Origin of the sequence: Sporosarcina sp. NCCP-2222, from assembly GCF_023168145.1 — a bacterium.
Taxonomy (GTDB): domain Bacteria; phylum Bacillota; class Bacilli; order Bacillales_A; family Planococcaceae; genus Sporosarcina.
Genome location: NZ_BQYK01000001.1, coordinates 640028 through 697698, shown reverse-complemented (window position 1 = coordinate 697698; position 57671 = coordinate 640028). Strand labels below are relative to the sequence as shown.

At 43.9% G+C, this 57671-nt stretch carries 54 protein-coding genes, 1 pseudogene, 1 riboswitch and 2 other annotated features (1 of these 58 cut by a window edge); of the genes and pseudogenes, 43 read left to right on the top strand and 12 right to left on the bottom strand.

From position 1 onward, the window contains the following. Nucleotides 1–115 precede the first annotated feature (115 nt). The 7 genes from NCCP2222_RS03600 (at nucleotide 116) to NCCP2222_RS03570 (ending at nucleotide 9143) form a co-directional block, all read left to right on the top strand. Nucleotides 116–1804 carry a methyl-accepting chemotaxis protein gene (locus tag NCCP2222_RS03600; RefSeq protein WP_248509674.1) on the top strand — a complete coding sequence of 563 codons (1689 nt, stop codon included), beginning with the start codon at nucleotides 116–118 and terminating at the stop codon, nucleotides 1802–1804. Between the two features lie 390 nt (nucleotides 1805–2194). Beyond that, entirely contained in the window at nucleotides 2195–4438 is a 2244-nt protein-coding gene (gene helD, locus NCCP2222_RS03595; protein WP_248509669.1) for an RNA polymerase recycling motor HelD, read from the top strand. Between the two features lie 135 nt (nucleotides 4439–4573). After that, nucleotides 4574–5125 (top strand): RNA polymerase sigma factor, encoded by a 552-nt coding sequence (locus NCCP2222_RS03590; RefSeq protein WP_248509797.1) that lies wholly within the window; start codon nucleotides 4574–4576, stop codon nucleotides 5123–5125. Beyond that, nucleotides 5118–5876 (top strand): hypothetical protein, encoded by a 759-nt coding sequence (locus tag NCCP2222_RS03585; RefSeq protein WP_248509668.1) that lies wholly within the window; start codon nucleotides 5118–5120, stop codon nucleotides 5874–5876. The genes NCCP2222_RS03590 and NCCP2222_RS03585 overlap by 8 nt, the downstream gene beginning before the upstream one ends. Continuing rightward, complete coding sequence (locus NCCP2222_RS03580; protein ID WP_248509667.1) at nucleotides 5873–6748, top strand: ABC transporter ATP-binding protein; 876 nt, start codon at nucleotides 5873–5875, stop codon at nucleotides 6746–6748. The genes NCCP2222_RS03585 and NCCP2222_RS03580 overlap by 4 nt, the downstream gene beginning before the upstream one ends. Continuing rightward, entirely contained in the window at nucleotides 6748–7998 is a 1251-nt protein-coding gene (locus NCCP2222_RS03575) for an ABC transporter permease family protein (protein ID WP_248509666.1), read from the top strand. Before NCCP2222_RS03580 ends, NCCP2222_RS03575 begins: the two co-directional genes overlap by 1 nt. 11 nt (nucleotides 7999–8009) lie before the next feature. Further along, complete coding sequence (locus tag NCCP2222_RS03570) at nucleotides 8010–9143, top strand: hypothetical protein (RefSeq protein ID WP_248509665.1); 1134 nt, start codon at nucleotides 8010–8012, stop codon at nucleotides 9141–9143. A 38-nt stretch (nucleotides 9144–9181) separates the two neighbouring features. On the opposite strand, the gene NCCP2222_RS03565 is transcribed toward NCCP2222_RS03570, so the two are convergent. Further along, nucleotides 9182–10645: an alanine/glycine:cation symporter family protein gene (locus NCCP2222_RS03565; RefSeq protein ID WP_248509664.1), complete on the bottom strand. Its 1464-nt coding sequence runs from the start codon at nucleotides 10643–10645 to the stop codon at nucleotides 9182–9184. 177 nt (nucleotides 10646–10822) lie between these two features. Between NCCP2222_RS03565 and NCCP2222_RS03560 the strand changes: the two genes are divergently transcribed. From NCCP2222_RS03560 to NCCP2222_RS03550, 3 genes are all read left to right on the top strand, one after another. Continuing rightward, a complete protein-coding gene (locus tag NCCP2222_RS03560; RefSeq protein ID WP_248509663.1) occupies nucleotides 10823–12520 on the top strand; it encodes a methyl-accepting chemotaxis protein in 1698 nt (565 codons plus the stop codon). Nucleotides 12521–12691: 171 nt separating this feature from the next. Then, nucleotides 12692–13144: a GNAT family N-acetyltransferase gene (locus NCCP2222_RS03555; protein ID WP_248509661.1), complete on the top strand. Its 453-nt coding sequence runs from the start codon at nucleotides 12692–12694 to the stop codon at nucleotides 13142–13144. A 79-nt stretch (nucleotides 13145–13223) separates the two neighbouring features. Continuing rightward, complete coding sequence (locus NCCP2222_RS03550) at nucleotides 13224–13955, top strand: sulfite exporter TauE/SafE family protein (protein ID WP_248509660.1); 732 nt, start codon at nucleotides 13224–13226, stop codon at nucleotides 13953–13955. Nucleotides 13956–14191: 236 nt separating this feature from the next. Here the strand turns inward: NCCP2222_RS03550 and NCCP2222_RS03545 are convergent, their stop codons facing one another. Further along, nucleotides 14192–14371: an H-type small acid-soluble spore protein gene (locus NCCP2222_RS03545; protein WP_184207652.1), complete on the bottom strand. Its 180-nt coding sequence runs from the start codon at nucleotides 14369–14371 to the stop codon at nucleotides 14192–14194. A gap of 135 nt (nucleotides 14372–14506) precedes the next feature. On the opposite strand from NCCP2222_RS03545, the gene corA reads away from it, so the two are divergent. Beyond that, complete coding sequence (gene corA / locus NCCP2222_RS03540) at nucleotides 14507–15469, top strand: magnesium/cobalt transporter CorA (protein ID WP_248509658.1); 963 nt, start codon at nucleotides 14507–14509, stop codon at nucleotides 15467–15469. Between the two features lie 54 nt (nucleotides 15470–15523). Here corA and thpR read toward each other — a convergent pair whose 3' ends face one another. Continuing rightward, nucleotides 15524–16069, bottom strand: coding sequence for an RNA 2',3'-cyclic phosphodiesterase (thpR, locus tag NCCP2222_RS03535; protein WP_248509657.1), 546 nt, complete (start codon nucleotides 16067–16069; stop codon nucleotides 15524–15526). A gap of 118 nt (nucleotides 16070–16187) precedes the next feature. On the opposite strand from thpR, the gene NCCP2222_RS03530 reads away from it, so the two are divergent. The 3 genes from NCCP2222_RS03530 to NCCP2222_RS03520 all read left to right on the top strand — a co-directional run bounded on the left by NCCP2222_RS03530 (nucleotide 16188) and on the right by NCCP2222_RS03520 (nucleotide 19846). Beyond that, complete coding sequence (locus tag NCCP2222_RS03530) at nucleotides 16188–18236, top strand: catalase (RefSeq protein ID WP_248509647.1); 2049 nt, start codon at nucleotides 16188–16190, stop codon at nucleotides 18234–18236. A gap of 232 nt (nucleotides 18237–18468) precedes the next feature. After that, nucleotides 18469–19269 carry an HAD family hydrolase gene (locus tag NCCP2222_RS03525; RefSeq protein ID WP_248509646.1) on the top strand — a complete coding sequence of 267 codons (801 nt, stop codon included), beginning with the start codon at nucleotides 18469–18471 and terminating at the stop codon, nucleotides 19267–19269. Nucleotides 19270–19480: 211 nt separating this feature from the next. Further along, the gene (locus NCCP2222_RS03520; protein WP_248509645.1) at nucleotides 19481–19846 is read left to right on the top strand and encodes a hypothetical protein; all 366 of its coding nucleotides are present in this window, start codon (nucleotides 19481–19483) and stop codon (nucleotides 19844–19846) included. 198 nt (nucleotides 19847–20044) lie between these two features. Here the strand turns inward: NCCP2222_RS03520 and serA are convergent, their stop codons facing one another. Together serA and NCCP2222_RS03510 are read right to left on the bottom strand one after the other, a co-directional pair. Further along, the gene (serA, locus tag NCCP2222_RS03515; RefSeq protein ID WP_248509644.1) at nucleotides 20045–21631 is read right to left on the bottom strand and encodes a phosphoglycerate dehydrogenase; all 1587 of its coding nucleotides are present in this window, start codon (nucleotides 21629–21631) and stop codon (nucleotides 20045–20047) included. Further along, the gene (locus NCCP2222_RS03510; protein WP_248509639.1) at nucleotides 21631–22788 is read right to left on the bottom strand and encodes a pyridoxal-phosphate-dependent aminotransferase family protein; all 1158 of its coding nucleotides are present in this window, start codon (nucleotides 22786–22788) and stop codon (nucleotides 21631–21633) included. The genes serA and NCCP2222_RS03510 overlap by 1 nt, the downstream gene beginning before the upstream one ends. A 59-nt stretch (nucleotides 22789–22847) precedes the next feature. After that, nucleotides 22848–23067, bottom strand: a binding site (T-box leader). A 50-nt stretch (nucleotides 23068–23117) separates the two neighbouring features. Continuing rightward, nucleotides 23118–23342: a binding site (T-box leader), on the bottom strand. A 139-nt stretch (nucleotides 23343–23481) separates the two neighbouring features. Here NCCP2222_RS03510 and NCCP2222_RS03505 point away from each other — a divergent pair. Both NCCP2222_RS03505 and NCCP2222_RS03500 read left to right on the top strand, forming a co-directional pair. After that, nucleotides 23482–23988 (top strand): DUF3231 family protein, encoded by a 507-nt coding sequence (locus NCCP2222_RS03505; protein WP_248509637.1) that lies wholly within the window; start codon nucleotides 23482–23484, stop codon nucleotides 23986–23988. A gap of 99 nt (nucleotides 23989–24087) precedes the next feature. Next, on the top strand, nucleotides 24088–26127 hold the full coding sequence (locus tag NCCP2222_RS03500; protein WP_248509636.1) for a prolyl oligopeptidase family serine peptidase: 2040 nt from the start codon (nucleotides 24088–24090) through the stop codon (nucleotides 26125–26127). Between the two features lie 64 nt (nucleotides 26128–26191). On the opposite strand, the gene NCCP2222_RS03495 is transcribed toward NCCP2222_RS03500, so the two are convergent. Further along, entirely contained in the window at nucleotides 26192–27178 is a 987-nt protein-coding gene (locus NCCP2222_RS03495) for a M23 family metallopeptidase (protein WP_248509635.1), read from the bottom strand. Between the two features lie 149 nt (nucleotides 27179–27327). Between NCCP2222_RS03495 and NCCP2222_RS03490 the strand changes: the two genes are divergently transcribed. The 4 genes and pseudogenes from NCCP2222_RS03490 to NCCP2222_RS03475 form a co-directional block, all read left to right on the top strand. Beyond that, nucleotides 27328–28326 carry a dipeptidase gene (locus NCCP2222_RS03490; protein ID WP_248509634.1) on the top strand — a complete coding sequence of 333 codons (999 nt, stop codon included), beginning with the start codon at nucleotides 27328–27330 and terminating at the stop codon, nucleotides 28324–28326. 22 nt (nucleotides 28327–28348) lie between these two features. After that, nucleotides 28349–29575, top strand: coding sequence for a DUF819 family protein (locus tag NCCP2222_RS03485; RefSeq protein ID WP_248509633.1), 1227 nt, complete (start codon nucleotides 28349–28351; stop codon nucleotides 29573–29575). Nucleotides 29576–29663: 88 nt separating this feature from the next. Next, nucleotides 29664–30200: a helix-turn-helix domain-containing protein gene (locus NCCP2222_RS03480; RefSeq protein ID WP_248509632.1), complete on the top strand. Its 537-nt coding sequence runs from the start codon at nucleotides 29664–29666 to the stop codon at nucleotides 30198–30200. Nucleotides 30201–30246: 46 nt separating this feature from the next. Next, nucleotides 30247–30600 (top strand): annotated as a pseudogene (locus tag NCCP2222_RS03475) (thioredoxin family protein); the annotation flags it as partial. Nucleotides 30601–30772: 172 nt separating this feature from the next. On the opposite strand, the gene NCCP2222_RS03470 reads toward NCCP2222_RS03475, so the two are convergent. Beyond that, a complete protein-coding gene (locus NCCP2222_RS03470) occupies nucleotides 30773–31492 on the bottom strand; it encodes a glycerophosphodiester phosphodiesterase (protein ID WP_248509629.1) in 720 nt (239 codons plus the stop codon). A 203-nt stretch (nucleotides 31493–31695) separates the two neighbouring features. Beyond that, nucleotides 31696–31971 carry an AbrB/MazE/SpoVT family DNA-binding domain-containing protein gene (locus tag NCCP2222_RS03465; protein WP_248509628.1) on the bottom strand — a complete coding sequence of 92 codons (276 nt, stop codon included), beginning with the start codon at nucleotides 31969–31971 and terminating at the stop codon, nucleotides 31696–31698. A 194-nt stretch (nucleotides 31972–32165) separates the two neighbouring features. Here NCCP2222_RS03465 and NCCP2222_RS03460 point away from each other — a divergent pair, with 194 nt between their 5' ends. The 6 genes from NCCP2222_RS03460 to NCCP2222_RS03435 all read left to right on the top strand — a co-directional run bounded on the left by NCCP2222_RS03460 (nucleotide 32166) and on the right by NCCP2222_RS03435 (nucleotide 36856). After that, the gene (locus NCCP2222_RS03460) at nucleotides 32166–33023 is read left to right on the top strand and encodes a YitT family protein (protein ID WP_248509627.1); all 858 of its coding nucleotides are present in this window, start codon (nucleotides 32166–32168) and stop codon (nucleotides 33021–33023) included. A 188-nt stretch (nucleotides 33024–33211) separates the two neighbouring features. After that, nucleotides 33212–33328, top strand: a riboswitch (SAM riboswitch). A 255-nt stretch (nucleotides 33329–33583) separates the two neighbouring features. Then, a complete protein-coding gene (gene metA, locus NCCP2222_RS03455) occupies nucleotides 33584–34492 on the top strand; it encodes a homoserine O-acetyltransferase MetA (RefSeq protein WP_248509626.1) in 909 nt (302 codons plus the stop codon). Between the two features lie 136 nt (nucleotides 34493–34628). Continuing rightward, entirely contained in the window at nucleotides 34629–35327 is a 699-nt protein-coding gene (locus NCCP2222_RS03450; RefSeq protein ID WP_248509795.1) for a YetF domain-containing protein, read from the top strand. Nucleotides 35328–35548: 221 nt separating this feature from the next. Continuing rightward, nucleotides 35549–36127, top strand: coding sequence for a TetR/AcrR family transcriptional regulator (locus NCCP2222_RS03445; protein ID WP_248509621.1), 579 nt, complete (start codon nucleotides 35549–35551; stop codon nucleotides 36125–36127). A 67-nt stretch (nucleotides 36128–36194) separates the two neighbouring features. Continuing rightward, complete coding sequence (locus tag NCCP2222_RS03440; protein WP_248509620.1) at nucleotides 36195–36542, top strand: DMT family transporter; 348 nt, start codon at nucleotides 36195–36197, stop codon at nucleotides 36540–36542. Further along, nucleotides 36542–36856: a DMT family transporter gene (locus NCCP2222_RS03435; protein ID WP_248509618.1), complete on the top strand. Its 315-nt coding sequence runs from the start codon at nucleotides 36542–36544 to the stop codon at nucleotides 36854–36856. The genes NCCP2222_RS03440 and NCCP2222_RS03435 overlap by 1 nt, the downstream gene beginning before the upstream one ends. A 9-nt stretch (nucleotides 36857–36865) precedes the next feature. Here the strand turns inward: NCCP2222_RS03435 and NCCP2222_RS03430 are convergent, their stop codons facing one another. Continuing rightward, nucleotides 36866–37528: an HAD family hydrolase gene (locus NCCP2222_RS03430; RefSeq protein ID WP_248509616.1), complete on the bottom strand. Its 663-nt coding sequence runs from the start codon at nucleotides 37526–37528 to the stop codon at nucleotides 36866–36868. 108 nt (nucleotides 37529–37636) lie between these two features. Between NCCP2222_RS03430 and NCCP2222_RS03425 the strand changes: the two genes are divergently transcribed. After that, nucleotides 37637–38548 carry an RluA family pseudouridine synthase gene (locus NCCP2222_RS03425; RefSeq protein ID WP_248509614.1) on the top strand — a complete coding sequence of 304 codons (912 nt, stop codon included), beginning with the start codon at nucleotides 37637–37639 and terminating at the stop codon, nucleotides 38546–38548. A 34-nt stretch (nucleotides 38549–38582) separates the two neighbouring features. Here NCCP2222_RS03425 and NCCP2222_RS03420 read toward each other — a convergent pair whose 3' ends face one another. Then, a complete protein-coding gene (locus NCCP2222_RS03420) occupies nucleotides 38583–39224 on the bottom strand; it encodes a spore coat protein (RefSeq protein ID WP_248509612.1) in 642 nt (213 codons plus the stop codon). 167 nt (nucleotides 39225–39391) lie between these two features. On the opposite strand from NCCP2222_RS03420, the gene NCCP2222_RS03415 reads away from it, so the two are divergent. Next, nucleotides 39392–40675, top strand: a complete 1284-nt coding sequence (locus NCCP2222_RS03415; protein WP_248509792.1) for a glycoside hydrolase family 18 protein — start codon at nucleotides 39392–39394, stop codon at nucleotides 40673–40675. Nucleotides 40676–40729: 54 nt separating this feature from the next. Here the strand turns inward: NCCP2222_RS03415 and NCCP2222_RS03410 are convergent, their stop codons facing one another. Continuing rightward, nucleotides 40730–40870 carry a hypothetical protein gene (locus tag NCCP2222_RS03410; RefSeq protein WP_248509610.1) on the bottom strand — a complete coding sequence of 47 codons (141 nt, stop codon included), beginning with the start codon at nucleotides 40868–40870 and terminating at the stop codon, nucleotides 40730–40732. A gap of 299 nt (nucleotides 40871–41169) precedes the next feature. Here NCCP2222_RS03410 and gdhA point away from each other — a divergent pair, with 299 nt between their 5' ends. The 7 genes from gdhA to NCCP2222_RS03375 all read left to right on the top strand — a co-directional run bounded on the left by gdhA (nucleotide 41170) and on the right by NCCP2222_RS03375 (nucleotide 50098). Then, the gene (gene gdhA, locus NCCP2222_RS03405) at nucleotides 41170–42549 is read left to right on the top strand and encodes an NADP-specific glutamate dehydrogenase (RefSeq protein ID WP_248509608.1); all 1380 of its coding nucleotides are present in this window, start codon (nucleotides 41170–41172) and stop codon (nucleotides 42547–42549) included. A gap of 716 nt (nucleotides 42550–43265) precedes the next feature. Then, nucleotides 43266–44477, top strand: a complete 1212-nt coding sequence (locus NCCP2222_RS03400) for an argininosuccinate synthase (RefSeq protein WP_282570650.1) — start codon at nucleotides 43266–43268, stop codon at nucleotides 44475–44477. A 365-nt stretch (nucleotides 44478–44842) separates the two neighbouring features. Next, a complete protein-coding gene (locus NCCP2222_RS03395) occupies nucleotides 44843–46432 on the top strand; it encodes a flagellar basal body-associated FliL family protein (protein WP_248509605.1) in 1590 nt (529 codons plus the stop codon). A 34-nt stretch (nucleotides 46433–46466) separates the two neighbouring features. After that, complete coding sequence (locus NCCP2222_RS03390; protein ID WP_248509604.1) at nucleotides 46467–47693, top strand: ABC transporter permease; 1227 nt, start codon at nucleotides 46467–46469, stop codon at nucleotides 47691–47693. Then, nucleotides 47690–48802, top strand: coding sequence for an ABC transporter permease (locus NCCP2222_RS03385; protein ID WP_248509603.1), 1113 nt, complete (start codon nucleotides 47690–47692; stop codon nucleotides 48800–48802). Before NCCP2222_RS03390 ends, NCCP2222_RS03385 begins: the two co-directional genes overlap by 4 nt. Beyond that, on the top strand, nucleotides 48795–49469 hold the full coding sequence (locus NCCP2222_RS03380; RefSeq protein WP_248509601.1) for an ABC transporter ATP-binding protein: 675 nt from the start codon (nucleotides 48795–48797) through the stop codon (nucleotides 49467–49469). The genes NCCP2222_RS03385 and NCCP2222_RS03380 overlap by 8 nt, the downstream gene beginning before the upstream one ends. A 38-nt stretch (nucleotides 49470–49507) precedes the next feature. Then, entirely contained in the window at nucleotides 49508–50098 is a 591-nt protein-coding gene (locus tag NCCP2222_RS03375) for a YdcF family protein (protein WP_248509599.1), read from the top strand. Between the two features lie 62 nt (nucleotides 50099–50160). Here the strand turns inward: NCCP2222_RS03375 and NCCP2222_RS03370 are convergent, their stop codons facing one another. After that, nucleotides 50161–50955, bottom strand: a complete 795-nt coding sequence (locus NCCP2222_RS03370; protein ID WP_248509597.1) for a histidinol-phosphatase HisJ family protein — start codon at nucleotides 50953–50955, stop codon at nucleotides 50161–50163. A 107-nt stretch (nucleotides 50956–51062) separates the two neighbouring features. On the opposite strand from NCCP2222_RS03370, the gene NCCP2222_RS03365 reads away from it, so the two are divergent. The 8 genes in view from NCCP2222_RS03365 to hisC are tightly spaced (at most 12 nt apart) and all read left to right on the top strand, a layout consistent with a single transcriptional unit that may run on beyond the window. Further along, a complete protein-coding gene (locus tag NCCP2222_RS03365; protein ID WP_248509595.1) occupies nucleotides 51063–52265 on the top strand; it encodes an ATP phosphoribosyltransferase regulatory subunit in 1203 nt (400 codons plus the stop codon). A 5-nt stretch (nucleotides 52266–52270) separates the two neighbouring features. Next, on the top strand, nucleotides 52271–52906 hold the full coding sequence (gene hisG / locus NCCP2222_RS03360) for an ATP phosphoribosyltransferase (RefSeq protein WP_248509594.1): 636 nt from the start codon (nucleotides 52271–52273) through the stop codon (nucleotides 52904–52906). Continuing rightward, a complete protein-coding gene (hisD, locus tag NCCP2222_RS03355; RefSeq protein ID WP_248509593.1) occupies nucleotides 52903–54201 on the top strand; it encodes a histidinol dehydrogenase in 1299 nt (432 codons plus the stop codon). Before hisG ends, hisD begins: the two co-directional genes overlap by 4 nt. Next, the gene (gene hisB / locus NCCP2222_RS03350; protein WP_248509592.1) at nucleotides 54179–54763 is read left to right on the top strand and encodes an imidazoleglycerol-phosphate dehydratase HisB; all 585 of its coding nucleotides are present in this window, start codon (nucleotides 54179–54181) and stop codon (nucleotides 54761–54763) included. The genes hisD and hisB overlap by 23 nt, the downstream gene beginning before the upstream one ends. 12 nt (nucleotides 54764–54775) lie before the next feature. Continuing rightward, complete coding sequence (hisA, locus tag NCCP2222_RS03345; RefSeq protein WP_248509590.1) at nucleotides 54776–55492, top strand: 1-(5-phosphoribosyl)-5-[(5-phosphoribosylamino)methylideneamino]imidazole-4-carboxamide isomerase; 717 nt, start codon at nucleotides 54776–54778, stop codon at nucleotides 55490–55492. Next, on the top strand, nucleotides 55489–56262 hold the full coding sequence (hisF, locus tag NCCP2222_RS03340; protein ID WP_248509588.1) for an imidazole glycerol phosphate synthase subunit HisF: 774 nt from the start codon (nucleotides 55489–55491) through the stop codon (nucleotides 56260–56262). Before hisA ends, hisF begins: the two co-directional genes overlap by 4 nt. Then, nucleotides 56252–56890, top strand: coding sequence for a bifunctional phosphoribosyl-AMP cyclohydrolase/phosphoribosyl-ATP diphosphatase HisIE (gene hisIE, locus NCCP2222_RS03335; RefSeq protein ID WP_248509586.1), 639 nt, complete (start codon nucleotides 56252–56254; stop codon nucleotides 56888–56890). The genes hisF and hisIE overlap by 11 nt, the downstream gene beginning before the upstream one ends. Next, nucleotides 56883–57671, top strand: partial view of a histidinol-phosphate transaminase gene (gene hisC / locus NCCP2222_RS03330; protein WP_248509580.1) — the 5' portion only. 291 nt of this gene lie beyond the right edge of the window; only the first 789 of its 1080 coding nucleotides appear in the window; its start codon is at nucleotides 56883–56885; its stop codon lies beyond the right edge, outside the window. Before hisIE ends, hisC begins: the two co-directional genes overlap by 8 nt.

The window sequence follows — 57671 nt, the reverse complement described above, 5'->3', positions numbered from 1 at the left end:
AGCAAGTCGGTTTTTATAATCGGAAAGAAATAGGTACTATTTAACTATAATGACCTTTCTTATCTAAATAATTTAGTCTATACTATTTAGGGTTTGATAGTATAGGAGGATAATAATGAAATTTTCTGTAAGCAAAAAATTGTGGGCAGGATTCTTAGGTTTAGTGTTGTTACTCATTGTCTCTGGCGTATTGAACTATTTGACCATACCTGATATCAAAGAGCGATATACATACTTAATAGAGGATCGAATGGAAAACGTCATCACTCTTGAACAGCTGGCAACCAATCAAAATGAACTATCCAATGATCTGCGTGGGTATTTACTATATAAGCAAGTCAGTTACTTGAAAAATCGCAGAGAGTTGCTTGAGAATCTTGATGGAACGATTGAAAAGTTGTCTAATCAATTAAACGATGAATCGGCACTGGCTTTATTGGAAGAAATCAAAGTTGCATCGACAAGTTATGAAGAATTAACGAGTAAGGCAGTCAGCACTTTTAATAATGGAAACGATGTAGAAGCATTGCGATTAGCAGGCGAAGCAGAGCCGTATCAGACGCTCATTTCCAAGAAAGCGCAAGAGCTAACAAAGTTGCAGAGGGAACAAGTAGCGTCAACTCAAAAAAAGCTGGATGACCGAATGAAAGTGACAGGTCTATTCATCCTGGGAGTGATTATAGTAGCTGCTCTTCTGAGTATGGTAATTGCAACCATCATCAGCCGAAGCATTACAAGACCAGTAAAGAAAGTGACTTCGTCACTGAAACAGCTCGCTTCCGGCGACTTTTCCATGGAACCCGTGCATATAAAAAACAGGGATGAAATCGGTGAAATGGCAGATGCATTTAATGAAATGGCTTCCGATCTCCGAACCATTATCAGTTCGACCCGCCAGACGGCACATGAGCTGGCAGCACAGGCAGAGGAATTATCCGCGAGCTCTGAAGAAAGTTTGGCAGCATCAGAAATGGTCGCGGAAATTGCCGAAAAGAACTTGATATCCAGTGATACACAAACAAACCTGGTATCAGAATCAGTTTCGGCCATGGCTGAAATGGCGGACGGCATCGACCAAATTACACACCACAATGAAGCAATGCTGACTTCCACTGAACAAGTAGCTCATCTAGTGGAAGAAGGAGCATCCCTGATGAAGGATGTGTCAGGGCAAATGTCGACCATTTCCAAGTCAATTGAGGAATCTGCACATGTCATTAGCGAGCTGGCGGAGTACTCTGAAAACATCCGCCAAGTGACTCGGTTGATTACGGATATTGCCGAGCAAACGAACCTCCTGGCATTAAACGCGGCAATCGAAGCGGCTCGTGCAGGCGAACATGGAAAAGGCTTCGCCGTCGTCGCAGATGAAGTGCGGAATTTAGCCGAGCAGTCGAAACAATCTGCGACAGATATCGGACGCATGATCGAGACTATTATAAAAAATGTTGCAATGGCAGTCAGCAGTACGGAAGCAGGTACTGAAAAAGTGCAAGAAGGTTTAGGCATTACAGAGCGTACAGGACGAGTCTTTACAGACATCGAAAGCGCGGCAACTGAAGTCAAAGAGAAAGTGCAGTCGGTTTCAGCTGCAATTTTGCAAATCCAACAGATGACAGAGCGCGTGAAAGATGGGGCTTCCCAAGTACAGCATCTCGCTGTGCAAAGTGCGGCAGAAGCACAATCGACAAGTGCAGCAACAGAAGAGCAGCTCGCATCAAACGAAGAGATTTCTTCCAGCGCACAAACCCTTTCAGAAGTAGCCGAACGGCTTCAAAGCGATATGGCCCGTTTTACCATTTAACAAGCCGCGGAGCAGATCAGGCAGAGAAGACAAATCATTTTCTCTGCCTGATTTTTTTTAAATTGGCGACGGACTGATAACATTATGGAAGTGACCGAGAAACATTCAAATAGAATGATAAAAGCAAGGTTGATCGATAATACGTTGAATTTGCCCTAACTGCCAAATAGTGATTGAAAACTTCATTGATAAAACCTGTAAATGACAAAATAAATGGACCCCCGTCCTACCGGAAATCCATTTAAAAAAACATATTCATGCAAGTTTTCTGTAAAGTTGTATTGCCCAAAACATTCCAGCATGGTACAATCAAATTCTTGTTTCATTCCCCAACATCTCAATTACTACATACTGCAGGACGCAAAATATGCAAATTGGAGGATCTGTACTATGCAGAAACACCCTGATTTTGATTTTGAATTGGAGCGTCTCGACTACACGAAAAAATACATGCGAACACTATTGGAAGTGTCACAGCGTGATGTGAAATCCTCGCAGGAGCAAATCCGGCATGCTATGGCTGACTTGGATTATTTGGATTCTAGTTTAAGCTACATCAACATTTTGACCAACACCCGATTTTTTGAAATGGCCCGTTCCCAGAAGGAAGGGCTGGAAGCGATTCAGCAAAAGCCTTACTTTGCACGTATTCATTTCCAATCGGAAGGGGAAAAGGATCAGTTTTTGTATATCGGCAAGACGTCGGTTTTTCATCAGGAGACGCAAGAGCCGATCATAGTCGACTGGCGATCCCCGGTTGCGAATGTTTACTATGACGGCAGATTGGGCGATATGACGTACCATGTCCGTGACGAAGAAATTAGCGGGCATCTTTTTTCTAAACGCCAGTACAAGATCGAAGAAGGCGAACTGCTCGACATTCGAGATATCGACTTGACGACAAACGATGAGTTACTGCAAGAAGCGCTTTCCGGCAAGGCGGATGTGCGGCTTACTGAAATTGTGTCGACGATTCAAGCGGAGCAGAATGAGATCATCCGCGCCAATTTGCATCAGCCAATCATCGTGCAAGGAGCTGCGGGCAGTGGTAAAACGACGATTGCCCTTCACCGGATTTCGTATTTTCTTTATTCGATGACGGATTTTCCGGCGAATAAATTAATGATTTTGGCGCCGAGTAAATTGTTCATGGACTATATTGGAGATGTATTGCCGGAGTTAGGGGTAGGCAACATCTATCAGTCGACCTTTGACGAGTATATTCTCCAGGCAACTGGGTTGTCCTTGAAATTGAGTGACCCTAATCGAAAGCTGGAACGATTAACTGCGGCAATGTCACTGGAAGAAGAATCGTTATTTCTAACTCGGATGAAAGGCTCGCTGCAGTATCGCGAAGTGATGCAGCGCTATATCGAAAAGCTCGAACAGGACACGGCTGCTCTGTTCGAAGATGTGTACATTGATAAATACCGGATCATGAGGGCCACCCGACTCAAACGGCTCTTCCTGGAAGATTTCCGCTACATGCCGATCGAGAAACGTCTTGATCGGATTAAACTCGTCATGCAAACGGAAGTGACCCGGAAACGGAAGCAGCTTTACGCCAACTTATCCGCGAAATATGAGGAGGCCCTCGACAAGGCCCTCTATGGAATTCGGGATGACGAAAAACGGCGCGCACGGATTACTAGGGTAATGGAAGAACGCGATACGAGGTTGCCGGCAATTGAGAAGGAAGGCAAATCGAAGGTTGCTTCCTATATGAGACGATTTAAAAAGCATCATGTGAAGCGGCTGTATCGGAGTTGGCTGACCGACAAAGAATTGCAGGAAGAATTGGCTTTTGATTGGACGCCTGATGAACGCAATTTATTGCTCGATGCACACCGGAAAGAAACGTGGGAGACGGAGGATTTGGCGGCTCTCTTCTATTTGCATGTCAAAATCAAGGGGCTTTCGGATGAATGGAAAATGCGCGTCGTCTTCATTGACGAGGTGCAAGATTATAGTGAGTTCCAGCTGGCAGCGCTGCAGGAAGGTCTAGGAACGGATATGTTCACAATGGTAGGCGATCTGGCGCAAGGCATTCATAGCTACCGGGCATTGACCTCTTGGGAACCGATCCGGGACATGTTTCCCCGGGCGACTTATACGACGTTGCAAAAAAGCTACCGGACGACGATTGAAATTATGGAGCTCGCAAACGAAGTATTGAAGGATATGGAAGAGGAGCTTCCACTAGTCGAGCCAGTCGTCCGTCATGGCCGCGAGCCTGAATTTTATGAGATGGAAAAGTTAGAAACAGAGAGAATCCAGGCTATTTATGGGGAGATTCGCGAGCGCGGCCATCGATCGGTAGCATTAATATGTAAAACAAGGAAAGAAGCTCTGCATATTTTCAACCAATTGGAGAGCGCCGGCATGCTCGTTCAATTGCTGGAGGAGCAATCCGATATCGATGGAGACCGGATGCTGATTGTCCCGAGCCATTTATCAAAGGGACTTGAGTTCGATGCGGTGATTGTGGCGGCTTTCGATGAGCCATTCCGCGATCAGCCCATTGATCGCAAGCTGATTTATGTGGCGATGACCCGGCCGATGCACGAGTTGCATCTGATCACATCCGCAAGTCCGGAAATCTTGGAAAGCGCAAAAAAGACGAGTCATGTATGATAGAGGAAGAGGTCCTGCAAAGGGCCTCTTTTCTTTAATCAAAAAAAATTAAACGAAAACGAAAACTTTCTTCGGCAAGATTACGAATATAGTTACGAGGGCGGAAAGACTGAGGGAAAGCTTGTGGTGACGAACATGGATGAACAGCGATGGATTAGGCAAATTCAGAAGAAAGCAAGCGAACCTGCGGCGGATGCGCTTGTCTCCAAATACTACAAAGAGATGTATGCGTTTCACTATAAACAGACGATGAATGTGGAGTTGTCGCTCGATTTGACGCAAGAATTATTTATCGGCGCGTTGCAGGCAATCCACAATTATGACAGTTCCAAAGCATCCTTCCGTACATGGCTATATAAACTGGCTTCGAATCGGCTTGTCGATTACTATCGGTCGAAAAGCTACCGGTATGCGCAGTTATCACAGCCGCTTGGCGAATATGAAGTGGAAGATACCCACGATTTTTCAATATCGCTTGAGTATAAGGAGGACGTCGAGCAAGTGATTGGAATCGTAAACAGTTTGGATGCAAAATTGCAACAAATCATCCGTTTGAAATTATTTGGTGACTATACGCTTCCGGAAATAGCGGACATGGAATCCATTCCGTTGTCCACAGTAAAAACGCGGTACTATGCCGCCTTGAGGTTCATCCGGAAAGAAATGGAGGCAGTTCACGATGCATAAAGAAAAGTTCGAAATTCCAATGCCTGATGGTGAGACCATTCAAAAACAAGTGAAGTTAATTGTCTCGCAAGGAGTACAACCAAAAGTTTCTTTTTACTCCTTCTTGCGGGAAATGATGAGCCAAGTGGGATGGCGTCATCTTTTTTCAGACCGTCTCGAATTGGGTTTGATCTTTATTATTGCCCTTTCCATTAACAGTCTGCTCTTTCTATTGCCAGCCAATGTGGATGTTCAGGCCATCTACGGGGCGATTTTCTTAATCTCTCCACTCGTATTCCTAAGCTTGTCCATCTATGCTTTTGTGAATAAAACAGAGAATGCGACGTACGAAGTGGAGATGGCATGTAAATACAATGTGTATCAGATCGTCGCCTTCCGTATGCTCGTGTTCAGCATTATTTCGATTGTCACAAATACAATTGCAGTCAGTCTAGTTGCTATGCATTTTCCAAACGTCGAATTCCTGCGTGCTTATATGATATCGACAACGTCACTATTTTTATTTTCCGTCCTGTTCCTTTATGCCTTGATGGGGAGGCATTCGAGGAAATATGTCATTGGGATAGTTAGTCTTTGGCTCATTGCCAATCTCTCCGTCCAAGTAGTGGACGCGAATTTTTATTCCGCATTTTTGAAAAAAACGCCATTAGTCGTATATGCACTCGTCAACTTGGGCTGTCTATACGGTTTTGGCAAATCATTAAAGAAATTAGTTCATTTTAAACAAATGGAAGGAGTGTTATTTAGATGATTGTCGTGAAGGACGTCTGCAAACGATATGGGGATTTCACCGCATTGGAAGATATTAATTTGGAATTCACGAATGGCCTCTACGGTCTTCTCGCACCGAACGGAGCGGGTAAAACGACGTTGATCAAAATGCTGGCCACGTTAATCAGCCCTTCGTCAGGTGAAATTCAATATAACGGAGAGAATATAGTCTCCATGGATCAACGGTATCGAGAACTGTTAGGATTTTTGCCGCAGCAATTCGGTTTTTATAAAAATTACTCACCGGCTCAATATCTCTTCTATTTGGCAGCCTTGAAAGGGATATCGAAGCAACAAGCGCGCATTAAAATAGATGAGCTTTTGGCAAAGGTAGCCCTCTCAGATGTGAAACATAAGAAAATGAAGAAATTTTCAGGAGGCATGATTCAACGTGTCGGTATCGCACAAGCGTTATTGAACGATCCTAAAATACTTATATTAGATGAACCGACAGCCGGACTCGATCCGAAAGAGAGAGCGCGATTCCGGCATTTGCTTACCGATCTGGCACGGGAACGGCTTGTCATTATTTCGACTCATATCGTTTCAGACATTGAATCGATTGCCAATGAAATTATTATGATTAAAAATAAACGATTGTTGTATAAGGATTCCGTGGAACAGATTTGCGAAACACTCCGCGATGCTGTCTATGAGACGACAGTGGACTTCAGCCAGTTGGATGAATTCAGAAAGCGATTTGTCTTATTGTCTGAAAAGCAGGAGTACGGGAAGATGATCGTCCGTTTTATCCACAAGGGTGACAAAGAGGAGGAGTGGATACCAGTTCATCCGCAACTGGAGGATGTATTTCTGTATGAATATCAAGATGAGATGGTCGAGGGATTGTAATGCGCATTGTCTTGTTAGAGTGTAAAAAGGTTATCATGTCGCCAGTCATCATCGGTTTGTTTCTCCTTTTCACCGCGTTCAATTTGCTCGTCATCTTCAATTCATCCGACCATAGAGAAGAATTGAAGATTGTGAATGAAATCATAGATACATACGGGAGGGAGATTACGCCATCCTCCTTAGAACTGTTTAAGATAGACATTCAAAATGATCTTCTGGAACTGGAGCAGTTGTCCGGGAAGCGGTACGACAGTGTGTATGATTTTCTTGAAGGTTTGGATATGGAAGCGTATGAACGCTATTCCGAAAAAGAAAAGACATTCATTTCACAATTGCAGCTGAAGGAAATGTATGAATCAACAGCGAGTTCCATCGACGAGAATTACGCGAAAATCGACATTGAAAAATTTGGCCAGACTTCTTTGGAAATGTATCAGGTTAGCGGCCAAGCAGCCAAGACCTATCTTGCGGAAAATGAGAAATTTGCAAAGCGCTTTGAAGAAATGATTCAAAACGGCGAGCATAAGCAATGGTTTTTCGCAGGAAAGGCGTACATGATGCATACTTTCTTGTTTAAGAACATTTTCTTGCAAATGACGATTGAAATCTTGCTCCTTGTCGTTCTGTCAACTGCCTTCCTTGCCACTTATGAATTTGAACAACGGAGCCATCTTGTCACATTCTCAACGCGAAGAGGCAGGAAATTGCTGCTGGATAAGCTGGCAGCCTCTTTGGCAATGGCGGTTGCTATAGCGGCATTGGTTCTTGGCAGTACGCTCGGCGTGTTTTTCATGGTGTTTGATTACTCGCATGTGTGGGAGACGTCCATAAGCAGTGCGTTCAACTGGGAGTACAATTTCCCGAATGTTGCATGGTGGGATCTATCTGTTGGCCAATTTTTGCTGGCGGTTATCGGGATGCTTTTCATTGCCATCCTACTATTCTCAGGATTGACCTTTGCAATTTCCATCCTGGTCAAGAATAGCTATATCACATTCTTTCTAGTTGCAGCTGGTTTCATCCTACTCTATATGCTTCCAGGTTTCATTCCACATTCATCCAACTGGGTATTTGCTGTTGGATATACCTTGCCGACTCTTGTGATGGCAATCCCGGGATTATTCATGGGAAGCAGCGGGTTGATTTTTTTTAAGAACTTCGAATGGGTGACCATAAGCGCTTGGACGGTTTTTACAATTATTACTCTAGTTATCTCATATAGACGGTTCGCCAAATTGGATATTCAGTAAGGGGGGAGACAATGCGAATTTTATGGAATGAAATGAAGAAGATTTTGACATGGAAGTCGTTGTTGCTGCTTTTAATTATCAATTGTATCCTCTATTTCTTCCTCATCGATTTTTACATTAAACATTTTCCGAATGGAAGGCCGGCACTTGATTCGTATCGGATTGGCATTGAAATGATCGATAAATACGGACCTTCGATGGATGACGAAGAATTTAAGGATTTCTTAAAAACGTACGACGCACAAGTAAAAGAAGCAGACCAATATTTACAATCGGATCCACAAGCTGTGGAAGAAGGAATCGACACTTATAAGAAGTTTATGGACTACGATTGGAACAACGCACCTCAAGAAGTCTGGAAAATCCGGGAGCAGATTTTTTTTGAAGAGAAGGTCAATACCTTTTGGGAGTTGCAGGAAAGAGAAAGGCTGATTGAGTTCCATGAGCTGAAAGAGATGGAACCGGGTGGCACAACCCCTGCTCAGAAAAAGCAATATGCAAAGTTGGCTAAAGAAGGGATCTTCGGTAACTATCCAGAAATCGTCATTACCAATTTCCATGATTATATTTCAAATGTGGCAGTCGCTATCCTGTTCAGCGTAGTAGCTGTCATGTCTCCGATGATTTTGCGAGATCGCACAAGACAAATCGTGCCTTTGCAATATACTGCAAGAAAAGGAAGGAGCTTGCTTAAGACCAAACTGCTTGCCGGCTTCCTATCGACCTTGCTTGTCGTCACAAGCTTACTTGTCATATACATGGGCTTGTATTCGCTCAATAACACATCGATGTTTTTTGATGTCCGAATAAACACCTTCATTGGGAATGAATCCTGGTACAATCCGACCTTTTTACAGTACATCTTGTTTACCATAGGAGGCATCTATCTTGTTGGCATCGCCTTTGGGCTGGCCGCAATGGGATTTTCAACGATTGTGCCTAACACCCTCACATTGCTAGGTGTTCAAATTCCTTTTGTTGCGGGCTTTCTCATTTTCGGCTTGAACCGGATGATCACTTTTCCGATGAATATGTGGTTTCCAAAATGGCAAATGCCAGTTTTCTTCGGACTGTTATTGCTCAGTAGTTTGATTTTTGTCTGGTATGTAATTCGTCGGGAAAAGAAGATGGATATCATGTTATGAAGATAGGAGGACTCCCTGCAATGGGGAGCCCTCGTTTTTTATTTCTTATTGGACTCGGCTTGATCCTCATAGAATAGACGGAAATTCGGGTCAACTGTGCCGATATTCAAGTATCTGGCTTTGTAATCGCGCAACAAGCCGAAGAATTTCTTGCTTAAAATTAGGATGACGACCAAATTGACAAAGGTCGGGATGGCGGTTGTAATGTCCGCGAAATACCAGACAATTTTTCCAGGGAGCTCATAATAGACGGCGTACAGGACCATGAGCAGTCCAGGTATTGGATAAAGCCATTTGAATGCAGTCAATGTAATTTTTTTGACGCGGGAATGCCCTTTGCCGGCAAACAGATGTCGAATGATTATCTCATAATACGTATACCAGCCTGTTGTCGTTGTTAAACCAAATAGGAAGACAGAAATGGTCAATACAATTCGTCCCACTTCACCGACGCCAGATTCAAACGCAGCCAGTGTCAATGCAGCGCCATCCATGCCGGAGGACCATACACCTGTAATAATGATCGTCAAGGAAGTCATCGTACATATGACAATCGTATCAAGAAATACTTCCACAGCTCCCCACATGCCTTGTTTGATTGGATGATCGGTTTTCGCAGTGGAATGAATCATCGGAGAAGTACCCCAGCCTGCTTCGTTACTATAGACGGCACGCGATACACCGATGCGGATCACTTGAGCAATTGCGGCGCCCGTAAAACCGCCAACTGCCGCGGTGCCATTGAATGCGCTGTCAAAAATCAAGCCGAAAACTGGCAGGATTTCGCCGGCGTTCTTGAAAATAATAAACAGGGAACAGAGTATATAAAAGGCGCCCATGAATGGAATGAGCAGAGCGGCAATTTCACCGATCCGTTTAATTCCTCCATAAATGATCGCATAAATCAAAATAACGTAAATGAGCGAAGCGGGAATCATCCCCATTGAAAAGGTAGAGCTAACCGCTTCGGAAACCGTATAATTTTGAAGCGTGATAATGAAGGTGATAAATATTCCGAAGCCGAAAAGAAAAGCAGGAATTTTCCAGTACTTAAAATTTTTCTCGACCCCTAGGCCTTTTTCCATGTAATATGTAGGACCGCCATATGGATTTCCTTCTTCGTCCGTGTTTCGGTAATGGACGGAGAGTGATACTTCCACCGCTTTTGTAATCATTCCCAATAATGCAGTAACCCAGAGCCAGAAAACGGCACCCGGTCCGCCAATTGCAATCGCGGTCGCCACGCCTCCAATATTTCCTACACCTATGCTTCCGCCAACTGCTGTACTGACAGCTTGGAAAGGTGTTAAGATTCCTTTTGAGTCTTCCGACTTGTCCTTTTTTGTGAAAAGTTTTCCGAAAGTAGATTTGAAGATATGAGGCAAGTACATAATTTGAAAAAACTTGCTGCCGATTGTAAAAAAGACACCGACGAATAGAACCGTAAAAATAAGCGGCAGTCCCCACAGCCAATCTGCTACACTCTCTAACAGTTTCCCCATTGAAGCCCCTCCTTTTATAATATCTTCTTCTGTTCCCTAACTTGCTAGCTTGAAAACTACAAAATTATCAAAACAGTCTAAAATGTTACTATTGAACTTAACAAACAATTTACATATTACATTTGTCCTATGCCTTACAATGACATTAGACCAGTTTATTGAGGAGGACATCAGGACATGCGAATGACGATTGGAAGGAAGTTATGGTTTGGCTTTACAGCGATATTGTTTTTATTATTGATTGCTGGGGGAACCGGCATATGGGGATTGACGAAAATCAATTCGGAATACGAGTTTCTCATTGAAGATAAAATACGGAAAGTAATCTTGTTTGAGCAATTGCTTTCCGATCAAAATGAAGACGCCAAAAATATTAGAGGATATATTCTATATGGCGAAGATTCCTATATTGAAAGAAGAAATGACTTGATGATTTCCATCAAGGATAAGCTGAAAGAATTGAATCGACTAGTCAAAACGCCATCAGCCCGTGAATTGCTTGCGGACGTCACGGAAACCTCAAAAAGCTATGAGCAGATCAGCGAACTGATCATCTTGGATGTCCAGCAGGGAAACATGGACAGTGCCATGAATTTGGCAAAGGAAGGGTCTTATTATCAAGAAGAAATAACGAAGAATCTATTATTATTGATTGACCATCAGAAAAGCCAGCAGGCGAAAACAGAGAAGGACGTCAAGCATGTAGTTCAGACGACTCGAATCGTTATCCTCCTCTTTATCATCTTGTCCGTTGCATCGAGTGCAATCATTGCAGGTGGCATCAGCCGGTCAATTACAAAACCGGTCAGTATGTTGACAACGGCTTTTGAAAGAATGGCAACTGGCGATTTCGCAGTAGAACCACTCGATATCCGGAGTAAAGATGAAATGAGTATAATGGGAAATAGCTTTAACCGGATGATTAAAGATCTGCAACGAATCATTGCATCTGTCAGAAAGACTTCGACGGAATTATCAATTCAAGCCGAAGAATTATCCGCAAGTGCGGAAGAAAGCCTGGCTGCATCCGAAACCGTCACTACAATAACGGAGAGGAATTTACATGTGAGCGATAATCAAATCGCAACTGTCGCTGCATCCAAACAATCAATGGAACAGCTGGCGGAAGGCATCAGCCAGATTACACACGATAATGAACGGCTGCAGTCCACTTCCCATTATGTGAAGAACAAAGTGGAGGAAGGGGCCGGCAGTATGGAGCGCTTTCTGAGCCAGATGCAGACGATTCAACAAACTATGGAACAATCCGCTTCCTTCATTACCGAGATGGCCAGCCATTCATCTGAAATCAAAAAAGTAACATCCTTCATTACTGGGATTGCGGAACAGACAAATTTATTAGCGCTAAATGCTGCAATAGAAGCTGCGCGGGCAGGACAGCACGGAAAAGGATTTGCTGTCGTAGCCGAAGAAGTGCGGCAGTTGGCTGAGCAATCGAAGACATCAGCAGGGGAAATAAGCAGGATTGTAAACAGAATTACGATTGATATGGACCAAGCAGTCAGCAAGGTGAAGGAAAGCAACAACCATCTGGGAGAGGGTCAGGAAATCGCAGGTCAAACTCAAAGATTGTTTAAACGAATTGATCAAGCAACGAAAGAGATGGAAGAGAGGACGGAGGCAATTTCGCTTGCAATAAAGCAAACGCAACATTTAAGCGGGCAAGTCATGCAGGCATCGATTGCAGTTGGAAATTGGTCAAAACAAGTAGCCGAGGAGGCCCAATCGGCAAGTGCAGCGACGGAGGAGCAGCTTTCAGCAACAGAAGAAATTACAGCCAATGCGCTGCAAGTGGCTGAGCTTGCCGATAATCTGCAGAGAGAAGTGGAGAAATTTACAATAAAAGATTGCTAGGGCAACAAGTGTATGTGAAGATAATACATTATAGAGAAAAAAACGCAACGGAACGCTTCAATGGATGATGCGTTATCTCTGTTAGGAACACGGTTTGTCAAATGAATACTGGAAGAGCTAGCGGTAGCGATATACCGTTAGTTTTTTATTTCAAAAAAGGGAGGAAAAGACATGGCACAGTACAAATACTGTTGGGGGTTGCCTGATAAGGAATGGTTAGAGGAAATTCGGCCGTTGCACCAACAGATCTTTCAAAATGCGGATGTGTTTTTTAAGAAAATGAAGGAAAGGGAACATCTGCTGACGATCATTGCCATCGAGGACAGCAAAGCGGTCGGTTATAAAATCGGCTATGCTTTATCGGATGATGCTTATTATAGCTGGTACGGGGGAGTGGAGGAAACCTATCGCGAGAGAGGGATTGCCGGCAGCTTGATGGACCTCCAGCATGAGTTGGTAAGGAAGGCGGGGTATCGGGCGATTCAGACGAATACCCGCAACAAGTGGAGGGGCATGCTTATTTTAAACATTAAGAAAGGGTTTGACGTCAAAGAAGTGTTTTTAGATGATGAGGGTATTCGGCGCATAGTCTTGCAAAAACAGCTCGTTGATAACAAAATCTAATGACTAAAGTTAATAAACATCTAATTTCCTTATGAAGAAAGGGGGCGTATACTGAAGGTAGAAGCAGGGGGTGTTTACGTTGGATTATCTTGTACTCTTTTTCATTGGGATTACCGCGACGACAATCGGTACATTGGCAGGAGGCGGGGGCTTGATCAGCCTGCCGGCTATGCTGTTATTGGGGGTGCCGATTCATTCAGCGATCGGGGCAAACAAAGTGTCCAATACGGTCAGTTCGTTTTCCAGCTTTTTCGTTCTATTGAAACATAAACGAATCTCTTTGAGGGAATCGCTTTGGATTATTCCTGTCAGCCTATTTGGCGGTGTCAGTGGAGGTTTTCTGGCGACAAGATTAACAGACCAGCAGCTTTCAATTTTTGCTATCGGTTTATTGGTGTTCGCGTTTGTGACATCATTCATTGGCAAAGGGGACTTTTCCGGGGATAAAAAATTGACCGTCAATCGTATCAGCGTTCCCGGTCTTTATAGCATTGGCATATATGATGGCCTATTTGGTCCAGGCCAGGGAACATTAATGCTCTATTTGTTCGGTTATCTCGAAGTTGCTTATATCCGGGCTGTCGGATATGTCCGGCTCGCGACGTTTTCAAGTTGTTTTGGAGCAGCCATCACGTATATTGCCGCTGGAAAAATCATCTGGCCTCTTACGATTATGCTGTTGCTAGGGTCAGTTACAGGAGCTCAACTCGGAGTGCGGCTCGCTGAAAAATTGAAACCGGCCTATGTGAAGCCAATCCTGCGCATCGTAACGGTAGCTTTAATTGTTCAAATCGTATTGGATAGTTTTTAGAAGCACTTACTATTGAGTAATAGAAAATCAAGGCGTTTGTTTACAGAGCCTAAACGAAAATTATATTCATTTGTTTTATGATGGTTAATTATAAGTACAGCAGCTATTCACGAAAGAAAGTTGATTTCCCTTCAGGCGGTCGTTCGAGATTCAATCCAGACTGAAAAAAGACCTTGAAGGAATTGCCTTCAAGGCCCTTTCATAGCTGGATTCCATTGAACCCGAAAATGTACACGCTATTCCTCTTTTAATTCCGAAATGGCAACTTCCGATCGTTCCTCCAATGACTGGCGCAAATGCACAGTGGCCGTCCGGTCATCTTCATGCACCTTATCAATCCAGATGGAGACACCGTTGTAACTGACTTCAATATCATCCGGAGAAGAAACGATTTGCCTTGCACGGGTGCTGTCCATATCTATCCCTCCTGTCTTCCACTGTAGTATGGTACGATTATGATTCCAAATACATCACTTGTATGGCGAGCAGTTGAATCGGGTATAGGTAAACAGAAGTGCAGGTGCCGAAGTTAAGGTAAAGAAGGTGAAGGCATGATTCGGACAGTAGGAGAAACGTCAGATGGAAAGCTTTTGTTTGATTTTCAATTGGAAGATATGGCGGAACTATCTTTGGAGTGGTATTGGGTGGACTTCGATCAGCCAACAGCTGAGGAAGCTTCCTTGCTGCATTCCCACTTCCACTTCCATCCTCTGGCGATTGAAGACTGTTTAGGCCGATTGCAGCGGCCTAAGCTTGATTATTATGAAGGCTATACGTTTTTTGTATTGCATTCCATCTGCCACAATGATTTAGTTGCAGAGGAATTAAATCTTTTTCTAGGGGACGGGTTTGTCGTCACCTTCCACTTTGATCGTTTGCAGGAGCTGGACAAGGCACGAGAAATGATCAGCAGAAATCCGAAAAAGTGGGAACGTGGCCATGTCTATACGGCATACGAGATTATCGATAAGGTAGTCGATCAATACTTTCCCATTTTATATAATATCGAAGATCATTTGGATGAAATTGAAGATCAGTTATCACCGCGTAATGTCCATTTATCCATGGACTACGTGTTTGAAGTGCGAAGCGATCTTCTGCGTTTGCGAAGAACCATTTTCCCGATGCGTGAGCTGCTGTACCGGATGCTTGACTCGGAACGGTTGGATTTCATTCCACAAGAACATGCCTACTTCTCTGATATTTATGATCATCTGATCCGGTTGGGTGAAATGATTGATTCCAACAGAGAATTAACCGCCGATATTCGTGATAGTCAATTGTCGATCAATTCGAATCGGATGAATAGCATTATGACCACCTTGACTATTATTTCTTCTATTTTCATTCCGTTGACGTTCATCGCCGGAGTATATGGAATGAATTTCGATTATATGCCGGAATTGCATTGGCGATTTGGATATCCGATTGTTCTTGTGCTCATGGCAGTCATCGGTTTTACTATGGGCATTTGGTTTAAGTCGAAAGGTTGGCTTGGATTGGATAAATCATAAATTAAGAAAAAGCTGCATTCCGTTTTCCACGGGTTGCAGCTTTTTTGCGTGGCTCTAGGTAGTCAGCTCAAAATATCCGATCTCCTCATATTTAGGGGATTGGTCGGGATGGATCCTGAAAAGTGAAAATCCATCCACTTGGAAAGGTACCCCGGTAAATTCTTCTTTGACTATTGGTTTTCCTGCTGCTGGTTTCAGCTTTTTCGCGATTGTAATATGTGGTGTAAAGCGGTTCGCATCGGTACGTCCCGTAATGTTCTGGCACTGGGAATGAATCGCCTGCTGCAATGAAGAGAGTGCTGCTGAGTCGTCCATTCCTAAGTAGACGACGCGAGGGCCTTTTGGCGAGCCGAAGTAGGCAAGATGATTAATTTCAAGCTGGAACTTTTTATGTTGCGGTGACAGAGATAACAATACTTCTTTCATTGGCGTGATATGAGGGTCGGCAAGTGCGCCGATGAAAAGAAGTGTCATATGTAAATCCTCTTCGTGTGGCAAGACTTTATAGGTATCGGAAAGATGATACTGATGTTGGAATGAAGCTGCGATCGGCCGGATTGCTGCCGGCGCTTTGATCCCAATGAAATAATGGGCGGACATCATAAACCTCCTTCTTCGTCAATGCCTATTATAACCGTTCCTATTGACGATAAACATCGGACAACTATCCTCCAGCCGGGCGAACGCATATAGTGAGGTAGTGGTTTGTACTACTTGAATGGAAGGGGATTTAGTGGAAAAACCAACAAATAAGAAGCTGCAACAGCTTGCTCCATATACGGTGAACAACTATGGAAAGAGGATGACGACCAATCAAGGGCTGAGAATTTCTAATGATGAGGATTCTTTAAAAGCGGGTGTCCGAGGACCGACGCTGCTTGAAGACTTTCATCTACGAGAGAAATTAACACATTTTGACCACGAACGGATTCCTGAGAGAGTGGTGCATGCTAGAGGGTTCGCTGCACATGGTGAGTTTGTATTGCATCATTCCATGAAAGAATTCTCGAAGGCGGGTTTTCTACAAAAACCAGGTTCAAAAACTCCGGTTTTCATCCGTTTTTCGACAGTTGTAGGGAGTAAAGGTTCGGCGGATACCGTGAGGGATGTAAGAGGTTTCGCAATCAAGTTCTACACAGATGAAGGAAACTTTGATCTAGTCGGAAACAATATTCCTGTCTTTTTCATACAGGACGCAATTAAGTTCCCGGATCTAGTTCACGCCATCAAACCGGAACCTCACAATGAAATACCGCAAGCTTCATCGGCGCATGATACATTTTGGGATTTTGTCGCAAATAATCAAGAGACTACCCATATGATCATGTGGCTGATGTCAGACCGTGCCATTCCAAGAAGCTTCCGCATGATGCAAGGTTTTGGTGTCCATACGTTCCGTCTTGTGAATGAAGAGGGAAAAGGCAGGTTTGTAAAATTCCATCTTAAACCGGTTCTGGGTGTGCATTCTCTCGTGTGGGATGAGGCACAGAAGATAGCAGGGAAGGATCCCGACTTTCACCGACGTGACTTATGGGAAGCAATCGAGAGAGGCAATATTGTTGAGTATGAAATTGGCGTGCAGATGATCAATGAAGAAGATGAATTCATGTTCGGCTTTGATATTTTGGATGCGACTAAAATATGGCCAGAAGAAATTGTGCCCGTTCAAATGTTTGGCAAAATCACATTGAATCAGAATGTGGAAAACGTCTTTGCGGAAACAGAGCAAGTTGCTTTTCATTTAGGAAATGTTGTACCGGGGATTGATTTTACAAATGATCCGTTATTGCAAGGAAGATTATTCTCCTATTTGGATACACAGCTGCTTAGGCTTGGCGGACCCAACTTCGTTGAAATCCCGATCAACCGGCCGGTCTGTCCATTCCATAACAATCAGCGGGATGGCTTCAGCAGGCAACGGATCGACGTCGGTCAAGTGAGCTACCATAAGAATTCATTAGCAAACAATACACCGTCCACCTCGCCATGGGAGGAAGGTGGGTATGTCCACTACGCGGAGAAGGTAGATGGACGTGTGATTCAAGGGCGAAGCGAGTCGTTCCAAGATCATTTTTCTCAAGCGCGCTTGTTCTGGAACAGCATGACTCCGCCTGAAAAACAGCATATTATGAATGCATTCATCTTCGAAGTGGGGAAGGTGAAATCAGAAAGTGTCCGGCAGCAAGTCGTCGATATGTTCGTTCATGTCGACGAAGAACTTGCATGGCGCCTAGCAGATGCAGTAGGTGTCAGGCCACCGACAGGACAGCAAGTAGATGTATCGGCATCTTCTCCTGCGTTAAGCCAGGAAAACACGCCGAAATATGCATATAGCCTGAAAACGGGAATCCTTATCGGCAACGACTTCAATGGAGCGGAAGTGAAGGCAGTCTTGAAAGAACTGCTTAAATATGGAGTGGTCGTTGATATCATCAGCGAAAAGCTCGGAACCGTTAAAGGGGCGGACGGAGTCGAAGCCGTCGTCAATGCAACCTTCACCACCGCGTCTCCTGTTTTACTGGATTCCATCTATGTTGTCGGTGGAAAAGCGGATGACCAACAGTCGTTTGATCAGCATATTATCGACTACATTAATGAAACGTATAAGCATTACAAACCGATTGGCATAGCATCTACAGGTATGGCGCTCTTCGAAGAATCTGATGCAAAAGAAGGCCCGGGAGTCGTCTTGGATGGACATCAGGGATTTGCTGATCGTTTTATCTACGCCATTGCCATGCAGCGGTTTTGGAACCGGAGAATGTGACTGTTTTTGCGCGGCTTACAGTACTTAAGAGTGTTTACTGTAGGGCAAGAAAATTCTATTCAAGGCATCAATGTGTCATCATCCGGGATAGGCGGGCTAGTGCAAGTTCTCCATGTCTTCATTTCGAATCAGGGACGATGCTGGATTAGAGATCAATAATATCAAACGACCATTCCATTTAAAGATGGAACGGTCGTTTTTGTGTATAATCGTAGGAAAGGAGAGGTGGCAGATGATTCGAACTGTATTATTTGATTTAGACGATACCCTATTATGGGATAAAAAAAGTATTGCAACAGCATTTGAAAACACTTGTAACTATGCAGCAGACATAACGGACGTTGATCCGGCACGGTTGGAGAAATCTGTTCGGCAGAAAGCCCGGGAGCTCTATTCTTCCTATCGTACATATGATTTTACTCAGCAAATTGGCATCAATCCATTTGAAGGGCTGTGGGGAACATTTGATGATCCGGGTGAAATGTTTCAATTGATGAAAGAGTGGATCCCTACTTATCAGAAGGAAGCCTGGACGAAAGGTTTGTTGATGGAAGGAGTGGAGGACACGGAGCTGGGAGCTAAATTGGCAGAGCGTTTTCGTGAAGAACGTATTCGTTCTCCATTTGTCTATGAAGAGACATTCTCGGTTCTGGATCATTTAAAGGGTTCCTATGAGCTTGTTTTGATTACGAATGGTTCACCTTCCTTACAGCAGCAAAAGCTGGCGATTACACCGGAGCTTGCCCCTTATTTCGATCACATCGTTATTTCGGGCGCTGTCGGCAAAGGCAAGCCGGATCGTGCCATTTTCCAATTCGTTTTAGATCAAATCGGCCGAACTCCAAGCGAATGCATCATGGTTGGCGATAACCATTTGACGGATATTCTTGGTGCAAACGGAATCGGAATGAAATCTGTCTGGATCAATCGTGAAGAGAAGTCCCCGCATCCTGATATCCATCCTACCTATGAAATCGATCATTTGGAAAAATTGTTTCTTATTCTGGACGAATTGAATGCAGTAACAAATTAAAAGGAAATCCTTAAAGGGTAACGATTGATAGGGAAAAACAATAAAAACACAGCATTTGGGGACACAATTCGCATATGAATTTGTGTCCCCGTTTTTGTTGTTATATCGAAATATTTTGTTTAGCTAACGGTGCAGTTTAGTTGAATTAAAACTTTGAAACGAATAATAGCAACTAACGACTAATTGAAAAAGGGAAGAGGAATGCTATTATATGAAACGATGGATTATTTTTACACTGTTAAGTCTTAGTTTATTTATTTTAGGTTGTGCAAACAGTAGCACTAATACTGATTTTATTGAAAACTACAAACTGAATATTGGTGATTATAATTCTGTTCAAGTAACAATAGATGGTGTTAAGGTCTTAGAATCTAACGACAAATCAAAGATAGAAAAAATTATTAAAGAAATAAATACTAGTAAGAGAGAGAGTGCACAAGAATTAGAGTTTGAAAATCCTCCAGAAGGGCTGATAACACTAATAGGTAAAAATGAAGTGGAAATAGCATTTTTCAAAGAATCTAGCAGAACTCTTTATGGAGATTATTACATTCATACAGACTTTGAATTTCAATAAATTTTTGAGCTAACGGGTTTGGTTCAATAAGGATAGTAGAATATTACGCTAAAAAGCACTCAGATTCCTGAGTGCTTCTAATTGTTTTCATATGGCTATTCCACTGTTGAAATATGTGCAAATTAACCTGTCATTTCCGTTGTTAATTGCACTTTTCTCCCCATCAACCGAACCCGTTACTTAAATAGGATCCTTTTTTTACAAATCAATCGCCTTTACTTCGAATATATCTTCCAACGACTCGAGCCGTTCCACTTCATCTCGTTTTACATGATTATCCACTGCCAGCATCATAATGGCGTTTCCGCCGATTGTTTGGCGCCCGACTTGCATCGTGGCAATGTTAATATTTTCAGCTGCCAGCAATGTGCCAACCCGTCCAATGGCCCCCGGCTGGTCCTTATGTTTGATGAGTAATAGATGCCCGTCGGGTACAACATCTACTGCATAGTCTTCCACTTTGACGATTCTCGCACCCAGTCCATTGAGCAACGTGCCCGCCACTTTATGGGAGGTGCCATTTGCTTTGATCTCAATAGAAATTAAGTGTAGAAATCCTTTTGTCGCTGTCGTTTTATGTTCAGTTACATGGATACCGAGGCGTTCTGCATGCAGCCTTGCGTTCACTTCATTCACATGAATGCCGAGATTCCGCTTCAATAGCCCTTTGACGATATTGCGCGTCAGCGGCCGGACATCATACGTAGCAAGTTCTCCTGCGTACGCGATGTTCACTTCTTCAATTGCCTGGTCACATACTCTTGACAGGAATACGCCTAGCTTTTCCGCCAAGCTGTAAAATGGTTCAATCTTCGATAGGACTTCTTTTGGTACAGCAGGTAAATTTACAGGATTCTTCACAGGTTCGCCGGAAAAATAACGTAGCACGTCCTGGCTCACGTCGACTGCGACACTTTCTTGTGCTTCCACTGTACTTGCTCCGAGATGAGGCGTCGCAATCACTTGAGGCAATGTCAGGAGCTTATGATCGACGAACGGTTCGGTTTCAAAAACATCCAGTGCAGCGCCTGCTACTTTGCCCGAAACGATGGCTTCATACAGTACATCCTCATCAATGATCCCGCCTCGTGCACAGTTGATCAGCTGGACACCATCCTTCATTTTGGCGAAAGCTTTTTCATCTAATAAATGATGAGTTTCCTTTAATAATGGCGTATGGATTGTTATGAAGTCGGCGCATGCTAACACATCATCCAATGTTCCATATCCGATCCCTAATTTTGTTGCTCTTTCCTCTGTTAAAAATGGATCATAGGCGATGACATTCATCCGCTGGCCTTTTGCGCGATTGGCCACTTCTATGCCGATGCGTCCTAAACCAATTATGCCAAGCGTTTTATTTTTCAATTCCACACCGACAAACGATTTGCGATCCCAAACGCCATTTTTTAAAGACAAATAGGCTTGGGGGATGTTCCGGGCAAGAGCCGACAGCATGGCGATCGTATGCTCCGCTGCGGAATTCGTATTGCCGTCTGGCGCGTTGACGACGATAATTCCGTTCTCAGTGGCGGCATCCAAATCGATATTGTCCACCCCGACGCCAGCCCGGCCGATAATTTTCAATCGCTTTCCGGCTTCTAGCAACTCCCTTGTCACTTGTGTCTGGCTTCGGACAATAAGCCCATCGAAATCTTGGATCAATGTCAATAACTCGGAAGCGGTTCTTTCTGTATCGACTACCACGTCAAATTGTTCATTTTGTCTCAGTGGCTGCAAGCCGTCCTCGCTAATTGGATCGGCAATTAAAATTTTGTATGTCATTATTTTGTACCCCTTTCCAAATAAACTTGCTGGGCAGCTGCTATACCTTTGCCCAATTCAATTTGTTTTCCTATTTTCATTAACGCGATTTCCATCAGGCAGATTGCTTGGATAACATCTGCTGGAGAGCAATAGCCCATATGGCCGATTCGGAAGATTTCGCCTTTCAAGTGTCCCTGGCCGCCTGCAATGGACATGCGGAAGTCATTCTTCAACACTTTCCTGAATTCCTCCGCATCGAAGTCATCTGGACGAACGGCCGTTACGGTCGGGGAGGCGTCTTGATCGGACGTGAGCAAGGGAATGTTATGAGCTTTAAATGCAGCTCTTGTCATGTCCATCAATAATGTATGTCGGTTATAAACGTTTTCCAGGCCTTCCTGCTCCATCAGTTCCAAAGCTTGATTGAGTCCGAACAACAAGGAAAGCGCAGGAGTGAAAGGTGTCGTATTCTTCTCTAGGTTAGCTCGATATTTAATCAAATCAAAATAAAATCCTCGATTCGGGTTGGCTTGAATTCGTTCAAATGCTCGCACACTTAAAGCAACAAATGCAAGGCCAGCCGGGAGCATGAGGGCTTTTTGCGACCCCGTCACTAAGATGTCAATGCCCCAGTCATCCATCTGGGCAGGCACACCGCCAACGCAAGAAACGCCGTCCACAATGAAAAGTGCATTAGATACCGAACGAATTCCTTTCGCCAATTCATCAATTGGGTTTAAAACGCCAGTCGATGTTTCGCAATAAGTCGCGAAAACAGTGGAAATCTCCTTATGCTGTTCAAGGAAATGAGTAACTTCTTTTGGATCCACTGCTTTTCCCCATTCCACTTGAAGCTGATGAACGCGGATCCCATAGGCTTCGCAAATGTCGACAAAGCGTGCACCGAAAGCACCGGTTACAAGGACGAGCACTTCATCCAGCGGGCGCACTGCATTGACAACTGCAGCTTCAAGAGCGGCCGTCCCGCTTCCTGCCAGAATGACAACGTCCTGGTTTGTTCCAAAAATCGGCTGCAGTTTCGGTTGAATTGCACGAATTAAATCAGATGTTTCAGAACTGCGATGGCCGACCATCGGTATATTCATGGCCCGTTCCACACTTGGTGGGATCGGAGTTGGTCCTGGGATTCGTAAAATGGTTTGATCTGCTAACATGTCTTTTCCTCCTCATTTTTGAAAAAATAAAAAGCCTTCCGCCCCTTACGCCTGAAACGTAAAGGGGCGAAAAGCTAAAATAGCTGGACGCGGTACCACCCTGATTCACTGTGAATGTCACAGTCTCAAATGCGTAACGTGCATGAAGCGGATGAACCTACTGGTAATTCAGTCCATCGATTCAGGAGTGCTATTCTTCAAGGGAAACGCTGATTTCCACCAACCATCAGCTCTCTGTAGATTCCTGCTTGAAGAACGTATCTCCATCACAATCGTTTTTCTATAAATTTGAAAAAATAAAAAGCCTTCCACCCCCTGCAAAATTCATTGCAAGGGGCGAAAAGCTGTATTTACGCGGTGCCACCCTTGTTCACTGCCGCGAGGGCAGTCTTCGTTGCATGCGTAACGTGCATGACCGGGTGTCCCTACTGCTTAAAAAGGTTCAGGTTACCTACTCGGAAGTGCTGCGTATACAACGGAACCACTGATTCTCACCAACCATCAGCTCTCTTAAGATTCCAAAATGCATCGCGTATCTTCGTCTTCGTATCTGTGAATTAAATTAAACACATCTTACTCAAAGAAAAAAAGTTTGTCAACGTTTTTTTAAAACGAATAAAAACACAGTTCCCACACAATATAACATGGACACCAAAGAATTGGAGAAAATGCAAACGAAAAGAGGAGAAATCAATGGGAATATTAAGTGGAAATCCTAAAGAAGAGCCAATGCATTATGGCGAAGTCATCGGATGCTGGGCATATGTCGGTGCAAATAAAGGTTTGATCAGCGGGTATGAGGCATTTATCAATCATGCTGGTGATGAAGAACTGAAAGAACTTTTAAGGAATGCTGTTGAGACGATGAAAGACGAGAACAGGAAAGTGGAGGAAGTCTTAAAAGAAAACGGAGTAACCCCACCTCCTACTTTGCCTGAGAGAGCTGTAGCAAATACGGAAGAAATTCCTGCAGGAGCCCGTTTTTCTGATCCCGAAATTGCAGGGGCTGTATCAATAAACGTTGGTCAAGGACTTGTATCCTGCAGCCAAGTGATTGGTCAATGTCTGCGTGAGGACATTGCTATGATGTTCGCCAAATTCCATGCGGATAAGCTGATGTTCGGCAGCAAACTGCTCCGTTTGAACAAGGAGAAAGGGTGGATCATGCCGCCACCGCCTTTACACAAATCAGGGCAATAAAAAGATGAAGCCGGGAAGTTTTCCGGCTTTTTTTCGTGATTCGAAACTTCAGAAGAATATGTTAAAATGAAAAAGAAGTGATTCGAAGGGGGAAAAATGATGACGGTCATAACAAAAAAAGAACAGGTCGTAGAAAATTATCATCGCACATTAGTTTCCGATCCTTACCGGTGGCTGGAAAATCCGGATAAAGTCGAAGTTAAACAATGGGTGGATGAACAAAATGAAAAAACACAAAGTTATTTGAGCACTTATCCAAATCGAAATGAAGTGAAGGAAAAACTTATCAACGTCTGGAACTTCCCTAAATATACCGTTCCTCGAAAAGAGGGCGAGTATTACTATTTTCATAAAAATGATGGGCTCCAAAATCAGGCCGTTTTCTACCGTACAAGCGATTTACAATCTGGAGATTTGGAAGTCGTCCTTGACCCGAATATGATGAATGAGGAAGGGACTGCAGCTATTACGAATCTGTCGTTCACAAAGGATGGAAAGCGACTCGCCTATGGTATCTCTTTAAACGGCAGCGATTGGCAGGAAATCTATATTCGTAATTTGGAAACTGGAGAAAATGAGCCGGATGTGATCAAGTGGTGCAAATTCAGCAGCATTGCTTGGAACGAAGAGGGAACTGGCTTTTATTACAATCGTTTTCCGGAACCTGGTACTGTGCCTGCTGAAGAAGAAAGTTTTTATAATAAAGTATTTTGGCATGAGCTCGGAACTCCACAGGAAGAGGATATCCTCGTTTTTGAGGATCGTGACAATAAAGAGCATTCATTCAACCCATCTTTCTCGGACGACTATCGTTACCTAATCTTGAATGTCTGGAAAGGAACAGAAAACAAAAGTCGCATTTATTATAAAAAGCTGGATGAGGACGGAGAATTCGTCAAATTGCTTGCCAATGACGACGCTCGGTATAATTTCATTGGCAATGACGGATCAAAATTTTATTTCGTTACTAATTTGGATGCACCGAAGGAAAAAATTATTGCTATAGATGTGGAACAGCCAGCGAAGGAGAACTGGGTCGATGTCCTTCCGGAACAAGAGGATGTCCTGAATTTTGCGGATATCATCCATGACCAATTCATCGTTTGCTATTTGCACAATGCGCATTATGAGCTGAAGGTGTTTCACAAAAACGGGAGCCTGGACAAAGAGATTCCTTTGCCGAACTTTGTTTCGATCTCAGGTGTACAGGGCAAGCGGAAGGATGATGTCATGTATATTGGCTACACATCCTATCTAGCGCCTGCAACTGTTTCTCGCTTTGACTTTACAACCGGAGCATTGGATCCGGTATTCGGACAATCTTCACAGTTTGACACAGAGAATTATGAAACGACACAAGTATTCTACGAATCAAAAGACGGTACACAGGTTCCTATGTTCCTGACCCACCGAAAGGGCTTGGAATTGAATGGTCAAAACCCAGTACTGCTCTACGGTTATGGTGGTTTCAATGTTAGTTTGACTCCAGCCTTCTCTCCTGCCCAGCGCATGTGGATCGAACAAGGCGGCGTATATGCAGTTGCCAATTTGCGCGGCGGCGGGGAATTTGGAGAAGAATGGTACAAGGCTGGTACACTGGAGCGGAAGCAAAATGTGTTTGACGATTTCATTTCGGCTGCGGAATGGCTCATTTCCAGCGGTTACACATCGGTCAACAAATTGGCGATCATGGGTGGAAGCAACGGCGGTCTTCTTGTAGCTGCTTGCATTACACAGCGTCCAGATTTGTACGGCGCGGCAATCTGCCAAGTTCCTGTCATCGATATGCTCCGCTATCATAAGTTCACGGTGGGCCGCTATTGGGTGACCGATTATGGCAATGCTGAGGAAAGTGCGGAACAATTTGAGTACATGTATAAGTATTCGCCGCTGCATAATGTGAAAGAAGGCACCGAATATCCGCCGACCTTAATCACAACAGCAGATACCGACGATCGTGTTGTGCCGTTGCATGCGAAAAAGTTCGCTGCCACGCTGCAGGAAGTTCAGCAAGGCGATAATCCGATTTTGCTACGAGTGGAAAAAAACGCAGGCCACGGTCTTGGCAAGCCGACTGCGAAAATCATTGAAGAACAGGCAGATATTTTTTCTTTCCTTTTCAAGGTGTTGGAAGTTTAAATAAGATAAGAAAAAGCGGCGGGATTATGCAAACCCGTCGCTTTTTTGCTGTATTTTAGTTGTACTACCTACCTTTTTTCCGATCCTGCCGTTCCCAGAGGCTTAGAGAAGGAAATGGATCGAATGCCCATTCAGTCCGTCCATTGTATTTATATACACCATAATGCAAGTGGGGCGGGAATTTGCCAGATGTCCCTTCCTTCCCATATCCGGAACTCCCGACGAAACCAATGACAGTTCCCGGTTCCACGACATCTCCTTCTTTAATTTCCTTATTGAAGTATGCCAAGTGGGCATAATAGTGATACGTATTATGATTATCGCGGATACCGATCCGCCAACCGCCAAAATTATTCCAACCCATCACTTCTATGACACCGTAGGAAGCCGACATAACCGGCGTACTATAGCCGGCAAATATATCCGTACCTTCATGAATCCGGCGTCCGCCCCATCCGCGGCTTGCACCCCACGTGCTCCGGTACGTATAATTGTATCCTTTTGGAATAGGGAATCGATGTTCATCGAGCTCGATAGTTTCGAAACGGGAATATAAGGTGGCGATCGCCATTATTTGATTGACCGTCGATTCTTTTTCATACAATTGTTCTAATGCTATTTTGAAGTCATTTTCGGAGGAACCATTTGCGCTCAGCACTGAATGGAGAGTGAGCAGCAAATCATCTGAATTAGATTTGTCGGCTATCCCGTCACCATCTCCATCCATCCCAATTCCACCGAAGTATGTGATGGATTCGATTGAGTTATTTTCGGCATCCGGATTAACCGCTCCGATCCAGTCTTCATCCGTAAAGCGCAGTGCAAGGGGGCCGTCACTTTTCTCAATGTCCTTCCGTACTTGTTGAATATTCCGTTCGTATTGGTCGATGGCCGCTAAATAATACCATGGGACCAATTCATCGGAATAGCGCAGATATAGATCCATCCGTTCGCTAGGTGACAATTCCATTTGATCGTTCGCCATAATTGTTTGTTTTTGCAAGGCAAAAATGCTCATGAAAACAAATAATCCGATAAAAGCACGACGCATTTATATAAATCCTCCTTTGCCTCTTTAGCGTTCCCGTTTTCTTTTGAACCATGTATGTTCTATTGAACAATAATTATCTCAATAATCACTTGTTTTAAGATAATAAATAAATTACAATATAATAAAATCGAGCGGGGAGGTGACTTGTTATGAAAGTGTTCGATTTACATTCTGATTTATTCACAGATATTGCCATGCGGAGGAGTCAGGGAGAACGTCGTGTATTTGATCGGCTACATTATCCGAAATTGAAAAAAGGACATGTCGATTCAGTTTTGTGCGTCATATGGGTGGAACGTGAATTTCGTAAAACTTCCTTGGCGCGCTTTCGATTCCTCTATGACCACGTGATGGCGGATTTGGCTGAATCTGAACATGCAGCCGTTTGCCGGACTGTCTACGAGATGGTAAACAACACAGACACAGATCAAGTGAAGGTCTATTTAGGACTGGAGGGTCTTACGTTCATGGAGGCATGGGAAGGCGCTTCCGTGGAAGAAAGAGTAACCTGTGCTTTTCATGATTTGGATCAGAAAGGTTTTCATCATGCCATCCTTGCTTGGAACGAGCATAATTTTCTTGCCAGTGGGACAGGTGCGGACAACGGTCATGATCCGAAAGGGCTTTCCCCTGATGGTATAGCAGCCATTAAAGAAATGGAGCGGTTGAACTGGTTGATAGATGTCTCCCATATGGATGAAACGTCGTTCTGGGACATTGAGCGTCACGTCAACGGAACTCTGATTGCTTCGCATAGCAATGCAAGGGCGATTTGTGATCACGAACGAAATTTAACCGATAACCAAATGAAAGCGATTGCACAAAAACAAGGCCTCATCGGTCTGAATGCCCATTATGAATTTATTGATCCCGAAAAACCTTCTCTTGACCGGCTTGTCGATCATGCGGTGTATATCTCCGACTTGGTCGGTACAGAGCACTTGGCATTTGGTTTTGATTTTCTGGATTTTCTAACACCTTATGACACGACAGTGGGAGCCGGAGGGAAAACAACTGGCTTCGAATCTGCTTTGCAAGTGCCGGATTTATTGGAGCGAATGGCGAAAAGGGGATTTACCCAGCAGGAGATCGAGCGCATCAGCTTTGGGAATGCAATGGAAGTACTGAAGCGGCATATGAAGAAGTAAGAATAGAAAAGGGGAAATAACCGTGGAGAATACACTTATCAAGTCAGATGATTTGATTACGCTATGGGGTATCATTGTCGTTTGGGCGGCAGTAAGTATTTATTTGGAACAACGATTTACGTGGGCAAGCAAAGTGTCCGGCGCCATCATCGCATTAGTCGGGGCCATCATCCTGTCCAATACGGGTGTAATTCCGACAGATTCACCGGTGTATGATGCAATTTGGGCATTTATTATTCCGCTGGCGATTCCGCTTTTATTGTTTCACGTGAATTTTAAAAAGATTTGGCAGGAAAGCGGGCGGATGTTGATCATTTTCTTGATCAGCTCCATCGGTACTGTTGCAGGTACAATCATCAGCTTCTTCTTATTAAAGGACCATATTCCGTACTTGGATAAAATCGGAGCCATGATGAGTGCATCCTACGTTGGAGGCGGTGTCAACTTTGCTGCAATGGCCGGTAAATTTGAAACGCCAGGGGAAATGGTTTCCGCCACGATTGTCGCAGACAATCTGATGATGGCACTGTATTTTGTCGTTTTGATGATCATTCCCACGATGGCGTTTTTCAGAAAACGCTATACCACTCCGCATGTGCTGGAAGTTGAAAAACAAAGCGGCGAACAGGATGGCAAGACACTGGCAGAAAACTTCTGGTCAAGGAAAGACATTTCACTGAAAGACATGGCATTATCCATCGGGACTGCATTCTTTCTCGTTATCATAGCATTTAAACTTGCGGCATTTCTGGACGGCATTATTCCGTCAGGAGAAGATGTATCGTTCTTTTATAATTTATTAAATGGACTGTTCGGAGATAAATATTTGATCCTGACAACAATCACGTTCATCGCACTCGCGCTGTTCCCGAAATATTTTGAAGGAATCAATGGCAGCCAGGAGATGGGTACGTTGCTCATTTATCTATTCTTTGTCGTCATAGGTGTACCAGCATCTATCCCGTTGATCATACAAAATGCGCCACTCTTGCTTGTATTCGTAGCCATTATTGTTATCGTCAACATGCTTGTTTCATTAACAGCAGGCAAGCTATTAAAATACGATTTGGAAGATATCCTGCTTGTCAGCAATGCGAATATCGGCGGACCGACTACTGCAGCAGCCATGGCTATTGCAAAAGGTTGGAAAAGTCTGATCGGACCGATCCTCGTCGTCGGTACCATCGGCTATATTATCGGAAACTACATCGGAACGACGTTAGGTTTGTGGTTTGCAACGTTGTTGTAATAAGAAGGACCCGTTAGATACTAACGGGTTTTTCAATTTATCGCAAAATATGGTATGATGGCGAAAATGTAATAGAAGAGGCGGTACTATGTTTGATGGACTGAAAATCAAAACATTACGGACGGAGCAGCAGTTGTCCTTAAAAGAGTTGGCTGCGAAGTCAGGTGTCAGCATCAGTATGATCAGCCAAATTGAAAGAGGCAACACAGACCCGACTTTGACCACGCTCTATAAACTGTGCAAAGGCTTGGATGTTTCCATTTCCACCTTGTTGGGAGCGGATGAACAAACGACACAAATTGTCAGGAAAGAGGAGAGAAAAACAGTTGATTTTCCTCAATCCAATTCAAAGTATCACTTATTGACCCCAATTAATGAAGGTTCAATTGAAATGATCTTAATTCAAATGGAACCTGGACAACAGGATCAGCAATTGGTGGAGCATGCGGGGGAAGAATGCGGATTTATTCTGTCTGGAGAAATGACCATTGTCCTTGGGGAAGAGGAGTACATATTGCGGGAAGGGGACAGCATCCGTTTCAAGAGTGCGACGCCCCATCGTTTTGTGAACCATACCGATCGAGTGGCGACTTCTATTTGGGCCATGACGGGAAGGGTGCTGTGAAGCATCGAACGTAGGAAGTCAACTTGACCCGTGATATACTGATACGTATAACGATACATACAATAAAAGGAGTGCAGCGATAATGGAGAAACTGCAGTCGAAAGAACAATTTGAGCAACTCAAAAATGGGGAACGGACCATCTTTATGTTTTCAGCAGACTGGTGTCCGGATTGCCGAGTAATCGAACCGATTTTGCCCGGCTTAGAGGCAGATTTCCCGGAGTATGAATTTATCTATGTGGATCGGGATGAATTTATCGACATTTGCCAAGAGATGGATATCTTCGGTATTCCGAGTTTCATCGGATTCCATGAAGGCCAGGAAGCAGGCCGTTTCGTCAGCAAAGACCGGAAAACGCGTGAAGAGATTGAGGATTTCATCAATAGTCTTTCAGCCTAATATTTTGAGAGGGCTGAAAAAGCCCACCGTATATTACTGGAGAGTTTAGGATGCAATAGCATTCCTAAACTCTTTTTTACGTAACGGGCAACACTATCATTCTGCAAAGTTTTGATCGATTAGAAAAGGGATATGCCATTGGCACACCCCTCCGTTTCTTCTCCGTCTGCTCTTATGCCTTCAGAAAAGCATAGAGACGTTCAGGGTAATCCGTAAAAATAGCCTGGACACCGGCTTGCTGCAGTAGACTTGCATAGTTCTCTTCATTTACGGTATAAGCTCGAACTGGAATGCCGGCCTCGTAAACTTCCCGGTAGGATGGCCGGATGGCAGTAGGAAACAATAAATGATATGCATCAGCTGGGATGTTCTTCAGGTACTCGAGCGGTTGAACGAGCACTTCCATTGTGAGCACACCTGTTTCAATATACGGGGCGATTCGTTTGGCTTCCTGAATGGCGCTGTGATCAAAAGAGGATAGGACGACTCTTGATTCCAAATTATGCGCCTTAATGAGCTCTAAAACCTTTTCGGTCATGCCCTCATAAGGAAATATGTCCGATTTTAATTCAATATTTATATGATGATGTGTGGATTGGAAGAGATGCAGCACTTCTTCTAGCGTTGGAATCTTCTCGCCGGCGAAGTCAGGTGAAAACCAACTGCCGAAATCATATTCCTTTAATTGAGCGAGCGTCAGATCTTTGACATAACCTGAACCGTTTGACGTACGGTCAATCGTTTCATCATGTATGACGACCAGCTCTCCGTCCTTCGTCAAGTGAACATCGAATTCCACACCGTGAACGGGCAGCCGGGCAGCCTCCTTGAAAGCTGCTATTGTATTTTCAGGAAAAGTGCCGGACGCTCCCCTATGTGCATAAACCAACATGGACATCCCTCCAAATTTTCTAATGAATTAACTATATCATGAACAAGTAAAAAGACTGTCCATCGGCAATGATGAAACAGTCTTTTTTGCATGGGGAAATAGAATATTAGTTAGGAAACTGGACATTCTCCGGTATCTTCAGTTCTAGGCTGCTGATTGTCATGGCCTCTGATAGTAAAAGTGGATGATGCCGTTTGCTCACGTTACCAATCCCTATTATCCTTAATCTCTTTCATTAATATTTCCGCACCTTGGGGACTGATATACATGCCATTGGAAAGCCGTTTGTTTTCTGAAGAAATGGTGCCAGTAACAACACAGGCTTCATCTACAACATATTTTCGCAAAATGATCATGTCATCATCAACGAATATTTCCATTGGAGCGCCTTTTTCCAACTGTAATGTATTTCTTAATTCTTTTGGTATGACAATTCGTCCTAAATGGTCTACTTTTCTAACAATACCTAAACTACGCATGTTGAATATCCTCCTTTAGTGAATTATCCTATTAATTACGAGTATACCAGTAATTTTGAAGAAAACCAAAAATATGAATATACTCTTCTGCCATTTCCTTATTTACTACTATTCCTTAAATTATTCATTTAAAACTTTCCACAAGCTTTATTTCTGGTAAAATAATTAAGGCTGTTATGAAAGGAGGCAGAATGATGTCAAATCGTTACGCTAAATCCACGGTTTTTGACTATCTATTAATCATATTGGGCGCATCGCTTGTCGGGTTGTCCTTTAATATTTTCTTATTGCCTTCGCGCATTGCGGCAGGGGGCATATCAGGTGTCAGCACGATATTGTTTGAATTGTTCGGTTTTAATCCCGCTTATGTGCAGTGGATTATCAATATCCCATTAATCATTTTAGGTTTGCTGCTGGCAGGCAAAGAGTTCAGCACTAAAACGTTAGTCGGTACTTTTTTTGTCCCGTTTGTAATCTGGCTGACGGGGGGCATTGAACTTTCTGTTGATAATCCGCTGCTCAGTTCGATCTATGGAGGAATTCTTTTAGGGATTGGCCTGGGCATTGTCTATCGGGGGAATGGTTCAACAGGAGGCACGGCGTTAATCGCCCAATTGTTGAAAAAATACACAGGGATTTCAAGTGGTTTTTCCCAGCTGATCGTTGACGGAGTTGTTGTAATTACTTCCGCTTTCGTTTTCAACTTTGAACTGGCGTTATATGCTTTGATGTCGATTTATGTGACCAGCAAAGTGATCGACTTCGTTCAACTTCAGACGTCGCCAACCAAATTGGTCCTGATTATTACGGAAAATGAGAAAATGGTGCAGGAAATCATACAAAACGAAATCGATCGAGGATTGACAAAAGTTAAATCGACCGGAGGATATTCAAGTAATGAAAAAACAATGATTTTTTGTGTGGTCGAGCAATCGGAAGCTGTGTATTTGAAAAAGCTGTTGCAGACGGCAGAGCCTTCTTCGTTCGTCATTTTCTTAAATGCATCGGAAATACTCGGACTTGGATTTTCAAAAGCAAAGAGATATCAGTGAATGGCCTAAGCCGTCAGGGTCCTTCTCATGTTTTGGTTAGATGAATGGTTTCCTACATGTTAGTAGTCACAAGATGTCTGCTCCTCACTGGAAATTTGGGACAAGCAGAACATGAAAGTTTGAGAAAAATTTTAAAAAACTTTAGGCAAACTGTCTGAAAAGTGATATACTACTCCGTAATAGAATAATTCTTATCAAGAGAAGCTGAGGGAATTGGCCCGATGAAGCTTCAGCAACCTCTGCGTATGCAGGAAGGTGCTACCTCCAACAAGAAGTTCAACTTGATCATTTTCACGATGTAAGTGAAAAAGCTGTGCATGCCGTTCATAGAATGGCCCTGCCCGATTCATGTTGATGCCTCGGTTATTGGACGTTTGGAATACAGGATGCAGTTACAAACCGCTTTTTGCGGATGATTGCATGATTCCGAATCTCTGGCATGCCGTAGGTACTTGATTCTTGAGAGATAAGAACGACCGGAAAATTCAAGCCTCGTTCCTATTTCTTTAGGAGCGGGGGTTTTTTATTTGAATTGCCATGACATAAGAGGGGGAGATTGTATGCCAATTAACATACCGAGACATTTACCGGCAGGCGAACTATTGAAAGAAGAGAAAATTTTTATTATGGAAGAGGATCGTGCGACTACGCAAGATATTCGCCCACTAAATATCATTATTCTAAATTTAATGCCGGAAAAAGAACGGACAGAGCTGCAATTACTACGGTTGCTAGGGAATACACCATTGCAAGTGAATATGAATTTCTTAAATACCGCTACATACGAATCGAAAAATGTGAGCAAAAATCATCTAGAAGAGTTTTACACGACATTTGAACATATTAAACATCGTAGATTTGACGGTATGATCATTACAGGTGCACCGATTGAACATATGCCATTTGAAGAGGTCATTTATTGGGAAGAACTGAAGCAGATCATGGACTGGTCCAAAACGAATGTCACTTCTGTTTTGCACATTTGCTGGGGAGCGCAAGCAGCACTGTATCATCATTATGGCATTGATAAATATGATTTGCCGAAGAAATTGTCCGGCGTTTACAGCCATAGTTTGACAGACTCGACTGTAAAGCTTGCACGCGGATTCAATGATGTTTTTGCAGCACCGCACTCGAGATATACATCGGTATCTGTTGAGGAAATTGAACAGGATCCTCGACTCCAACTGCTCGCTGTATCTGAGGATGCTGGGGCATTTATCGTGTTATCCAAAGATGAAAAACATATTATGGTTACTGGCCATTTGGAATATGATGCGACGACGTTGGCTGAGGAATATGAGCGTGATGTACAAAAAGGTCTGGAAATCGATGTTCCTGCTAATTACTTTCCGAATGATGATCCGGCTAGGCAGCCGATGAACACATGGCGTTCCCATACGCATCTCCTGTTTTCAAACTGGCTGAACTATTATGTATATCAAGAAACACCATTTGTATGGGAGTAAAGCTTTATAGAGTAAAAAGGCGCATCTCGTAAAAGAGATGACGCCTTTTAATCATACAATCGCCCTCATAAAGACATCCGTATAATTATCAGATGGTAGTGGCACACTCGTATAATGGAGGTGCTGCGTTTTGAATATGAATGAATTTCTTGAATTTGACTTTTGGGAAATGACGATGCGAACATTAGCTTCCTTTATCGTGCTGCTTCTGCTGGCGCGTTTAATGGGTAAAAAGCAAATCTCCCAATTGACTTTCTTCCACTACGTAACAGGCATCACGATTGGATCGATTGCTGCTGCCATTGCCAGTGAATCGGAAACACCATATTTCAATGGTTTGTATGCGATGGTTTTATGGGCTTTTTTAACTTATTTAATGAACTTCCTAGCGTTAAAGTCGAAAAAGGCGAGAATTTTACTCGATGATACACCGACAATCATTATGCATAAAGGAAAATTGAATGAAGATGCAATGAAGAAGTCGCGCCTGCACTTGAACGATTTGAATATGATGCTGCGGGAGCAGGGGATTTTCTCTATTAAAGATGTAGAATATGCCATATTAGAAACGAACGGACAGTTAAGTGTAATGAAAAAGGCTGGGCAGGAACCGGCTACCAAAAAAGATGTAAAAGCACCGTGTCCAGAACCGAAATTTGTGCCAACTGAAATTATTTCAGATGGGAAAATTGTTTCCAAAAACTTGACGGAGCTTGGATTGACGGAGGAATGGCTGTCCGATCAATTGAAAGCTCAGGGAATTGGCAAAGCCGATCAGGTTTTTTATGCGGAAGTTCAAACTGATGGAAGTTTGCATATCGATCAACGTTCCTAAGAATCCAAAATTGGTCGCTCAATAAATCAATTGTTATGGTTTCACAAGTTATTGCGTGCAAAATGTTCAAATCCAATCTTCCATGCGAGCCCTTTTACAGGATGTCTTGGGGGATTGGATGATTTTAATGAATGAAAGTAGCGAACGCAAAATGGATAGACCTTGCTTAATACTATATTTGTAGTAAAATGAATGACAGTCATTCAGTTGGAGGGAGATAAATGGCTCAAAATAAAAAAGAGATGATTGTACGGGCGGCGATTGAAGTTTTCCGCGATAAGGGAATCGAAAAAACTAAAATATCGGATATCGTACAAGTAGCTGGGGTCGCCCAAGGAACTTTTTATTTATACTTTCCATCTAAGCTGTCGCTAATGCCAGCAATTGCCGAAGTGATGGTTGCAAAGACGATGGAAATCTTGCGGTCGACTGTATCGGAAAAAGCTTCTTTTTCGGATCAAATGCAACAGTTCGTTGAAGCCATCTTTAGTATCAACGAAGAGTACCATGAAATTCAGGCCCTTATTTATTCTGGATTGGCATCAACAGAGCATCTGAAGGAATGGGAAGCTGTTTATGAACCCATCTATGTGTGGCTTAGTGAAAAACTTGATAAAGCAAAGGACTCTGGGGAAATTCGTAACTCAATTCGGTCTGCCCATACTGCGAAATTAATTATTGGCCTTGTCGAATCTGCAGCGGAGCAGATTTATCTTTATGATTCACAGGCGGAAAATATGGCGGACACTCAAAAGAGGGAAGTAAAGGAATTCCTAAAACATGCCTTGCAGATGGATTGAATTGATTCCATCCGGCTTCAAGGCAAATTATGCAATAAAATGACTGATAGTCAGTCAGGAGGCAACGATGAACAAATCATGGTTATATGTAGCGATGACCAGTTTCTTTGAGTTGGTCTGGATATACGGTTTTAATGTAGCAAGCACCTGGTGGCACTGGATTCCAATTGTATTCTTCATTTTTGTTGATTTTTACTATTTATCCAAGGCTTGTGAGAATTTGCCGACCGGTACAGTGTACGCAGTATTTGCGGCGGTCGGTACAATCGGTACCGCTTTAATGGACGTCTTTCTATTCGGTGAAACATTAAGCGGAGGGAAAATTTTCTTCATAGCCATTCTTGTGGCTGGAGTGATTGGCTTGAAGATAGCGGATGGAATCGAAGAGAAAAAAGCAGTTGGCGAGGTGAAATAATGGGTTGGTTATTCGTAACTTTGGCTGCAATCAGTGAGTTTGTCGGTGTAATTTATTTAAAAAAATATAGTGAAAAGAAGAGTTTAAGCCGAGGACTGCTTTATATGGCTGGATTCGGAGCAGCCTTTCTGTTCTTGTATTATTCGTTTAACTATTTACAAGTGAGCACGGCATACGCAGTATGGATAGGTGTAGGGACTGCGGGAGCCGTACTCATCAATATGATTTTTTTTAATGAGTCCAAGAGCCCAGGAAGGATTTTCAGTGTCTTGCTGATCGTCATTGGAGTTGTTGGAATCAAGGCACTTTCGTAAAGGGGAAGTCTACCGTATGATTTCCCACTTCTTCTCCAGAGCTACCGCTTCCAATTTTGCATCTGGCCGGACAGCGACTGGATTTCCGACCGATTGAAGGACAGGCAAATCGGAATAGCTGTCTCCATAGGCATAACTTTCGGACCAATCGACAACCTCATTAGCCAAGCAAGATAGTATCTTCTCCGTTTTTCGTTTACCTTGAATATGATAAATCGAACTGCTGGAATCGATCGTTTCGTTTTTAAACGGAACATCGGTGCCGATGATCTGATCAAATTCAAATTCACTTGTCACCTCAAGAAGGAACGGCGTGTAAGCGCCGGATACGAGCATCGTGTAGTCTCCATTTTTTCGGTGTTCCCGATAACGCTCGACTACGCTCTCATTGAAATCCTTTTGAATAGCCGGTTTCATTTCTTGGAAATAATTGTGTATCTCTTCTCGAGATAACTCTTGCAATGCGTTTAAATAGATTTGCATAGACCGTTCTTTCATTTTGGATTCAGGAAGCAATTTTAACTTGTAGCTGATATACGGTTTAAGAATGGTGCGAAAGAATGGTTTATACAAAGGACTGTAGGTCGGGTGGCTTTTTAACTGGTCCATCATGAGCTGGAATGTTTCATTAGCATAAAATGTTCCGTCAAAGTCAAAAATAGCGATTCGCATATGGGACTCCTTCTGCAATTGCTGCCAAGTTTCTTTTCTACCGATCATACAGTGTTTGTGTTGGAGAAGCAATTCAAGGATAATATAAAGTACCAAAGGAGGTTCCACATGCAGAAAAAAGGACCAAAGAAAGCGCAAACAGCAAGCCCCCATACATCTGTTTACCAAGTAAAACAAACGCAAGAACTATTGCCGTTTTTATTGGAAGTCTTATCGAAAACCAGCAGAAACTCAGTGAAATCCATTTTGTCCAGAGGGCAGGCAAGTGTGGATGGTGTCGTGATTACAAGACATGACCACCCATTGCAACCAGGACAAACAGTAGAGATTATGAAAAATAGGGCAGCCAAAGGAGAAAGTGAACTGGAAGGGATTTCAATTCTTTTCGAGGATGATGATCTGCTTGTCATTGATAAAGAGGCGGGTCTGCTTTCAGTATCAGCCAAGGATAAAAAGGAAATGACGGCTTTTAGCCAAGCTGCCAGCTATGTTAGAAAAATGAATCCAAAAAGCAGAATCTTCGTTGTCCACCGACTAGATCGGGATACATCCGGTATATTGGTTTTCGCGAAAAATGAAAAGATGAAACAGGATTTGCAAAATAATTGGAATGAGCTTGTCCGCAGAAGGGAATATACAGCCCTTGTGGAGGGGAAGGTAAAGAAGGAAGAAGGAACGATCAAATCGTGGCTCAAGGAAACGAAGACATTCAAAATTTACTCTAGCCCTGTAGATAATGGCGGGCAGCTCGCCATCACTCATTATCGTAAAATCCGTTCCGCTCAACAATTTACTCTGCTGGAGGTATTGCTTGAAACGGGACGGAAGAATCAGATTCGTGTCCATATGGAGGAGATTGGGCATCCGATAGTTGGAGACCGGAAATACGGTTCAACTGTCAACCCAATTAAACGACTGGGACTTCATGCTTCTGCATTAGAAGTAATTCACCCAAAGACGGGCAAAGTGATGCGGTTTGTATCGGAAGTTCCAGAAGTGTTTTACAGGAAAGTAAAATAGAACAGGTGCCCAATGGAGGGCACCTGTTTCTTTATTATTGAAGATTATTGTTGTTCTTCATACCCATTTGTACTTGGGTAGGAGCATAGGCATTCAAGATAGCCTGCATATCCTGTTGTGCCAGCTGAGGAACTTGATAGTAATGATGTTTATTTTGATAAATTGACAATTCGTATGCCATTTCGATGCAATTTGGTACGGAATCTGCAAGAACTCGGCGAACGACAGGGTTTGTTGTTTCCAATGCAGACATTGTTTTATGGGAAGCAGATGCTTTTGCGGAAGCAAGCAAAAAGCCGGAAATGATTTCATCAGTAATCTCATTTGCTGATTGAATCGGTTTTTTAGGCTGAGACTGCTTCATGCCGTAAATAAAATCATTGTTCTGCTTCATTTTGTAGCTTTGCGTCGGATGGGATGGATCCTGTCCAGTTTTAAAACATTCCACGGTAATATTGTATTCATCCTGCATGAAACGCAATTGGCGATCCAAAATATCAAGTAGCTCTGGATCTTTAACGTGAGGACGCAGCAATACTGCCTGGTTCATAGCGCCAACTGCGGCGTTGAGCACTTCGTGGACATCGAATAATTCATGTCCGCCGTGATTCATTTTCGGGGGCACCTGTCCTGTGTGCATATTTTGGTGTGTTTGGCCAAAGGGATTTTGTGTCAAAGGTATTCCTCCTCCTTCATGATGTGCAATCAGGAGTAGTATGGTATCCCTAAACAGAGTTATGCATTGGAAAATGAGAAGATCGCGTGGTCCATGTCATAATCATCTGCCCTCAAAAATATAGTGAAGAAGATGTTCATACGTATGAGGAAAGGCGGATGATGGATGTGCAAATCCACGTGGTGCAGAAAGGACAAAGTTTATATGGAATTGGTCAAGCATACGGAGTCTCTTACGAAAAAATAGCTGCTGCAAATGAATTAGTTGATCCTTCGAGAATTGTTGTGGGGCAAGCATTGGTCATACCGATAACGGGCAGTTATCATTGGGTGCAGCCAGGGGAATCATTGTATTTGATTGCCAAGAGATATGGTATAACGGTAGAAGAATTGGCAAGGATAAATGGACTGTCGGTCAACGGTATTTTGCCTGTCGGATTGCGGCTGTATATTCCGCCAATGCCGAAAACAGATATCGATGTGCTTGCCTATGTGGAACCGCGTCCTCCTGTCAGTGAGACGCTCGTGCAGGAAGTAAGAAGAAGATCGCCGCAGCTCACCTATTTAGCAATGTTCAGTTATGAGCCACAACGGGACGGCACTTTAAAGGAACCGCCAATTGGTGATATCCCTTCCATCGCGAGCGCTGCCGGAGTTTTGAATACAATGGTCGTCAGCAACCTGGAGAACTTTGCGTTCAGCTCTGAACTGGCTCACGAGCTTTTTGTGAATCAAACGGTGCAAAATCGATTATTCGAGAATATTGTACAAGTAGCCCGGAAGGTTGGCTACCGGGATATCCATTTTGATTTCGAATTTTTGCGGCCGGGCGACAGAGAATTATATAATGATTTTCTGCGAAAGGCAAAAGCACGCTTCAAGCCTGCCGGTTTAACGATTTCTACAGCCTTGCCTCCGAAGACAAGCGACAGTAAGTCAGGTTTGTATGGGGCGATTGATTACAAGGCGCACGGGGAAATTTGTGACTTTGTGACATTGATGACCTACGAATGGGGCTATTCTTACAGCGAGCCACAGCCGGTCAGTCCATTGCCAGAGGTCCGTAAAGTAGTGGAATATGCAGTGAGCCAAATTCCACCGGAAAAAGTCTTTTTAGGACAAAATCTGTATGGGTATGATTGGTCAACCCCATATCCGCCTGAAAGCGGGATACCCGCAAAAGCCCTCAGTCCACAGCAAGCTGTCAATTTGGCAATCAACACGAATACCGCCATTCAATATGACTATACCGCCCAAGCCCCGCATTTTACGTATACCGACAACAACGGCGTTCGCCATGAAGTATGGTTTGAAGATGCACGCAGCATTCGTGCCAAATTTAATCTACTGAAAGAATTCAACTTAAGAGGAATTATGTATTGGAAGTTAGGTCTATCCTTCCCGCAAAATTGGTTGTTACTAGAAGATATGTTTAATGTACGTAAACGATAATTAGAAAAATTGGAACCGTTCATGCAGTCATTGCATAAACGGTTCCTTTACAATTTATTCTTTTGATATAAAGTTCGATAGATTTTGGAATAGTTCAAATTCAGGATTGATCAGTAGAGCAGGTAGGAATGCAAATGTCAGGATGATCATCAGATTCGCGCCGATGACAGTTCGTAGGAGTTTGGTGAATTTCATAATGCATCGCCTCTTTCTCTTGATAGATGTGCTTACAAGGGGCTTGCCAAGTAAGTAGACTCATAATACTCTATCTTCAGAACCTTGTAAATCATTATTTTATTCCATTGCTGAATCAATTATGTCTGCTATATTTTGTTCGAGATATTATTAGAAATAAATTTTCTAGAATAAAAATAGTTGTGTCTGTTGAAATTTTCAGTAATAATAGTTAAAAACGGAGAAATAATTTCGAAATATCAATTTTGTTGTTTGGATAATTCATTTCTTCGGCACCGATGCAGAAAGGGATGAGGCATATGACAAAATTAGAGGTATTGACAGAGAACCGGAACCGGGCGAATGATTATGTGCATGAAGTATATGAATTAGTGAAAAAAAGGAATCCGGATGAAAAGGAATTTCTGCAGGCAACAAGAGAAATTTTTGATTCACTGCGGCCCGTCTTTGCCAAACATCCGGAATACATTGCCAATGGCATATTGGAACGGATTACCGAGCCGGAGCGCATCATCTCTTTCCGGGTAGCATGGGAGGATGACAAAGGGAAAGTGCAAGTGAACCGCGGTTTCCGTGTCCAATTCAATAGCGACCTCGGCCCTTATAAGGGCGGCATCCGCTTCCATCCTTCAGTCAACAGCAGCATTATGAAATTCCTCGCTTTCGAACAAATTTTTAAAAATGCACTGACGGGCCAGCCGATCGGTGCCGGGAAAGGCGGCTCTGATTTTGATCCGAAAGGGAAATCGGACCGTGAAATCATGCGCTTTACACAAAGTTTCATGACAGAATTAAGCAAACATATCGGCCCGGACATCGACGTGCCCGCAGGCGATATCGGAGTCGGAAAACGAGAGATCGGTTACATGTTCGGCCAGTACAATCGACTAAAGGGCGGCTACGAAGCAGGCGTCCTGACCGGCAAAGACCCGAATCATGGCGGAAGCTTAGGACGAAAAGAAGCGACCGGATATGGGACCGTCTACTTTGTCGAAGAGATGCTGAATGAATATGGCCAGTCCATCGAGGGCAAGACGGTCATAGTATCCGGTTCAGGGAATGTTTCCACTTATGCGATGGAAAAGGCGCAGCAGCTAGGCGCCAAAGTCATCGCCTGTAGTGATTCTGATGGGTATATAGTCGATTCGGAAGGGATAAACCTTGCCACAGTAAAGCGCTTGAAAGAAGTGGAAAATAAAAGGATCGCAGACTACATGAAAGATCACCCGAACGCGGAATACCATCCAGACTGCTCGGACATCTGGTCAGTCGCTTGTGACATAGCATTGCCATGCGCCACCCAAAATGAAATTGACGAAATTTCTGCCCATACGCTTATTGGAAACGGTGTCATTGCCATCGGGGAAGGTGCCAACATGCCATGCACCATCGAAGCGATCAACTTATTCCATGAAAACCGCGTCTTATTTGCCCCGGCAAAAGCCGCGAACGCAGGAGGGGTGGCCGTTTCGGCAATGGAAATGTCTCAAAACAGCATGAGGCTCTCCTGGACAGAAGCCGAAGTGGATGAACGACTAAAAGTCGTCATGCACAATATATTTGAGAGTTGCAAAAAAGCGGCAGAAAACTACGGCCACCCCGGCAACTTCGCCATGGGAGCCAATATCGCCGGCTTCTTGAAAGTGGCCAACGCCATGGTTGCGCACGGCATCAGGTAATATGGCCGTCCAAAGGTTTATAGAGTGAACAGGAGGAGAAAACGAGTTTTCGTTTCTCCTTCTTTTTTGTTGATGATGATATTTTTGAAAAGTGCCCGGAATTTATGGTCGACTGCTCAAAAATGTCAATGAGTACACGAAAGTGGCTGCCGAGTGCACATACTCGATGTTATTTTGTAGTGCGTGGATAAACGGGTGAGTGCGCAAGAGTAATTGCCGAGTACTAGCATGAACCGAACCGCTCGTATCAGTTCAGCAACCACTCATATAAGCTTTCGAACCGATCGTATCGGTTCCCTAAGTCATTCAATTCTCCAGTCGAACATGCCCATTGCCAGCACCGCTCGTATTTGCTGCCGAACCACTCGTATAAGCTGTCGAACCGCTCGTATATTTCTCAAACCGCTCGTATCAGGTCAGCAACTACTCATATAAGCTTTCGAACCGCTTGTATCGGTTCCCTAAGCCGTTCAAATTTTCAGTCGAGAATGCCTATTACTCTCTTTCCGCCAACACTATTCTCATCAGCAGTCCTATAAAGTTGCTTCCAGCCGCTTGTGCTTCCACTTATCTTTATATCCTTTGAAACTCAAAACCCATTCAAAAATGTACTTTCATTACTTTCAAAATACAATACTTGCATTTCGAATAAAGTATGTTATTATAAAAATACATTTAGTTGAATAAAAATACATCTATGAATAAAGGAGGACGTCATTATGACAAAGAAAAAAGTGGTGCTTGCGTATTCGGGTGGGTTAGATACTTCAGTGGCGGTTCAATGGCTGACTGATCAAGGTTACGAGGTGGTAGCATGCTGCTTGGATGTTGGGGAAGGGAAGGACTTGAATTTCATCCAGCAGAAAGCGTTGCAGGTCGGCGCGGTCAACAGCTATGTAATTGATGCAAAGGAAGAGTTTGCGAATGAATACGCATTGCTCGCGCTGCAGGCACGGACGTACTACGAAGATAAGTATCCACTCGTTTCTGCTTTGTCTCGTCCTCTTATCTCGAAAAAGCTTGTAGAGGTGGCGCATAAGGAGAATGCAACAGCAGTCGCTCATGGATGCACAGGAAAAGGAAACGACCAAGTACGTTTCGAGGTCGCCATTAAGGCTTTGGATCCTTCATTGGAAGTCATTGCGCCAGTTCGGGAATGGAGCTGGTCCCGTGAAGAGGAAATCGAGTATGCAAAAGAAAAGAATATCCCGATTCCAATCAATCTCGACAGCCCGTATTCGATCGATCAGAACTTATGGGGACGCAGCAATGAATGCGGTATTTTGGAAGATCCTTGGGCTGCTCCGCCAGAAGATGCATTTGGTTTGACGGCATCGATTGAAAACGCGCCGGATGAGCCGGATTACTTAGAAATTGAATTTGCAAAAGGCGTGCCAGTCAGTCTGAACGGAAAGAATTATCCGCTTAGCGAGCTCATCTTACAATTAAATGAATTGGCCGGAAAACATGGGGTCGGTCGGATTGACCATGTGGAAAACCGTTTAGTGGGAATCAAATCCCGTGAAGTGTATGAGTGCCCAGGGGCTGTGACCTTGCTCAAGGCTCATAAGGAACTGGAAGACATCACATTAGTCAAAGATGTCGCCCACTTTAAACCAATCGTCTCACAAAAGTTAAGTGAACTTATCTATAACGGACTTTGGTTCTCTCCTCTACGTGATGCACTGGAAGCCTTCATTAAAGAAACACAGCAATACGTAAACGGTACGGTGCGCGTAAAATTATTCAAGGGCCATGCCATTGTGGAAGGCCGTAAATCCGCGAATTCTCTGTACGATGAAAAGCTTGCGACTTATACTTCTGATGATCAATTCGATCAGTCTGCGGCGGTTGGTTTTATTCAACTATGGGGCTTACCAACAGAAGTGCATAGTACCGTCAATCAAAAACAAAAGGTGAAAAGCTGAACGGTTATAGGACTTTTGTATAATGTGAATAAAAGTCGATTCTGAAATTGATTGCGTGAGTGATGAAAAAATAAATATTCCCTCTATATTATTAGTCGGCAGAAAAGCGATGCCCATTACGGTGGGTGTCACTTTTCTGCCGATTTTCTTGTTCTGCCATCGTTTCTTGTTCTGCCATCGTTTCTTTTCAGACAGGGGAGATGATGAAAATAAAAAATGCTTTTTGATTACGATTCCCTAGTGACTAATAACTAGTAACTAGTTGGAAATATTCAATTCTTTTAAAAAGGGAACATTCGTCATAGCTTTATAGTAGAATTTCAATGATGTGTGAAATTTAACCAATGATAGATAGGGGAGAGACCATGGTAGAACAACAACAGCAAAACACAGGAGGAAAGAAAAAATCACCGAAGCTGCTCATTATTTTATTGACTGTATTATTTGTTGCAGCTGCAGGGAGTGTTTCAGCTTTCTTTCTGTTGAATAAATCGCCAAAGGCAAAATATTTATTGGCTGAAACGCAAACATTGACCCAGATGAGTCAATTAATTCAAGACCGGTACAAAAATGAAGTGGATTGGCTGGAAGTGCAAAATAAGAAACCGGTTGAAACGACTTGGGATGTTTCAGCAGAGTGGAATGACCCGGCTGCCGGTTATGACATGCAAGAAATTCAGTCCATCGTAAACAGCACGACTCTGCAACTTGGGCAAGTGAAAGACCCTGTGAAAAAAGAGTGGGAAATGAACATGAGTGGATCGCTGGGCAGTGTCGATGTAGAAATCGGCCAAATGTATTTGACGCCGGAACGGATCTTGCTTGCGCTTCCTTTTACAGAGAAGGTACTTCGCTTTGACGACAAGGATTACGGTAAGATGATGAAGGAAACAGATGATTCCTTCACTGGTGATGAAAAGCTGGGCTTATCTCAATTATTTGAAGAGCGTTATGGATTTACAGAGGAATTCCGAACTTATATCGAAAAAGAATATTTACAATTCCTCTATAAGGAATTGCCGGATGAAGCATTTACAAGTGAAAAAGAGGAAGTTAGTGTCTTCGGCGACAAGATGAAAGTGGAAAAAGTTGAAATGAATTTGTCTGAAGCGCAAGTGAAGGATTTGTTGACGAAGCTATTTGAAAAAGCCCGCAATGATGAGAAGTTAAAAGCATTATTGAAGGAGCAACTGACCCTTTCATCTCTTGGCGAAGAGGTGCCTAGAGCGGAAGTGGCTGAATTGATCCGCGAATTTGAAGATAGTTTGGATGATGGACTAAAATCAATGGACAAATTTGTAATGCCTGACGGTCTAAAATCGACTGTATGGCATCAGAAACGAAGTATCGTAAAACGTGATTTTCTAATGACCGTCGGCCCATCTAAAGAGGAAGTAGTCACGATCAAAGTAAAAGGCGAACAGTTATTGAAACAAGACGGGCAGAAATGGAATTATGAAATTACTGGTATTGACGAATACGAAGATGAAGGAGTTCTCGTATTCAAGGGAGATTTGAAATGGAAAGATGGAAAAGCCAAAGACGAGATTTCCTTAAGTTTTGATGATGGAGAAGTTCTTTATGAAGGAAATGAAGAGCTGAAAGGGAAGAAACGTACTTTTACAAGAACGTTCAGTATAAACGATGGCTACTCCACTCCTACGGTTATTTGGAGTGGTGACGCAACTCACGAGAAAGATTCAATGAAAGCGAATCATGAATTCTCCTTCGAAGAAGAATCGCTTGGAAGCAATACGATCAATCTTCATGTGAAGCAAGAAGGAAAAATCGTGAAGAAAGTGGATATGCCAGATCCGAATAAAAATGTTGTCAATCTTGGCGATATGACAATGGATGAGCTTGATACGTTCATAGAAGAAGATTTGCAGGAAGATTTTATGAGATGGCTAGAAGATTTGATGGAAGACTTGCAGAACGAGTTTGACGGTCTTTAATAAATTCCACTCCGTCTGAATGGAAGTGAATGAATTGCATGCGATTCGCAATACCATCTTTTTTATGAAAGAAGATGCAAAACAGCTGAAGAAGAAGTGGGGAACCCTTCTTCTTCTTTTTCTATTCCCTTTATTCCTCATAGCGCTTGTGCTTCTTTTGGTTGCAGGTATTCTAATCCCAGATGAAAAGGATCCGATCCGCGTTGCGATAGTCGATGAGGATCAAACGAAGGAATCCAAGCTGATCAGTAAATTACTTGTGGAGACGGCAAGCGGCAATTCGTTTTTGCAAATGACAAGTGCATCTATGGAAGAAGCCGAGCAGCTAATAAAGGAAGACAAAATCAGTACGTACTTTTCATTGCCCCCCAAGTTTACTGAAAACCTATACGATGGAGAGGCGGTTACCTTGTCGATCGTTGGTAATCCTTCCCGTCCAGTTGACAGTTACTTGACTAAAGAACTGATTGATAGCTTGGCTCGTTATATCGCGTCTGCCCAGGCGAACATATTGACCATCAACGAATTTGCCAAAGAGACGCCGATGTCACGTGAAGACCGTTTAGAAATGATGTTCAGCCAGTTCATGGATTTTACGCTTTTTACATTAGGTAAAGATAAGCTTGTCGATGAAGAGTTGATCATGAATGCTGCCACATCATCACCAAAGAATTATTACATGGTGTCGGGATGGTTCATAGCCTTGACGGTATGGATATTGGGCGTTTTCAATGTCTTGCAAAGTGAAGAGCGGCCGTCCATGACAATCCGGCTGAAACTTTTAGGCGTGACAGGAAGGCAACGTATTTTATCCAGACTTCTTGTTTCTATTCTTTGTTCGACGGCATTTGCGATTGTTCTATTTATCGCCCTTATCCAATTTGCCGCTGTCGATTTTTACATAATAGATTATGTGCGTGTATTCTTATTCATTGGCTTGTATGGACTCACGTTAGCCAGTTGTTTTGCTGTAATTGGCGTCTGGTTCCGATCCGGGAAAACGACGCTGTTTTTGCAATGCACTATTGCTGCCGCAGCCGTATTTTTAAGCGGTGCCCTTGTACCGGTCCTTTATTTCCCACAATCACTGCAGTCTTTATTTCCGTATATATTTTCTTACAGTGATTTGAAATGGGTGATGGAGCTTGTGCTGGAAGGCCGAAATTATGCCAACTATACAGTCGCAGCTTTCCAGGCATTTGCATTTCTGCTCATTTTGTTTCTATCGCTTACATGGAAAGAAAGGCGGCGGGTGGCATGACTTTACTTCGTTTACGCAAAGAGTGGAAAAGCGTCATGATTTGGCTGCTTTTGCCGATCATTTTAACCGTTGTAATTGTTAAAGGACTCGGGGAGTTTCAGCAGAATGCAAAGGTTCCTATTGCCTTAATTGTTGAGGATGATTCCGTTTTAGCAATAGAATTGGCGGCAAGCATTGAAAAGATGGAATTGATATCCGTACAAAATATGAATTTGGACGAAGCGCTCTTTCGCTTGAAACAGCATGAGCTGGACAGTGTATTTGTCATTAAGGAAGGGTACGGCGAACGTATCCATTCGAACCAAAGGAATCGGCTGATTGAGGCCTATTTGTCAAATCGATCCTTTGCTTATCCAAGTGTGTCTGAGACGGTTTTGTCGCTGGCTCAGCAAGATATATCGAGGGCGAAGGCAGCCTATGTGATCCAGCAGATCTTTCATGAATTCGAAATGGATCATGAATGGGATTATAACAGAATTATTGAGGAGAGTATCGAGAGACAACGAACCGAGAGCCTATTGCATACAAGTTTTACGTTTGAAAAAGGTACAGTGGCAAAACAGCAACCAGTGCCAATTCTAAATGTTTGGGGGATTTGGGCTCTGTTTGCCATCATCAGTGCCTTTTTCGTATTTGATTGGATGATTAAAGAAAACAGACCGTCACTCAAAGCGAGATGGTTATATTCCGCCACTAGCTTCCAATCTTATTCAGTCCGTTTGCTCGCGGTATATACCATGCTGACACTTGTCGCAGATGGTCTTGCGCTGCTTGTCTTTGCACAATTGCTTGAGACAAATGTGACCGGGCGGTTTGTCTTTTCCTTGCTGGTATTCAGAGTGACTTTGAATCTTTTCGCCTTTTTGCTTGCCATTGTGTTTGCAAGGCAAATCATGTACTACGTAACGGGGATGGCGGTCAGTATCATGTTGACGATTGCAGGAGGGGGCATTATCCCGATCGAACGGCTTGCCGGCAAATGGCCGTGGGTCGAGATGGTCAGCCCGGTACGTTCACTTATGACCAATTCAATGCCGTTCGTATGGTTGTTTCCGTTAGCCATAGTACTCGGTGGCTGGATATGGAGAGGAGGGAAACGGATTGCTTGAATTGAATAACGTGCAAAAAAGCTACAAACGAAAGCAGGTCTTGCAAGATGTGTCGTTTCAAATAAAGGAAGGGGAAATCGTCGGCCTGGTAGGAGAAAACGGGGCTGGCAAATCCACTCTTCTTCAAATAATTGCCACAGCAATGGAACCTTCTTCCGGTGAACTTCGTTTAAATGGCAACCGATATGAGGATGACATGAAGAATATACGAAAAAGGATCGGATACGTCCCGCAGGAGATTTCTGTTTGGGATGAGTATACAGTAGAGGAGAATATGAGATTCTTTGAACGGCTCTCTTGGAAGAGACGATCGCCTGAAGAATGCCGGCAGCTTTGCCTCGACCTTCAATTGACCCAATGGAACGAGCCGGTCCATGCTCTCTCTGGGGGAATGAAGCGCAAGTTGAACTTGGCGATTAGTCTCCTCCACGATCCTGTTTTGTTGTTGTTAGATGAGCCGACGGTCGGAATCGATTTGAAGTCAAAGACGGAAATCGGTTCCTATTTGAAGCAGCTGGCGAAAGAGAACGGGAAAACGATTTTGTATACCTCTCATGACATGGATGAAATCTTGACGTTGTGTGATCGAGTATTATCCATTGGGGAAGATCCGTTTTATTTTGAATTATTGCAAGCGAGGGGCATCCAAGTGGAACGACAGTATTGACCTTCACATTCATCCGAACATATCGTAGGGGAAACGGAGTGAATGAAGAGTTGAACAAACGAAAAAAGTTGGCGGTTGCAGTGGGGCTTATTGTATTATGCGGGATTGCAATTTGGATTATGACAGGCAAATGGATTCAGGACGGCATGAAGCCGGTAGCTGACGGCTCCAAGCAATATGCTGTCATACTTGGCGCGAAAGTGAACGGCGAAACACCTTCCTTATCATTGAAATATCGCTTAGAGAAAGCTTTAGAATATGCGGAAGCCCATCCAGATGTGATCCTCATCCTTTCAGGAGGACAAGGTCCCGATGAAGGGATTAGTGAAGCAGAAGCAATGCGCCGTCATCTTACACAACATGGGGTAGATGAAAAGCGTCTGATCATAGAGGATCAATCCACTTCGACATACGAGAATCTGCTGTTTACGAAACGGCTTCTCCCTGAGACGGTAGATGAATTGACGATTATTTCAAGTGACTTCCACTTAGCCAGAGCGAAAAAACTTGCTAAGGACCTCGGTCTCCAAACTGATGTAGTCATCGCAAAAACACCAGTTTCTGTTCAAGCGAAGCAAAATATTCGGGAACGACTTGCACTAATTAAAACGATGATTATGGGTAAATGAAACAGTTTAGCGGGAGAGGCGATCACAATGCCTCTCCCGCTTCCTGTTGTCGGCCGTCTTACTTACAATTGATCAATCGAATGAAACTGCGGTTTCATCTGTTCAAACGTTGTCAAATAGCGGAACCCAATCGATCGCAGCAAATCAGCGGACTCTTTGAATTGAAATGCAATATCTTCAGGTTTATGGGCATCCGAACCTAATGTGATGATTTCGCCCCCGCATTGCTTATATAATTTCAAAACATCTTCGCTTGGCAATCCGCAGTCGAGCCCATAGCGGACGCCAGACGTATTCAGTTCAATTCCTTTTCCCGCAGGAATAATCACTTCGAAAATTTGACGCAGCACATCATGGAAGTCAGAGGAAGCCTTTTCTTTCGCATATCGCTTGATGAGATCGATATGTCCTAAAAGGGAGTACGAATCGAAATGCTTCACGCAATGCAGCAGCTCTTCATAATAAATGGCGGACGCTTCATCCACTGAACGGCCTTCGAATAACTCCCCATAGTGCAATCCTTTTCTTGCCACAGTATGTAATGAACAAATGACGAAATCAAAACCTTCTTCCTTCACCATCTCCCCGCATTGTTGCAAAATGTGAGGCTGGACACCGATCTCCACCCCTTTTTTAATGCGAATTTGACCTTCGTATTTTTCTCGCAGCTGTTGGATTCGGCTGGCGTACAACTTCTTATCAAAATCAAAGACGATTGAATCGTCGGGATAATCATAGTCGACATGATCGGTGAAACAGATTTCAGTCAAGCCTTGCCGAATCGCTCCTTTAACCATCTCCTCCATATCAATATTGCAATCTCCTGAAAATGAACTGTGCATATGATAATCAAACATTTTTAAAAATTTCCTCCTATCAGTTGACAAATGATACATATAGTTTTATAGTACGTTATAACTTTAATGTGGTAAAGCGATAAAGAAAGAAAAGGTTGTGAAACGGCATGAATTTTCTTGAGCGCTCGAAAGTGTACGAACACGTAGTGGGGAAGGTATCCCGTCGGTTTGAAACTTACGGGTATTCCAAAGTCCGAACCCCTGCGTTTGAAGCATATGATCTTTATTCCGAAATTGACAGCTCTATTCCGCGGCGTGAAATGATCAAAGTGATCGATCCGACTGGTGATGTACTAGTTTTGCGCCCGGACGTGACGATACCGATTACTAAGGAATTGTCTCATGTGTACGGACGGCTGACAAGCGAGCGGCGTTATTATTACATACAAGAAGTGTTTCGCCAAACAGGTACCGATTTGAGTCCCATCGAGCATACGCAAGCAGGCATCGAATTCTTTGGTTGCCGATCACCTGAGGCGGATGCGGAGACCATTGCATTAGCTGTCCGGACATTGAAGGATCTTGAGCTTGGTGAAATCAAAATCGAAATAGGGTATCCCGCCTTGCTCGACAGCCTAATTCAGCAGATGGGGATGGATACGCGCCAGAACATCCAGCTGAGTCAGCTGATCGTGTCAAAAAATGTGGCAGAGCTGCAAGGGTTGCTTCGTGAAGCGAAGATTGATGGACAGTTGGCTGCGGCAGTCGAAACAATTACGCAAGTATATGGAAAACCGGAAGTTGTCGCTGCCAAAATGGCTGGCATCCGATTGGACTCCTCAATGGATGGGATCTTGGAGTATATCCAGGAGGTTTGCCGCCTGCTTGAGATTTATGGCTGCAAAGAGGAAATCATTATCGATTTCGGCTTGCTGAACAACATGGATTACTATTCGGGCATCATTTTCCAAGGCTATGTAGAAGGACTTGGGAGGCCGGTTGTGATGGGAGGGCGCTATGACAAGCTTGGGGATACATTTGAAGCTGATCTCCCTGGAATGGGTTTTGCGATTGAGATAGAGCCGATTGTCGATGCACTTGATGGCAGGATGACAGAAATTCCGGCAAGTCAAAGTGTCTGTATTTATTACAGCAATACTGAGCTCGAGGAGGCAATCCTTCTTGCTGAACAATTGAGGGAAGAACAATATCAAGTCGTGATGAGCCAGCTACAAAACGAAGCTTTCAATGATTTGAAAGCCTATACGGTTCTATTGAAAAGAGAAGAAAAAACGGTTCTCACACAAGAGGAGAGCTATCAATTTCTTACAGTGACTGATGTCGGAATGTTCTTTGAAAAGGAGGCATGAAACGAATGGAAACATTGACAATCGCCATGGCGAAAGGCAGAACGACCAATCGCGCACTCGAGATTCTGTCTCGCATGGGCATTCGGTTTTCCGTCCATCCAGAAAACAGCAGAAAACTTGTATTTACCGATGATACGGAGACGATTAGGCTGCTGCAAGTGAAGGCGGTGGACGTGCCGACATATGTGGAGAAAGGTGCTGCCGATATTGGAATCGTCGGCAAAGACATTATCATGGAGGACGCTCCGAATGTCTATGAATTGGCGGATTTAGGAATAGGTAAATGTAAAATCACAGTCGCGGGATTTCCGCAGACCGTGTTGCGAAACAGCTCCGCTATGACAGTGGCAACCAAGTACCCGAATGTGGCGAAAGCCTATTTTGATCAAAAGGGTTTTCGTACAGACATCATTAAACTGAATGGATCAATTGAATTGGCCCCCTTGATTGGCTTGGCAGATGTCATTGTCGATATTGTGGAAACCGGCACGACGCTCAAGGAGAATGGGCTGGTCATCTTGGAGGAAATCGCCGACATTAGTGCCCGGCTGATTGTGAATAAAGCGAGTTATGCCATTAAAACAGCTAGCATACGGCAATTTATCGATTCTATGAATGCCGAGGTGAGATTACAATCATGAGAATTATTGAGGAACAACAGTTTTGGGCGGAGCGCGAACAGCGGCAGGCATTGAACTTGGACAGCTCAATAGACGAGGCGGTACTCGGAATCATCCAAGATGTAAGGCGCAGAGGGGATGATGCGCTCCGTGAGATGACGAAAAAGTTCGATGGAGCTGAGATTCAAGAGTTGGTCGTGTCATCGGAGGAATTCAAGGAGGCGAGGGCTCTTATCCCTCAAGAAGTGTATACCAGTTTAGAAAAGGCAAAACAGCGGATCGAGTCATTTCACGCCGAGCAAAAAGAACGTTCTTGGTTCATCCAACAGCAGGACGGTGTGCTGCTTGGCCAGATGGTGACACCGATAGAACGGGTCGGAATCTATATACCGGGTGGAAAAGCCGCGTATCCATCCACAGTTTTAATGAATGCAATTCCTGCAAAGCTGGCGGGGGTCCAGCATCTGGCGATGGCGACGCCTCCCCGGCAGGATGGCAAAGTAGAACCGGCAGTTCTGGCGGCAGCGGAGATAGCCGGAGTCGATAAAGTATACAAAGTGGGAGGAGCCCAAGCAATCGCCGCATTCGCTTATGGGACGGAAACAGTAAAGAAGGTATCCAAAATTACTGGACCAGGTAACAGCTATGTCGCCCGTGCTAAGAAATGGGTGTTCGGCGATGTCGCGATCGACATGATAGCCGGGCCGAGCGAATTATGCATCGTGGCGGATGAAGCTGCCAATCCGGTTTTTGCAGCTTCCGATCTGCTCGCCCAGGCGGAGCACGATGAACAGGCAGCAGTTGTTTGTGTGACGACTAGCCGTTCATTTGCCGAACAGTTATCCGTGCAAGTGAGTGAGCTGCTAGGACAGATGGAGAGAGGGGAAATTGCCAAAAAGTCTGTCGAGGGCCAAGGGCGGATTATTGTCGTGGATACGCTGACGGCCGCATGGGAAATCGTCAACACTTTGGCACCGGAACATTTACAGCTGTTGGTAGAAAACCCGATGGAGCAGCTTCCCAATATACGGAATGCTGGAGCGGTTTTCATCGGTCCGTATTCGCCGGAAGCGCTCGGCGATTATATGGCGGGACCAAACCATACATTGCCGACGAACGGCACCGCGGCCTTTTCATCGCCGCTCGGTGTGTATGATTTTGTGAAGAAATCAAGTCTCATTCAATATACAGAGAAAGCGTTGGGCGCTGTGGCGGAGGACATCATCCGACTGGCAGAAGTCGAGGGATTGACAGGCCACGCCCAATCGATACGAGTACGGGAGGGATCAGTAAATGCGATTGGAACAATTGACTAGACACACGACAGAGACAGCTGTGGAGCTGGAACTCAACCTGGATGGTACCGGGCGAACTGAAATTCAAACGGGTGTCGGTTTTCTCGATCATATGCTCACATTATTCACTAAGCATGGCCGTTTTGATCTAAAGGTGGAATGTGATGGTGATCTGGAAGTCGACCAGCACCATTCGGCTGAGGATGTCGGCATAGTACTTGGGCAGGCGTTTGCAAAGTGCATTGGTACAAAAGAAGGCATTGAACGGTATGCCACTGTGTCAACGCCGATGGACGAAGCCTTGTCGACTGTCTCTATCGATATTAGCGGACGTTCCTTCCTCGTGTACAGTGTGGAAGGATTGAAAGACAAAGTGGGTGATTTTGATACCGAACTGGTGGAGGAGTTTTTTCTAGCATTTACTAGGCATGCCGGTATTACGTTGCATATTCAGTTGGATTACGGTAAAAACAGCCACCATATAATTGAGTCGATTTTCAAGAGCTTTGGCAGGGCGCTTCGCATAGCAAGTGCTGTTAATCCACATATTAGCGGGGTGCCTTCTACAAAAGGCACATTATGAGGGGGGATCTCCATGATTTTATTTCCGGCAATTGATATTCGAGGGGGCAACTGTGTTCGTTTGCTTCAAGGAAATTATGAGGATGAAGTAATTTATCATCATTCGCCTGTTGAAATGGCGAAGGAATTTGAAAAGCAAGGCGCTGAATTTATTCATATCGTTGATTTGGATGGGGCCAGGTCAGGTGAAACTATCAATCAGCAAGTGATTCAGGATATTGCAGCTGCTGTGCGTGTCCCTGTACAGGTAGGAGGCGGCATCAGGTCACTCGAAGTAGTGAAATCCTATTTGAATGGAGGCGTTAACCGGGTCATTATCGGAACCGCCGCCATAGAGAACCGGACATTTTTGCGAGAGGCAGCCGCTTTGTATGAGGGCAGGATTGCCGTTTCAATTGACGCCCGCAATGGATTCGTTGCTACGGACGGTTGGACGGAAACGAGCGCTGTGAAGGCTGTGGATTTACTTGAGGAGCTTCAGCAGGCTGGTGTATCCACTGTTGTTTACACAGATATTTTAAAAGATGGCATGCTGCAAGGACCGAATTTTGAAGAACTGGAACTAGTCAATCAAATGGCCGATTTAGATATCATCGCATCAGGCGGTGTTTCAACAGAAGAAGATGTTCGTAGATTAGCAGACATGGGGTTATACGGGGCAATCGTAGGAAAAGCGTTATACGAAGGCAAGGTATCCATGAACTCATTACAGGAGGCGATTAGTAGATGAAGCTGAAACGAATCATTCCATGTATGGACATTGATAATAGAAAAGTTGTGAAGGGACGAAAGTTTCTCGATGTACAAGAAGTGGCAGACCCATTAGAACGCGCAAAAAAATATGTGGCGGACGGAGCAGATGAACTCGTATTCTATGATATTTCCGCGTCTGTCGACGGACGGGAAATGTTCTTGGACTTAATCCAAGAAATTGCGGCTGTCGTGCCGATCCCTTTCATTGTCGGTGGCGGCATTAAATCGTTAAAGGATATCGAAAATGTGCTGGCTGCGGGCGGAGACAAAGTTTCGATAAACAGCGCGGCATTAACGGATCCGGATTTAATTCCGGAAGCGGTGAAACGCTTTGGGCCGGAACGAATCATGCTTTCGATGGATGTGAAACGGGCTGGCGACGGAAAGTGGAAGGTATATGCCAAAGCCGGAAAAGAAGAGACCGGCATCGATGCTATAGAATGGGCAAAGACAGGGGAGCGCTGGGGAGCAGGCGAACTAGTCGTCAACAGTATTGATGAGGATGGCGTAAAAGCCGGCTACGACATTGAATTATACAAGGCGCTGGACGAAGCCGTCAGCATTCCGGTCGTGGCAAGCGGTGGCGCTGGAACGAAAGAGGACTTCCTAGAAGTGTTGACGAATGGGCGTGTGGAATCGGCTCTGGCTGCATCGGTCTTCCACTATGACGAGATCGGTATCAAAGAATTAAAACGATTTTTGCAAGACCGTGGTATTGATGTGAAGGATGATTGCTATGCGGAGTAATTTGGAAGGTTTGCGATACGACGAAGATGGTCTGATTCCTGCGATTGTGCAAGATCAAAGGAATGGCGACGTGTTAATGCTGGCTTATATGAACAAAGAAGCAATCCAGCAAACACTTGAGACAGGGGAAACATGGTTTTACAGCAGATCCAGGCAGGAACTATGGAATAAAGGGGCTACATCAGGCAATCGCCAGCAAGTGAAGAGCTTGTCCGTTGACTGCGATAAAGATACCGTCCTCATCCAAGTCGAGCCACTGGGTCCTGCTTGCCATACTGGTGAAGAAACTTGTTTTTTCACCGCCGTTTCCGGGGAATCCAAGGTACGCAATATCTTGTTCGAGCTCTCGGATGAGATTCAAGGCAGACGCAACGATCCAGTGGAAGGTTCATATACTTCCTATCTATTTCGGGAAGGGATCGACAAAGTATGTAAAAAGATTGGGGAAGAAGCGACGGAAGTTGTGATTGCAGCTAAAAATAAAGATACAACTGAATTAAAAAACGAGCTCGCTGACTTGGTCTACCATGCGCTGGTCCTAATGGAACTAGCGGATGTATCGCCGGACGATGTAGTTGGCGTATTACGCGAGCGGCGTTTGAAAAAGGAAGTGCCAGCCAATGACTGAACTGTGGAGTTCCATGGTGCGGCGAACGGATCCTTACATACCAGGAGAACAGCTGGAACTGGAAGGGCTGATTAAGCTGAATACGAATGAAAATCCGTATCCGCCAAGTCCAGCTGTCAATCAAGCGATCCAGGAGGAAATGCAACGGAATTTGCAGCGCTATCCTAGTCCTAGTGCGGATGAATTGCGGGAAACGATTGCCGAGTCATTTGGCTTTTCGAAAAAAAATATTTTCGTCGGCAATGGCTCCGATGAAGTGCTTGCTTTCTCATTTATGGCCTTTTTCGAACCAGGCAAACCAATTCTTTTTCCGGATGTCACGTATAGTTTCTATCCGGTTTATACCAAACTCTTTGATATTTCCTATGAACAAATCCGCTTGAATAATGATTTTACACTGCCAGTGGAACAGTTCTTTCAATCAGCAGGAGGCGTGATATTGCCAAATCCGAATGCACCGACCGGTCTATATGAGGAACTGGATGAGATCGAACGGATTCTGCAGGAGAATGAAGGGCGTGTCGTCATCATCGACGAAGCGTATATTGATTTTGCCCCGAAATCTGCTGCCTGTCTTGTTCAAACCTATGATAACTTGCTCGTCGTGCAAACGATGTCAAAATCAAGGTCTCTTGCAGGTCTGCGGGTTGGCTATGCGATCGGGAACGAAAAGTTGATTGAAGGATTGATTCGCATAAAGGATTCTTTCAATTCGTATCCGGTCGACCGCCTGGCGCTGGCAGGAGCAAAGGCCGCTATGGAAGACGTTGCGTATTTTCGG

Excerpts from the sequence above, each read along its gene's own strand:
- NCCP2222_RS03495 (WP_248509635.1), bottom strand. The coding sequence starts at position 27,178 with ATGCGTCGTGCTTTTATCGGATTATTTGTTTTCATGAGCATTTTTGCC.
- NCCP2222_RS03470 (WP_248509629.1), bottom strand. The coding sequence starts at position 31,492 with ATGTTGGTTTATGCACATAGGGGAGCGTCCGGCACTTTTCCTGAAAAT.
- NCCP2222_RS03385 (WP_248509603.1), top strand. The coding sequence starts at position 47,690 with ATGACTTTACTTCGTTTACGCAAAGAGTGGAAAAGCGTCATGATTTGG.
- NCCP2222_RS03530 (WP_248509647.1), top strand. The coding sequence starts at position 16,188 with ATGGAAGGGGATTTAGTGGAAAAACCAACAAATAAGAAGCTGCAACAG.
- hisD (WP_248509593.1), top strand. The coding sequence starts at position 52,903 with ATGAGAATTATTGAGGAACAACAGTTTTGGGCGGAGCGCGAACAGCGG.
- NCCP2222_RS03480 (WP_248509632.1), top strand. The coding sequence starts at position 29,664 with ATGTTTGATGGACTGAAAATCAAAACATTACGGACGGAGCAGCAGTTG.
- NCCP2222_RS03545 (WP_184207652.1), bottom strand. The coding sequence starts at position 14,371 with ATGGACAGCACCCGTGCAAGGCAAATCGTTTCTTCTCCGGATGATATT.
- NCCP2222_RS03465 (WP_248509628.1), bottom strand. The coding sequence starts at position 31,971 with ATGCGTAGTTTAGGTATTGTTAGAAAAGTAGACCATTTAGGACGAATT.
- thpR (WP_248509657.1), bottom strand. The coding sequence starts at position 16,069 with ATGTCCGCCCATTATTTCATTGGGATCAAAGCGCCGGCAGCAATCCGG.
- NCCP2222_RS03510 (WP_248509639.1), bottom strand. The coding sequence starts at position 22,788 with ATGTTAGCAGATCAAACCATTTTACGAATCCCAGGACCAACTCCGATC.
- NCCP2222_RS03520 (WP_248509645.1), top strand. The coding sequence starts at position 19,481 with ATGAAACGATGGATTATTTTTACACTGTTAAGTCTTAGTTTATTTATT.
- helD (WP_248509669.1), top strand. The coding sequence starts at position 2,195 with ATGCAGAAACACCCTGATTTTGATTTTGAATTGGAGCGTCTCGACTAC.
- hisB (WP_248509592.1), top strand. The coding sequence starts at position 54,179 with ATGCGATTGGAACAATTGACTAGACACACGACAGAGACAGCTGTGGAG.
- serA (WP_248509644.1), bottom strand. The coding sequence starts at position 21,631 with ATGACATACAAAATTTTAATTGCCGATCCAATTAGCGAGGACGGCTTG.
- NCCP2222_RS03490 (WP_248509634.1), top strand. The coding sequence starts at position 27,328 with ATGAAAGTGTTCGATTTACATTCTGATTTATTCACAGATATTGCCATG.
- corA (WP_248509658.1), top strand. The coding sequence starts at position 14,507 with ATGATTCGGACAGTAGGAGAAACGTCAGATGGAAAGCTTTTGTTTGAT.
- NCCP2222_RS03560 (WP_248509663.1), top strand. The coding sequence starts at position 10,823 with ATGCGAATGACGATTGGAAGGAAGTTATGGTTTGGCTTTACAGCGATA.
- NCCP2222_RS03570 (WP_248509665.1), top strand. The coding sequence starts at position 8,010 with ATGCGAATTTTATGGAATGAAATGAAGAAGATTTTGACATGGAAGTCG.
- NCCP2222_RS03590 (WP_248509797.1), top strand. The coding sequence starts at position 4,574 with ATGGATGAACAGCGATGGATTAGGCAAATTCAGAAGAAAGCAAGCGAA.
- NCCP2222_RS03410 (WP_248509610.1), bottom strand. The coding sequence starts at position 40,870 with ATGAAATTCACCAAACTCCTACGAACTGTCATCGGCGCGAATCTGATG.
- hisF (WP_248509588.1), top strand. The coding sequence starts at position 55,489 with ATGAAGCTGAAACGAATCATTCCATGTATGGACATTGATAATAGAAAA.
- NCCP2222_RS03575 (WP_248509666.1), top strand. The coding sequence starts at position 6,748 with ATGCGCATTGTCTTGTTAGAGTGTAAAAAGGTTATCATGTCGCCAGTC.
- NCCP2222_RS03450 (WP_248509795.1), top strand. The coding sequence starts at position 34,629 with ATGAATGAATTTCTTGAATTTGACTTTTGGGAAATGACGATGCGAACA.
- NCCP2222_RS03525 (WP_248509646.1), top strand. The coding sequence starts at position 18,469 with ATGATTCGAACTGTATTATTTGATTTAGACGATACCCTATTATGGGAT.
- NCCP2222_RS03440 (WP_248509620.1), top strand. The coding sequence starts at position 36,195 with ATGAACAAATCATGGTTATATGTAGCGATGACCAGTTTCTTTGAGTTG.
- NCCP2222_RS03580 (WP_248509667.1), top strand. The coding sequence starts at position 5,873 with ATGATTGTCGTGAAGGACGTCTGCAAACGATATGGGGATTTCACCGCA.
- NCCP2222_RS03445 (WP_248509621.1), top strand. The coding sequence starts at position 35,549 with ATGGCTCAAAATAAAAAAGAGATGATTGTACGGGCGGCGATTGAAGTT.
- NCCP2222_RS03425 (WP_248509614.1), top strand. The coding sequence starts at position 37,637 with ATGCAGAAAAAAGGACCAAAGAAAGCGCAAACAGCAAGCCCCCATACA.
- NCCP2222_RS03430 (WP_248509616.1), bottom strand. The coding sequence starts at position 37,528 with ATGCGAATCGCTATTTTTGACTTTGACGGAACATTTTATGCTAATGAA.
- NCCP2222_RS03435 (WP_248509618.1), top strand. The coding sequence starts at position 36,542 with ATGGGTTGGTTATTCGTAACTTTGGCTGCAATCAGTGAGTTTGTCGGT.
- hisA (WP_248509590.1), top strand. The coding sequence starts at position 54,776 with ATGATTTTATTTCCGGCAATTGATATTCGAGGGGGCAACTGTGTTCGT.
- NCCP2222_RS03505 (WP_248509637.1), top strand. The coding sequence starts at position 23,482 with ATGGGAATATTAAGTGGAAATCCTAAAGAAGAGCCAATGCATTATGGC.
- metA (WP_248509626.1), top strand. The coding sequence starts at position 33,584 with ATGCCAATTAACATACCGAGACATTTACCGGCAGGCGAACTATTGAAA.
- NCCP2222_RS03565 (WP_248509664.1), bottom strand. The coding sequence starts at position 10,645 with ATGGGGAAACTGTTAGAGAGTGTAGCAGATTGGCTGTGGGGACTGCCG.
- NCCP2222_RS03365 (WP_248509595.1), top strand. The coding sequence starts at position 51,063 with ATGAATTTTCTTGAGCGCTCGAAAGTGTACGAACACGTAGTGGGGAAG.
- NCCP2222_RS03600 (WP_248509674.1), top strand. The coding sequence starts at position 116 with ATGAAATTTTCTGTAAGCAAAAAATTGTGGGCAGGATTCTTAGGTTTA.
- NCCP2222_RS03555 (WP_248509661.1), top strand. The coding sequence starts at position 12,692 with ATGGCACAGTACAAATACTGTTGGGGGTTGCCTGATAAGGAATGGTTA.
- NCCP2222_RS03370 (WP_248509597.1), bottom strand. The coding sequence starts at position 50,955 with ATGTTTGATTATCATATGCACAGTTCATTTTCAGGAGATTGCAATATT.
- NCCP2222_RS03395 (WP_248509605.1), top strand. The coding sequence starts at position 44,843 with ATGGTAGAACAACAACAGCAAAACACAGGAGGAAAGAAAAAATCACCG.
- NCCP2222_RS03460 (WP_248509627.1), top strand. The coding sequence starts at position 32,166 with ATGTCAAATCGTTACGCTAAATCCACGGTTTTTGACTATCTATTAATC.
- NCCP2222_RS03500 (WP_248509636.1), top strand. The coding sequence starts at position 24,088 with ATGACGGTCATAACAAAAAAAGAACAGGTCGTAGAAAATTATCATCGC.
- gdhA (WP_248509608.1), top strand. The coding sequence starts at position 41,170 with ATGACAAAATTAGAGGTATTGACAGAGAACCGGAACCGGGCGAATGAT.
- hisG (WP_248509594.1), top strand. The coding sequence starts at position 52,271 with ATGGAAACATTGACAATCGCCATGGCGAAAGGCAGAACGACCAATCGC.
- hisIE (WP_248509586.1), top strand. The coding sequence starts at position 56,252 with ATGCGGAGTAATTTGGAAGGTTTGCGATACGACGAAGATGGTCTGATT.
- NCCP2222_RS03585 (WP_248509668.1), top strand. The coding sequence starts at position 5,118 with ATGCATAAAGAAAAGTTCGAAATTCCAATGCCTGATGGTGAGACCATT.